36 protein-coding genes are annotated in these 43618 nt (G+C 56.7%); 23 read left to right on the forward strand and 13 right to left on the reverse strand.

The window, feature by feature from the left end:
* Positions 1-353 precede the first annotated feature (353 nt).
* Both IV91_RS0103410 and IV91_RS0103415 read left to right on the forward strand, forming a co-directional pair.
* Entirely contained in the window at positions 354-638 is a 285-nt protein-coding gene (locus IV91_RS0103410) for a type II toxin-antitoxin system TacA family antitoxin (RefSeq protein WP_031596032.1), read from the forward strand.
* The gene (locus IV91_RS0103415; RefSeq protein ID WP_031596033.1) at positions 635-1129 is read left to right on the forward strand and encodes a GNAT family N-acetyltransferase; all 495 of its coding nucleotides are present in this window, start codon (positions 635-637) and stop codon (positions 1127-1129) included. The genes IV91_RS0103410 and IV91_RS0103415 overlap by 4 nt, the downstream gene beginning before the upstream one ends.
* A gap of 303 nt (positions 1130-1432) precedes the next feature.
* Here the strand turns inward: IV91_RS0103415 and IV91_RS0103420 are convergent, their stop codons facing one another.
* Together IV91_RS0103420 and IV91_RS0103425 are read right to left on the reverse strand one after the other, a co-directional pair.
* Positions 1433-1819 (reverse strand): type II toxin-antitoxin system VapC family toxin, encoded by a 387-nt coding sequence (locus IV91_RS0103420; RefSeq protein WP_031596034.1) that lies wholly within the window; start codon positions 1817-1819, stop codon positions 1433-1435.
* Positions 1816-2067, reverse strand: a complete 252-nt coding sequence (locus IV91_RS0103425) for a type II toxin-antitoxin system Phd/YefM family antitoxin (protein WP_031596035.1) — start codon at positions 2065-2067, stop codon at positions 1816-1818. The genes IV91_RS0103420 and IV91_RS0103425 overlap by 4 nt, the downstream gene beginning before the upstream one ends.
* Positions 2068-2265: 198 nt before the next feature.
* On the opposite strand from IV91_RS0103425, the gene IV91_RS16645 reads away from it, so the two are divergent.
* Complete coding sequence (locus IV91_RS16645) at positions 2266-5352, forward strand: PAS domain S-box protein (protein WP_051861959.1); 3087 nt, start codon at positions 2266-2268, stop codon at positions 5350-5352.
* A complete protein-coding gene (locus tag IV91_RS0103435) occupies positions 5349-6542 on the forward strand; it encodes an EAL domain-containing response regulator (RefSeq protein ID WP_031596037.1) in 1194 nt (397 codons plus the stop codon). Before IV91_RS16645 ends, IV91_RS0103435 begins: the two co-directional genes overlap by 4 nt.
* A 51-nt stretch (positions 6543-6593) precedes the next feature.
* Here the strand turns inward: IV91_RS0103435 and IV91_RS0103440 are convergent, their stop codons facing one another.
* Entirely contained in the window at positions 6594-7073 is a 480-nt protein-coding gene (locus IV91_RS0103440; RefSeq protein WP_031596038.1) for a ferritin-like domain-containing protein, read from the reverse strand.
* Between the two features lie 298 nt (positions 7074-7371).
* On the opposite strand from IV91_RS0103440, the gene IV91_RS0103450 reads away from it, so the two are divergent.
* The 3 genes from IV91_RS0103450 to IV91_RS0103460 are packed head-to-tail and all read left to right on the forward strand — an operon-like array spanning position 7372 to position 10850.
* Positions 7372-8715 (forward strand): chloride channel protein, encoded by a 1344-nt coding sequence (locus tag IV91_RS0103450; protein ID WP_051861961.1) that lies wholly within the window; start codon positions 7372-7374, stop codon positions 8713-8715.
* Positions 8716-10230, forward strand: a complete 1515-nt coding sequence (locus IV91_RS0103455) for a sensor histidine kinase (protein ID WP_051861963.1) — start codon at positions 8716-8718, stop codon at positions 10228-10230.
* Positions 10227-10850 (forward strand): hypothetical protein, encoded by a 624-nt coding sequence (locus tag IV91_RS0103460; RefSeq protein ID WP_031596041.1) that lies wholly within the window; start codon positions 10227-10229, stop codon positions 10848-10850. The genes IV91_RS0103455 and IV91_RS0103460 overlap by 4 nt, the downstream gene beginning before the upstream one ends.
* Here the strand turns inward: IV91_RS0103460 and mdoH are convergent.
* From mdoH to IV91_RS0103475, 3 genes are all read right to left on the reverse strand, one after another.
* Complete coding sequence (gene mdoH, locus IV91_RS0103465; protein ID WP_084189896.1) at positions 10764-12668, reverse strand: glucans biosynthesis glucosyltransferase MdoH; 1905 nt, start codon at positions 12666-12668, stop codon at positions 10764-10766. The two genes, IV91_RS0103460 and mdoH, sit on opposite strands and share 87 nt — an antisense overlap.
* Positions 12669-12956: 288 nt before the next feature.
* Entirely contained in the window at positions 12957-14306 is a 1350-nt protein-coding gene (locus tag IV91_RS0103470; RefSeq protein WP_031596043.1) for a sigma-54-dependent transcriptional regulator, read from the reverse strand.
* The gene (locus IV91_RS0103475) at positions 14303-15256 is read right to left on the reverse strand and encodes a S1/P1 nuclease (RefSeq protein WP_160171517.1); all 954 of its coding nucleotides are present in this window, start codon (positions 15254-15256) and stop codon (positions 14303-14305) included. Before IV91_RS0103475 ends, IV91_RS0103470 begins: the two co-directional genes overlap by 4 nt.
* Here IV91_RS0103475 and grxD point away from each other — a divergent pair.
* Positions 15255-15563 (forward strand): Grx4 family monothiol glutaredoxin, encoded by a 309-nt coding sequence (grxD, locus tag IV91_RS0103480; protein ID WP_031596045.1) that lies wholly within the window; start codon positions 15255-15257, stop codon positions 15561-15563. The two genes, IV91_RS0103475 and grxD, sit on opposite strands and share 2 nt — an antisense overlap.
* A gap of 14 nt (positions 15564-15577) precedes the next feature.
* Here grxD and IV91_RS0103485 read toward each other — a convergent pair whose 3' ends face one another.
* The 5 genes from IV91_RS0103485 to mltA form a co-directional block, all read right to left on the reverse strand.
* Complete coding sequence (locus IV91_RS0103485; protein WP_051861965.1) at positions 15578-16546, reverse strand: hypothetical protein; 969 nt, start codon at positions 16544-16546, stop codon at positions 15578-15580.
* 81 nt (positions 16547-16627) lie between these two features.
* Positions 16628-17455, reverse strand: coding sequence for a peptide chain release factor N(5)-glutamine methyltransferase (gene prmC / locus IV91_RS0103490; RefSeq protein WP_031596047.1), 828 nt, complete (start codon positions 17453-17455; stop codon positions 16628-16630).
* Between the two features lie 3 nt (positions 17456-17458).
* Positions 17459-18547 (reverse strand): peptide chain release factor 1, encoded by a 1089-nt coding sequence (prfA, locus tag IV91_RS0103495; RefSeq protein ID WP_031596048.1) that lies wholly within the window; start codon positions 18545-18547, stop codon positions 17459-17461.
* Entirely contained in the window at positions 18544-19812 is a 1269-nt protein-coding gene (hemA, locus tag IV91_RS0103500) for a glutamyl-tRNA reductase (protein WP_031596049.1), read from the reverse strand. The genes prfA and hemA overlap by 4 nt, the downstream gene beginning before the upstream one ends.
* Positions 19813-19869: 57 nt before the next feature.
* On the reverse strand, positions 19870-21114 hold the full coding sequence (gene mltA / locus IV91_RS0103505; protein ID WP_084189898.1) for a murein transglycosylase A: 1245 nt from the start codon (positions 21112-21114) through the stop codon (positions 19870-19872).
* 89 nt (positions 21115-21203) lie between these two features.
* Between mltA and rpe the strand changes: the two genes are divergently transcribed.
* The 13 genes from rpe to IV91_RS0103565 all read left to right on the forward strand — a co-directional run bounded on the left by rpe (position 21204) and on the right by IV91_RS0103565 (position 39239).
* Entirely contained in the window at positions 21204-21863 is a 660-nt protein-coding gene (gene rpe / locus IV91_RS0103510) for a ribulose-phosphate 3-epimerase (protein ID WP_031596051.1), read from the forward strand.
* Complete coding sequence (trpE, locus tag IV91_RS0103515) at positions 21860-23335, forward strand: anthranilate synthase component I (protein ID WP_031596052.1); 1476 nt, start codon at positions 21860-21862, stop codon at positions 23333-23335. Before rpe ends, trpE begins: the two co-directional genes overlap by 4 nt.
* Positions 23336-23359: 24 nt before the next feature.
* Entirely contained in the window at positions 23360-24304 is a 945-nt protein-coding gene (locus IV91_RS0103520) for an LOG family protein (RefSeq protein ID WP_031596053.1), read from the forward strand.
* A 196-nt stretch (positions 24305-24500) separates the two neighbouring features.
* Positions 24501-25520, forward strand: a complete 1020-nt coding sequence (galE, locus tag IV91_RS0103525) for a UDP-glucose 4-epimerase GalE (protein ID WP_031596054.1) — start codon at positions 24501-24503, stop codon at positions 25518-25520.
* Positions 25472-27874, forward strand: a complete 2403-nt coding sequence (locus IV91_RS15615; RefSeq protein ID WP_150112363.1) for a hypothetical protein — start codon at positions 25472-25474, stop codon at positions 27872-27874. Before galE ends, IV91_RS15615 begins: the two co-directional genes overlap by 49 nt.
* Positions 27852-28247: a hypothetical protein gene (locus tag IV91_RS16650; protein ID WP_150112364.1), complete on the forward strand. Its 396-nt coding sequence runs from the start codon at positions 27852-27854 to the stop codon at positions 28245-28247. Before IV91_RS15615 ends, IV91_RS16650 begins: the two co-directional genes overlap by 23 nt.
* Positions 28219-32436, forward strand: coding sequence for a tetratricopeptide repeat protein (locus tag IV91_RS0103535; protein WP_084189892.1), 4218 nt, complete (start codon positions 28219-28221; stop codon positions 32434-32436). The genes IV91_RS16650 and IV91_RS0103535 overlap by 29 nt, the downstream gene beginning before the upstream one ends.
* 63 nt (positions 32437-32499) lie before the next feature.
* Entirely contained in the window at positions 32500-33033 is a 534-nt protein-coding gene (locus IV91_RS0103540) for a hypothetical protein (protein ID WP_051861974.1), read from the forward strand.
* A gap of 12 nt (positions 33034-33045) precedes the next feature.
* Entirely contained in the window at positions 33046-34440 is a 1395-nt protein-coding gene (locus IV91_RS0103545; RefSeq protein ID WP_051861977.1) for a PelD GGDEF domain-containing protein, read from the forward strand.
* Positions 34437-35435 carry a hypothetical protein gene (locus IV91_RS0103550; protein WP_051861982.1) on the forward strand — a complete coding sequence of 333 codons (999 nt, stop codon included), beginning with the start codon at positions 34437-34439 and terminating at the stop codon, positions 35433-35435. The genes IV91_RS0103545 and IV91_RS0103550 overlap by 4 nt, the downstream gene beginning before the upstream one ends.
* Positions 35432-36988: a GT4 family glycosyltransferase PelF gene (pelF, locus tag IV91_RS0103555; protein WP_035417061.1), complete on the forward strand. Its 1557-nt coding sequence runs from the start codon at positions 35432-35434 to the stop codon at positions 36986-36988. Before IV91_RS0103550 ends, pelF begins: the two co-directional genes overlap by 4 nt.
* Positions 36989-36994: 6 nt before the next feature.
* Positions 36995-38395, forward strand: a complete 1401-nt coding sequence (gene pelG / locus IV91_RS0103560) for an exopolysaccharide Pel transporter PelG (RefSeq protein WP_031596060.1) — start codon at positions 36995-36997, stop codon at positions 38393-38395.
* Positions 38370-39239 carry an endo alpha-1,4 polygalactosaminidase gene (locus IV91_RS0103565; protein WP_084189894.1) on the forward strand — a complete coding sequence of 290 codons (870 nt, stop codon included), beginning with the start codon at positions 38370-38372 and terminating at the stop codon, positions 39237-39239. The genes pelG and IV91_RS0103565 overlap by 26 nt, the downstream gene beginning before the upstream one ends.
* 4 nt (positions 39240-39243) lie before the next feature.
* On the opposite strand, the gene IV91_RS0103570 is transcribed toward IV91_RS0103565, so the two are convergent.
* Together IV91_RS0103570 and IV91_RS16655 are read right to left on the reverse strand one after the other, a co-directional pair.
* A complete protein-coding gene (locus IV91_RS0103570; RefSeq protein WP_035417062.1) occupies positions 39244-40182 on the reverse strand; it encodes an HPP family protein in 939 nt (312 codons plus the stop codon).
* Between the two features lie 14 nt (positions 40183-40196).
* On the reverse strand, positions 40197-40730 hold the full coding sequence (locus tag IV91_RS16655; RefSeq protein ID WP_051861988.1) for an ion channel: 534 nt from the start codon (positions 40728-40730) through the stop codon (positions 40197-40199).
* A gap of 202 nt (positions 40731-40932) precedes the next feature.
* On the opposite strand from IV91_RS16655, the gene IV91_RS0103580 reads away from it, so the two are divergent.
* Complete coding sequence (locus tag IV91_RS0103580; protein WP_031596064.1) at positions 40933-43167, forward strand: TonB-dependent receptor; 2235 nt, start codon at positions 40933-40935, stop codon at positions 43165-43167.
* A 79-nt stretch (positions 43168-43246) separates the two neighbouring features.
* Positions 43247-43618: MotA/TolQ/ExbB proton channel family protein (locus tag IV91_RS0103585; protein WP_035417069.1), on the forward strand; the 372-nt coding region annotated here is incomplete at its 3' end.

The raw sequence follows: 43618 nt of genomic DNA on the forward strand, positions 1-43618 counted from the left end.
GAGGAACGAAAAAACTGATCAGTTAAACCAAAATTACGAGCATGTAGTGCCACTCCGATTTTTTTGTGGTCGTAACAAACTGATAGTTAAAGAAATTAAATTCTCTGCGTTAAACATGGGTTAACACCGAGTCCGTCCGCAAGCTTGTAGTCCCAGCTTTAGAACAAACGGCCGGTTTTGCGAACATTTTTCGGACTGAAATGGCAGCCATTTTCGCCCGGTTTGATGCTGCCGACTGGTAGCCAGTCGCCCTCCGAGGTTCGGGCGTTGCGCAGGCTAGAAAAGCGCCTTCTAGACAAAATGCGTCATTTGTACTAACATTGAGCCTACTGTACATCTGAAGGGGATTTGCCATGACTGCCACTACTACCGCTCGTTCGGCCCGGCTCGGGCTGCGCGCGACACCTGAACAGGAAACCGTTCTGCGTCGCGCCGCCGAGGTCGCACACAAATCGTTGACTGATTTCATTCTCGATGCCGCTTACCAAGCGGCCGAGCACACCTTGCTCGATCAGAGATTGTTTATGGTTTCCGGCAGTCAGTACCAAGCGCTCCTGGAAATGCTGGATCGACCGGAGTCTGATAATCCTGGTCTGGCCAATTTGTTTTCCCGGCGTCCGGTGTGGGCAGAAAAATGAGTCTATCGGCACCACAGTCACTGGATGCGAATCATCGGCTGGAAGAATTTGACTGCGGAAAGCCGGCCCTCACCGACTGGCTGCTGCGTCACGCACGCCAAGCTCAAGGTAGCGGTTCAGCGAAAACATTCGTCGCCTGTGATGGAAGTCGCGTTGCCGGGTACTTCAGTTTGACCGTTGGGCAAATCGACACGCTCGAGGCTCCCGAGCGGATTCGTCGCGGGATGGGCCAGTACCCGATTCCGCTGGTCATTCTGGCGCGGCTTGCTGTCGATCTCGATTACCAAAAACAAGGTCTTGGTTTCAGCCTGCTGCAAGACGCTATTCGCCGAACGGTTGCAATTGCAGAGCATGCAGGTATTCGGGCTCTGCTGACGCACCCTATTGATGCCGAGGCAGAGACGTTTTATCGGCGATTCGGTTTCGCGTCGACGCCGGTGCGCGAGCAGCAACTGATCCTGCTGCTCAAGGATGCGCGGCGTTTTGTTTGAGTCGGCTGCGTATTCTGGTGAATATCCACGCCATACCCGATGAAATCGCAATGCCCCATGAAGCCAAGTTGTGGGGCAGTTGTCCCATGGGACACTAGCGGGACATTCACAGAAAAATAACCACGATAAACGACAAAAGGGTATGATAATTGCTTGCCTTGGAACTGATTGAATACTTTGCTTTAGTTTGTTGCTTATTGTTGTAAGTCATTGATTATAAAGGAATCATAATCCGCAGGTCCGGGGTTCGAATCCCTGATTCGCCACCATATGCCACTTCTTGTTGCCCATCTCCAGTCCTGATCAAATTTTTATAATGGTGTCGCTATAGACTGCCACCAGAGGGTCGTGAGTCATCAGGCGCATGGGTTCGACAAGCGCTTGGGCCACAAGGATGCGGTCAAACGGGTCTTGATGGTGAGCGGGTAACTCTTCAACGGCTAACGCGTGTTCTGCTTCGACCGGCAGGAATCGATAACCCGAATCTTGAAAATAACCCAGGGCAGTGCGACCAGAAACCGGCATATCTCCACGAGCCAAAGAATGCTTGATCGCAATCTCCCAGACACTCGCAACACTGACCCAAACGATTGTTTTGGGCGATTTGATCAAGTCCCGCGCTTTCTGTGACAGTTTTGGGCTGTCCGTGATTGCCCACAGGGCAACATGGGTATCCAGGAGCAGGTTCAAGACTTACCCACATCACCCGTGAATAATCGGGCCACTTCATCGTTGTGCGCGTCGATACTGTCAGGTACCTCAAACAAACCCCTAGCCACACCAAGGCGCTGACCCATCGGTGCCATACCCATCGGTACTAACCTGGCAGCAGGACGACCATTGCGGGCAATGATGATTTCACGTTCCCGGCCTTGCTCGATGTCTTCTACCAGACGAGACAGGGAAGATTTGGCTTGCAGCATGTTAATGGTTTGCATGATTTCTTCCTGTTAAATACGCTGTTAGTCTAGTCTGGCTAATTACGGGAGTCAAATTTTTCCCGCGATTTTTGCCTCTATGATAAAACTCCAGGTAAATTTTTTTGACAGAAATATTTCGCCGTCCAGTTAACGATTACAATGCTGCAACGTGGTGGCTAAATTTTTTTTGCAAGAGATTCAAAGGAGAAGAATTCTTTGAAAACTACTTCTAAAATAGCGGTCTGGTTTGGCAGTGCAGGTCTGTTGATTGTGCTGGTGGCGCTGCTGTCGTTTTGGTTGTTCAGACAGAGCGAAGATGCGGATCAATGGCAGAGACACACTTTTCTGGTATTGGACAAGGCGAACGTGTTGCTTTCCAGCCTGAAAGATACGGAGGCGGGTCAGCGCGGCTACCTGCTGACGGGGGATAAAGCCTTTCTGGCACCTTATCTGGCAGTGCGTGACCGTATCCCCTCCCAGTTGGCGGAATTGCGCCGACTCGCTCAGGATAATCCGGCCCAGGAACGCCGGTTGGATGTGCTGGCCCCCCTGGTCGAGGCAAAGTTGCGGGAGTTGAGGCAAGTTTTGGCGTTATATGCCGACCAACACGTCGAAGACGCACTAAAAATATTGCGTAGCGGTTCGGGCAAGCAGTTGATGGACGAAATTCGCGCCGGGTTGAGCGACTTCAACCAGCAGGAAAATGAATTGCTGGAACAGCGCACGATTCGATTTCACAGGTATCTGAGTCTGTTGTTGGTGTCGATTTCTCTTGCCAGTCTGTTGGCGATGGGGTTGGCCTTGCTCTCCGCCTACATCGTGTCTCGCGAAACGCGCTTGCGACTTCAGGTCAAGGAAGAGGCAAACCAGGCATTGAGCGAGGCTCATGAGGTTTTACGCGTCAGCGAAGAAAATCTGTCCGTCACGCTCAACTCCATCGGCGACGGGGTGCTGGCCACGGACGCCGAAGGTCGGGTGACGCGCCTGAATACCGTTGCAGAGCGGCTGATCGGCTGGTCTCAAGCGGAAGCCGCCGGTCGACCGGCGGAAGACGTTTTTCACATCCTCAACCAGAAGACCCGTCAGCCTGCCTTTCTTCCGGTGGCGGAAACCTTGGCGCAAGGCGTCATTTATGGTTTGGCCAACGATACCCTGTTGATTGCCCGCGATGGCAGCGAGTGCGCCATTGCCGATAGTTGTGCCCCCATTCGCAATCGTGCGGGTGAGGTGATTGGAACGGTGCTGGTGTTTCGCGATGTGAGCAGGGAATACGCAACCCAGACCGCACTGAGCGACAGCGCCACGCGCATTCGGACAATTCTGAATACGGTGGTGGATGCCATCATTACCATCGATGAGCGGGGTATCATCGAGACGGTGAACCTGGCGGCAAAATTCCTGTTCGGCTATGAGGTCGACGAAATTGTCGGACAGAACATCAGCATGTTGATGCCGGAACCCTATCGCAGTCACCATGATGGCTACATCGAACACTATCTGGCCACAGGGGAGACGCACATCATTGGCACCGGGCGCGAAGTCGAGGGGCAGCGCAAGGATGGCAGTGTTTTTCCGATGTATCTGGCCGTGAGCGAGATGCAACTGGAAGGTGAGCGCCACTTCATCGGCGTCGTTCATGACATCACCGAGCGCAAACAGGCCGAACAAAAACTTTTCGTTGCGAAAGAGGTCGCAGAACTGGCCAATCGCGCGAAGGATTCGTTCCTTGCCACCATGAGCCATGAAATCCGCACGCCGCTCACGGGAATGTTGGGCATGCTGGAGGTGCTTTCACTGACCCCCCTCGATCACGATCAGGACCAGACTTTGAGGGCGGTGTGGGATTCTGGGCGGAGTTTGCTGCGCATCGTCAATGATATCCTGGACTGGTCGAAGATCGAGGCGGGAAAATTGACGCTCTCACCTCAATCCATCTCGATCCCCCGGTTGCTGCAAGAGGTTGTCAACACTTACCCCCGGTTGCTGCAAGAGGTTGTCAACACTTATTCACGGGTGGCCAGTTCCAAGTCCCTGCTGCTGTGGCAACATGCCGATGCCCGGCTTGCTGCGGCGCATATCGTCGACTCGTTGCGCCTCTCCCAGGTGCTCAACAACTTCGTCAGCAATGCGCTCAGATTCACCCAGTCTGGAGAGATCGAACTGCGTGCCGAACTTCTCGAGCAACTTGACAGCGGTGAGCGCATACGCTTTTCGGTCAAGGACACCGGCATCGGTATCGCCCAGGAAGTCCAGCAGCACCTGTTTCAACGCTATCGTCAGGAGAGTGCCGATACTGCCCGTATGTACGGCGGGACGGGATTGGGGTTGTCGATTTGCCGCCGTCTGACGGATTTGATGGACGGTCAACTGGAACTGGTGAGCGAACCGGGTCGGGGTTCCACCTTCAGCGTGACCTTCAGCCTGCCGGTTTCTGCGACGCCGGGGGATATGGGGGTGATTGCCTTGTCCGAGGTGACACGAAAGCAGGTTCAACCGCTTCTGCAGGGCGGCGCGGATGCGCCGCTGGTGTTGGCGGTGGATGATCATCCGATCAACCGCGATCTGTTGGCGCGTCAGATCAAGTTGCTCGGTTTGCGCGCTGAAACCGCAGAGAATGGGCAAGTCGCACTGTCTCTGTGGCAAGAGGGGCGCTTTGCGTTGGTGATCACCGACTGTCACATGCCGGAGATGGACGGGTATGCGCTTACGCAGGAAATACGTCGGATCGAGACCAGGAAAAGACTGCCGCATACGCCCATTATCGCCTGGACGGCCAATGCCCTTGCCGAAGAAAAGGAACACTGCCAGAACGCTGGCATGGATGCGTTGCTGGTTAAACCTGCAGATCTGTCGCAATTGAAAGAGATGCTGAAAAAATGGTTACACATCGCTGAGACGGACAATCCTCAAACTACAACTTCGCCGCAAACCGGGAACGGCAAAGAGACGACTTCCTGCCCCATCGATTATGCAGCGTTCAGTAAAGTGGTGCCGGAGCATGCCGATCAAATCCGGGTGCTGCGCGATTTTCAGGCACATCTTTGCGTCGACCGTGTCCATTTGGGCGAAATTCTGGAACGGGGGGATCACGTCAACGGTGAGCGCACGGCCCATCGCATGAAAGGGTCGAGCCGGATGGTGGGGGCAACGGATATCGCCACCGCTTGCGCTGTTATCGAGCAAGCGATGCGGGATGGAAAACTGGCCGATGCGCGCTCGGCCATGACCGGACTGGATGCGGCCATCAAAGGACTGAAAGAACATTGCATGGAATTGAAGGATTCGAACGGGGAAAGCGAATGACTGCGAGTGAATTGAATTTTCTGGTGGTGGAAGACGATGATTTTCAGCGCCGAATGGTCGTTACCATGCTGCACTCTCTGGGGGCCGCCGAGGTGCGTGAAGCCGGTAATGGCAGGCAGGCGCTCGAGATGCTGCATGCGGTGCACACCCGGCCAGTGGACATCGTGCTTTGCGACATGGACATGCCGGAAATGGATGGTATGGCATTCCTGCGCCATTTGGGGCAGGAAAATAATGCGGCTGCGGTCATCATCCTCAGCATGTTGGACCGGGTATTGCTGGTTTCGGTGGAAAAGATGTCCGAAGCCTACGGGGTCAAATTGCTGGGGGCGGTGGAAAAACCCCTCACGCGGGTTCAACTCGAGGCGTTGATCCTCCGTTACGAGCGGGGCAGCAGGGCGCAACGACCCCATGGCACCGTACAGGTGTTTACTCTGGAGGAAATCCGGCAGGGAATGAAGGCGAAACAGTTCGAACCCTATTTCCAGCCCAAAGTGGACATGAAAACAGGACGGTTGATGGGAGCAGAGGCGCTGGCGCGCTGGATTCATCCCGAGTATGGCGTGATCACTCCCTATGCCTTTATCCCGCTTCTGGAGAAGGCAAAGGAGATGGACGAACTGACTTTCATGATGTTGGAAAAGTCGGTGGCTGCCTGCCGTTCCCTACAGGATAAAGGCCATTCATTGGTCATTTCGATCAATTTATCCCTGACCTCCCTCACCGACATTACCCTGGCCGACCGGATTACGCAAGGGGTGCTCGATGCGGGGGTGGATCCTCGCGCCATTGTTCTTGAAATTACCGAGTCGGCTGCCATGACCGATGTGGCCCACGCCCTGGAAAATCTGGCGCGTTTGCGCATGCACGGCTTTGGTCTTTCCATCGATGATTTTGGTACGGGTTATTCCAGCATGCAGCAACTGATGCGGATTGCCTTCAGCGAATTGAAAATCGACCAGTCTTTTGTGAAGGACATTGCCAGCAACGAATCATTGCGCATTGTGGTGGAATCCAGCATTGGCATGGCGCGCAAACTGCGGGTCAAGAGCGTTGCCGAGGGCGTGGAGACCCAACAGGATTGGGAAATATTGAAAACTCTGAATTGCGATATCGCACAGGGCTATTTCATCGCCAACCCAATGAATCTCGACGCGTTTATGGACCATTGCGCAGTGGGTGACCAGTAATCATCCTGTCCTTGAAGTGTCTTAAAAGGGCGACAAACAGGGATAAATGCCTCAGTGATCGATCGGTAATGGCTTGCCGGCGGCATGAAGCGCAACCCATTTCTCCAGTTCAGCTACATGTTGAGATTCCTCCTTGGCAAACTCTCGCGCAAGCATCAGAATTTCAGGGTCCGTGGTCGTCTCCACGATGCTGGTGTAGTACTCCAGTCCTGCCCGTTCGGCGTCTAGCGCAATTTCCAGGGCTTGTCCCCGACCTATTTGCGGATCCGTGGCCCAAATTGCTGCGGTCTCCGGGCTTTCGATGTCGGGCCAGTGAAAACTTCCCGGAACAATGGTGGGGATATCGCGAAATCCTGCCCGTGCCCGTGCGTCGCTCAAGTGCAAACGGGAGTACCCGGCCAGTCGTCGAAACAGCATCCCGACTTCCTTGTTGCCGACGGATGCCATGGCGTCCGCCAGTTGGTCAAAACGAAGAACGGCTTCTTCTTCGAGCTTGATGGAGTAAGCTAAAAATTCTTCAACGGAATTCACGGGTGATGTTCTCTCTTTGATAGGGGTCCATGGACAAATAAGGCATTGCTTGGATTTGGGAGATTGAAGGGGGTATCACAACCTTGTAGGGTTATCGACAAAATTGATTCATTGGAAGTGACCCCCCTGATTTTTTTCATCCTGCAGGGAATAAAGCAATTATCATGCCATGAACAGGCGGTCATCAAGGGGCATTATCGTGTTGCAGAAGGATTTTCCCATACTTCTCCCGGATATTGACGAGGAAAAACCAGAAGGTATTTCTCTGGGGGAAGTAAACCTGGGTTAGACTCCAGCCATGCCGTTATTCCTTCATCTGAAGCGCTCCCTCAACCCATGGCGTCGGGCGCGCTGGCGTTTGCGTCTCGTTCTGTGGGGCTTTGCGGCCCTGTCGGGTTTGGCGGTGGCGGGGTTTGCCAAGGGAGCTGACCTGGCCCTGGCGTTCTTTTTTGCTCTGGATCGACACTGGTTCTGGTTACCCTTGATCTGGACCCCTTTCATCGGCATGGTGTCCGTGGCTCTGACTCAAAAAGTATTTCCGGGCATACAGGGAAGTGGCATTCCGCAAGTGATCGCTGCCACCCGTTTGGTTGCCCAGGGGAAACCCGTTCAGCATCTGGTGTCTCTGCGAATTGCCGTAGGCAAGGTATTGGTGGGATTACTGGCCTTGACCGGCGGTTTTTCCGCAGGGCGCGAGGGGCCTTCCGTGCAGGTATCGGCGTCGCTGGTCTTTCTGGCGCGTCGCTATCTGCCCCGTTCCCGAGTTCTGCGCCCCAGCGATCTGATTCTGGCAGGCGGTGCTGCCGGGGTGGCGGCGGCTTTCAACACGCCTCTGGCCGGGGTGGTTTTTGCCATCGAAGAGTTGGGGCGTCGACTGGAAACCCGCACCAGTGGTGTATTGCTCGGAGTGATTATCGTTTCCGGATTGACTTCCATTGCCCTCTTGGGAAACTACAATTATTTCGGGCGCATTACTCTTCACGGTCTGGATTACCATATCATGGGTCCCGTGCTGGTGAGTGGAGTGGTTTGCGGCTTGCTGGGCGGGCTTTTCAGCCGCCTGTTGTTGTGGCCGCAACAGGGGCAGGCCTGGGGGCTATGGCGCTGGCGTCAGGAAAATCCCATTGTGTTTGCCGGGATCTGTGGGGTGTTGATCGCCGTGCTGGGTCTGCTGACTCATGGGCTTTCCTTCGGGAGTGGTTATACCCTTGCCCTGCCTCTGGTGAATGGAGGGGTTCAGAGCGTGCCCTGGTACGCTTCGCCCGCCCGTTTTCTGGCCACCGTGATCAGTTACTATTCGGGGATTCCCGGCGGGATCTTTGCGCCTGCCCTGGCGGTGGGCAGCACCCTGGGGGCAACCCTGGCCCCCGCCCTGGGCAGCCACGACCTGGTTCCCTGGGTGACCCTGTGCATGGCCGGTTTTCTGGCGGCCGTCACCCAAGCACCGATCACGGCAGCCCTGATCGTGATCGAGATGGTGGACGGGCATCGCATGGCCCTGCCTCTCCTGGCGGTGACCTTTCTGGCGCGCGCTATCAGTGCTTATTTCGGACCGGAACTCTACCAACAACTGGCCCTGCGCTTTGCCGAGGATCGGCGCGACAGCGGGATTCGTCCTGCGGATTCCCGGAAGGAGGCCTAGGTGCGCTGGTTACGTTTCAGACGGTTGGTGTCCCATGCCCCGTTTCCTTTCTCGTTCAAACAGTTGTTGGGGGCTTCCTTTGCCGGGATCCTGATCCTGCTGGGGGGGGCGCTGGTGCGTGCCCTGGTGGCGGTGGATACGTTGAGTCGAGACAGTCGGGACTTTCCAGCCAAGGCCTTGCAACGTTCCGGGCAGGTGCGCGAGTTACAGGAAACCACCGTTGCCCTGGAACGTCAGGTACGCCAATACCTGGTGTTGCATGATCCTTCCCTGCGTCTGGATATCCGTCATAGCTGGATGCAAAGTCTGGCTGTACTGAAGGAACTGGATCATGCAGGTCCGGCGGATCTCGTTCCCCTGACTCAGCAATGGCGCGTACTGGCGGATGCCAATATTCCTCCCTTGCTTGAAGAACACAGTGAACGAATGAGTATCCCCACCGCACACCTGGATGCGGTATTTCATCAGTTGGGACAACTGGACCAACAACTGGATAGTGTGCTGCAAACCCGTCTGGCCGAACAGGATCAAACCTTGTTGCAGGAGTTTGAACGCCAAAGGCAAGTCTTGATCAACATGGGGGTCACGGCATCTTCACTGGCCCTGGTACTGGCTCTGGGTTTGGGGGCATGGTTGTCACGGTCCTTTGCCCAGTTGGACCGTGCCATTCGCCAGTTGGGACGGTCTCAGAAGGTTCCCCTGAAACCGCTGGGAGGGCCGACGGATATTCGTCAATTGGGGGAACGGGTGCGTTGGGTGCAACAACGACTGGCGGATCTGGAATCGGATAAACTTCAGTTCATGCGGCATATTTCTCATGAGTTGAAGACGCCCCTGGCCAATCTTCGGGAAGGCGTGGCCCTGCTCGAAGAGCAGGTGCCCGGTCCGGTCAATGAAGCACAACGGGAAATCCTGGTGATCTTGCGGGAAAACTCTCTGGCGCTGCAACACCAGATCGAAGGTCTCCTGCAGTACAATGCGGCAGCATCGGGCGCTCAGTATCTGCAAAAGCGCTGGGTGGATGTGCGCGCTCTCCTGGACCATCTGGTAACACGCCAGCGTTTGCAGATTCAGGCCAAGTCACTGCAGGTTCGAATCGAGGGAACCTTGGCGCGGGTCTGGCTGGATCCGGATAAATGGGAAACCGTGGCGGGGAACCTGCTGATCAATGCGATTCGTTTCTCTCCGGTGTCCGGGTTGATCCGCTTGACCCTTTCGGAAGGGAGCGAGGGGTGGAAGATGATGATCCAGGATCAGGGCCCCGGCGTCGATCCTCAGGATGCACTGCACATCTTTGATCCATTTTATCAAGGTAAACGTCAACCTGCAGGCGCGCGCAAGGGCAGTGGGGTGGGACTTTCCATTGTCCGTGCATTGGTTCAGGCCCATGGCGGAGGAGTCTCGCTCATTCCTCAGGATAACGGAGTCGGCGGGGCTGTTTTTTGTGTGGAAATGCCTCGTGATACCGGCGAAACCGGTGGTCAACGAAGCAAAGGAAGCAAGGATCGGGCATGAAAATGGAATTTTTGGTCAAAAGACAGGAGAAAAAGATTCCTGTGGTGTTGGGAATGATGGGGGTAACGTTTCTGGTGGGTTGTGCGACGCCTGCGCCCCATCCCGTGATTTCACCCCCCCCTGCGCCCTCCCTGTCTTCCGGGGTGGATGAGGTGAAGCACCTCCCTGATGTGATCCCTGCCGACGGCGAGGATATGGTCATGGCTCTGGATCAACTGGATCAGGATATGACCCTGTCTCCCGAGGTACGCAGTGAAATCCTGTCCAGTCTGGTGGCGCAACCCGCCCCGGAAACGTCCCAGGACCGGTTACGGCGGGCTCAATTGCTGCTGTTGCAACATCAGGCAGGAACGACCCAGCAGGCCGTGATCCTGTTGCAGACCTTGGTGGGTGAAGAGGAAAAAGGGGATCATGCGGAACTGCTTCCTTTGACACATTGGTTGAAGCAATGGGCGGACACCCAGGCGCTTCTGGAACTCCAGACGGATCAACTGACCCGTCAGTCCCAGGAGTTGCAGGGAAGGGCCGATAATCTAGCGCGACAGATTCAGGAACTGCGCGCGATCGAGCGCAATTTGAGTTCCCGTCCCGGACCGGACAAAGCGGGCACTCACCCCTGAAGGAAGCGGTTGCAGGCCTGCATAGTGCCATGCGCGACGAAGAACCGAGGGAATGCGACGTTCTTCCGGGATATCCAGCAAGGAAAGCCCGCGCATCTTGAGAAAACGGGTGGAATGACTGGTGGCAATGGCCAGAGGGGCTGCCAGCAACCAGGGCAGGGCAATGGGGAGCAGGTCCACCATCAGGGTCGGTCCGCGCAGCGAGGCCAATGCCAGGCCGCCGGTCGCAATCAGGAACAGGCCACGGTAATGTTGCCAGGTGCTGCGCCAGGCCAGGGTAGAGGCTTCCCGTGCGGGGGATTTCCATTCCAGTCTGAATCCGGTCAGGGCGGTAAGCACGAAGAGTGTATGAGCAACCATGCGCAGGGGGGCTTGCAACAGGGAGAGGGTGGCTTCGGTGAAGGCGCTGGCCAGGAGGGTGGAAGTTCCCCCGAATTTGGCCTGTTCGCCCCGTTTGAAAAGGGCCAGCAGGGCCAGCAGGCGTGGAATGAAAAGCATGCTCAAGGTCACGGGCCAGAGTGCGGGCAGGAGAGGAGTATGGGGGTTGAGCGCGGTCAGACTCAGACTGACCAGAATGTACGCCATCCAGAGGGGAGCCGAGGCGTAGGCCAGCACGCCGGTGAGGAGCATGGCGCGATGCACCGCATGAAATCCGGGTTCCCAGAGCAGGCGGAAGTTTTTGAGATTGCCCTGGCACCAGCGTCGATCCCGTTGCAGCTCTTCCAGAAGGTGGGCGGGTTGCTGTTCGTAACTGCCTTCGAGGCCGGGGACGATCCAGGTGTGGTAGCCTGCACGGCGCAGAAGTGCCGCCTCCACAAAATCATGGGAGAGAATTTCTCCGCTCAAATTGCCCTTGCCGGGCAACAGGGCCAGTCCGCAGTGACGCATGAAAGGTGCGATCCGCAGGATGGCATTGTGTCCCCAGTAATGGGATTCCCCCAGTTGCCAGTATTGCATGCCTGCCGTAAATAATTGACCGGTGACTCGCCCCGCAAATTGTTGGCTACGCGCGTGAACCGTGTCCAGTCCCACGGAGCGAGGCAAGGTCTGAATGATGCCGGCGCTCGGGTTCCGTTCCATCAGGCCCACCAGGGTGGTGAGAGCGCTTCCGGTCATCACGCTGTCGGCGTCCAATACGACCATGTACCGATAATCCTTGCCCCAACGCCGGCAAAAGTCCGCCACATTGCCGGCTTTCTTCCGTCCCCGCCGTGCGCGGACCCGGTAAAACAGGTTGAGGCGATGACCCAGTTGGTCGTGCAATTCCCTCCAGGCGGCTTGTTCTTCGGCCAGAATAGCAGGATCGCTACTGTCGGACAGGACGAACACATCGAACAGCGTGGTGTCCCGGGTAGCTGCCAGAGATTCGCAGGTGGCACGCAACCCGGCAAAGACGCTACGTACCTGTTCGTGACAGATGGGCATGATGAGCGCGGTGCGGGCACCGGGGTCCAGGGGCAGGTCAGCATGGGAGGAGGGCACGGCCAGGGCGTGGGGATCGGGGTGCAACTGCACCCAGAATCCCAGCACAGCCGTCAGGAAACCGGCGCTAACCCAGGCAAATAACAGGACGAAGAGGGTCCATTGGGTCCAGCCGAGCAAGGCTCCCAGACCCTGGAGGTTCTGGGGCCATTGGCTCCATCCGGCCAGTACTGAAGAAAAAAGAATCCCTGCGCCCAGAGCGCGGCGCCGAAGAGTCGCTGCCGTTTCCCAGGCCTGCAGGGGGGCCTCTGCGCGGTTCCTGCGGGGGGGGTGCAGAAGTGCGCGGAGGGACTGCAGAAACCCGTTCCAGAACCCGGACCACGGTCGGGAGATCATGGATCCCCGGTTGAGTGGGGGGGCCTGAAGATCAGGACGTGTCAGCGGTATGAGGTCGTAAGGATTCATGCTGGTAACTGAAGCAATGATTGTGCCAATATCTTTAAGTATTTCTCAATCATATGAAATAAAACAATATTTATTATTTTTAAGGAAGAGTGGAGGGGGTTTTTCTGGGGTATTTGGCGCTGGCTTCGGGTTTCCTCCCGGAAGTTGTCGTCGTTAGCCGACAGGTTCCAGGGGGATTTATTTAACCTGTTGATAGTTAAGCATTTGATCCTGTCGCTATCAAGAGACAGGGCGAAAGCTGTCGGGCGTCAGTCCGTACTTTTGCAGCAGGCGATAGAACTCAGTTCGGTTGCGTTGCGCCAGTCGTGCAGCATCGGCCACCTGACCCTCGGTTAGTTTGAGCAGTCCGATCAGATATTCCCGTTCAAAGCGTTCACGGGCTTCGGTCAAGCTGAGGATTTCCACCGTGGGCAGGCGCAGGGCCCGATGAACCAGAGACAGGGGGATGATGGGAGTGGTGGAGAGCGCGCAGACCTGTTCGATGACATTATGCAGTTGACGGATATTGCCCGGCCAGGGCGCTGCGGACAAGGCGGTCAGCGCCTCGGAAGAAAATCCGTTGAGGTGCTTGCCGTATTTTTTCCCAAGCCGGGTCAGAAAATGCTTGGCCAGCAGGGGAATGTCTTCCCGTCTTTCGCGCAGGGCCGGGAGGATGAGTTCGACGACATTCAAACGGTAGTAGAGGTCTTCCCGGAACTGATCGGCGGCGATGGATGCCTCCAGGTTCTGGTGGGTGGCAGAGAGAACCCGCACATCCACGGCATGATGGACATTCGATCCCACGGGGCGGACCATGCGTTCTTCCAGAACCCGCAACAATTTGGCCTGCAGGTTGAGGGGCATGTCGCCGATTTCATCAAGGAAAAGGGTGCCGCCCTGGGCAGCGCGAAAGAGGCCTTGGTGGGCCTGGACGGCACCGGTAAAGGCCCCTTTTTCGTGCCCGAACAATTCGGATTCGAGCAAGGCTTCCGGAATTGCGCTGCAGTTCAATGCGATGAACGGGTGCGCCGCACGTACACTGGCACGGTGCAGGGCACGGGCCAGCAATTCTTTCCCCGTCCCGCTTTCGCCCCGAATCAATACGCTGGCATCGGAGCGGGCCACCAGTTGAGCCTCGTTCAGAAGTTCGGCCATGCGCTGCGAACGGCTGAGGATTTCCGCGCGCCAATCTTCGCCCGGGCGATGGGGTTCCGGGGGTGGAGTGGACAGGTCCAGGGCAGATTGCACTTTGGCCAGCAGAAGCGCTGCGTCGAAGGGCTTGGTGAGATAGCCGAAAACGCCCTTGGCGGTGGCCTCCACTGCATCCGGAATCGTGCCGTGCGCGGTGAGCAGGATCACCGGCAGGGTAGGATCCCGGCCATGGATTTCATCGAACAGGCGGAGTCCATCCATGCCAGGAAGCTGGACATCGCTCAGGACGACCCCGGGGCGTTCCGTGGCCAGTCGTGTCAGGGCTTCTTCGGCACTGGCCGCACTGACGACCCGGTAACCCGCCGCACGCAGGCGCAAAGAGAGCAAATGGAGGAGATCCGCGTCGTCGTCCACCAGCAGGATGGTCGGATTGCTCATAGACAGTCATCCAGGGTTTTGGCCAGGCGAACCCCCGCTTCTTCCAGTTGCAAGGCGATCATTGCCATGGCCTGATGGGCATAGGCATCGGTCAGTGCGTAATGGCCCTTTTCATCCGGGGCCGGCAAGGGGTCGTAGGCCTGGCTGCGGGCGGTGGCGAAGGATTCCATTGCCCAGGCGCGGGGCGTTCCCCGTTGCCATTCCTGCAGGTTATCCGGGGTGATCCGGGCGCTCAAGCGTTGGGCCAGACGGGCAGGATCAGGATTCATCTGTTCAATGAACACCGTATCCCAGTAATGATGCAGGCTCCCTGCGTGGAGGTGATCCCACTTGACCCTGATTTCATTGCCGCCACGGTCATGGTCATCGATGGCATGCAAGGGTTGATGCAGGTCTCCAATCAAATGAATCAGAAATTTGAGGGCCAACACGGCCTCGGGACGATCGGCAGGCTGAAATCCGCTCCGTTTGTAGCGGGCCAGTTCGGCGCTGAATTGTTCGATTTTAGCCACGACGCAGGCCCGTTCAGGGCCTGCAGAGGCCAGGGTATTCTGGCTCGGCAGCGGAAAATCCTGGCAGGCCTGCATCAGGTCAGGATGGTGGCGATCGATATCCACGAAGTGCCATGCGCGGGAATGCTGAAACGTGACGGTGCGCCCGGAGCCGGGGGCTTCTCGCAAACGATCGGCCCAACTGGCCACGGAAACGGGATCATGGGCGGTGAGTGGATCCTCGTCGCTGGCCAGCAGTGCCTGTAGTCGGGCCTTTTGGGCGGGTGCCATGAAGTTCAGGGCAATGGAAGCCACCACTTCATGACCCTCCTCGCCCCAGGCCCAGGCGGAGGAAGAAACCCCCAGACAAAGCAGGATTGGAATCATTCCAATATAATAGGAGAAGCCAGGCCCGGAACGGTTCGTCCACCGGGTATTCATTCCTACAGGAGTCATCATGTCCATTCAAGAAATCATCGATCAACAGGTCAAAGGTCACACCGTCGTATTGTATATGAAGGGCAGTCCCGATTTTCCACAATGTGGGTTTTCCGCCAAGGCCGTCAGTCTGCTCCGCCAATCTGGGGTGCAGGACTTTTTCTCGGTGGACGTACTGCAAAACCCCGAGATTCGTCAGGGCATCAAATCCTATGCCAACTGGCCGACCATTCCCCAATTATATGTAAAGGGTGAGTTCGTCGGGGGATCGGACATCATGGACGAGTTGTTCCAGAGCGGAGAACTGAAGTCCCTTATGGCAGGTTGATCGTTGGGGGAAACTCAGTCGGGAACGGTCAGCGGGACCAGCAGACCCGGGCAGGTGCCGCTTTGGCGGAAGGCCTCCAGGCGCCGGATGAAGGATTGGGTAGTTTTTGGCATGGGCGTGCGGGCACGTGAAATGTCGTTCAAAATTGCCCAACCTTGCGCCACCAGTTGCAATCCGTGCTCCTGGTGGCGCACCCGTTCGATATCCTCTGCAGAGGCCGAGGGCGGACGATAATGAATGAGGTTTTCTCCTGCAACCACGAATTCCGGCCAGACCGTGAAGATCAGATCGTCGGTTTGAAGGGTTTCCACCTTGCGGTGGGCAGTTTCGATGGCGCACCGGATGAGGGGTACAATCGCCGCAAAATCCCCATCCTCTTCAAAGCAACAGGTCAAGGCAGCGCCGATATGATCCACATCGCGCAGGGTGGACGCAATTTTGAGATAACGGCTTTCAAAAAAGTCTTCCACCGGAATGGAGAATGCATGCAGGGGTTCGCCCCAGAGTTCGTCGATGCCTTCCTCGCCACTCCGATGCAGTACCAGACGGCCCAGGGTCAAGGCTTCCTGCAAACAGTTCCCGCATTCCCGCAGCAGGGCATTGTCTGAACGAATTTCCACGCCCAGCTCCTGGATTTCCACCAATTTGGCGATGATGTCCGAGGCTCGATTGAACAGGGCGCCCGCCAGCATGGCGCCATTGACTCGTTTGAGGGCGGGATCCAGGGCCGTTTCATAGGCATGGCGGGCCTGCTGCAGACGTACGCCGGAGATATTGATGCCATGCTCGACGTGGTTGAAAAGGCGCCGGGTCAACGCGGTGATCAGGTGGCGCTTGGCACTCAGCGTATTGGCCGGGGGTTGGTAGTAACGGATCCAGTAACCTTCGTAATATACCCGTTCCACGCCCTCGATGATTTTGCGCGTGCCCGGGAGCAGGGAAACCCGGCGGGTATCCGGAGAGGAGTTCGCTGGCCTGTCCATGAAAGTACCTTTCCTGAGGGTGATGAGGGAAGTCGGCATTCTAACGCTGGCCGTATCAAAAAGGGAATGACCTTCCCGTTCTCATGACCTTTGGCCTCCGGTCAGGCGCTCCAACCCGGCCAGATCGGTTCGGGTTGTGACCTGTGTAAACCCGGCCCGAAGGAAACAGGACCGGCAAAACTCGCCTTGATCGAAGCCATGCTCCACCCGCAATTTTCCTCCTGGTTTTAGCCAGAGAGGGGCCTGGGCAATGATGTGCGCCAGATCTTCCGTGCCGCTGGGGCCGGCGGTCAGGGCCTGACGGGGTTCAAAGCGCAGGTCTCCCCGGTCCAGGTGGGGGTCGGCGGCGGCAATGTAAGGCGGATTGGACAGGATCAGGTCAAAGGTTTCTCCCTTGGGCAAGGCCTCAAACCAATTTCCAAGATACCAGTTCAGAACCGGACCCGAAGAAGGAAGCAGACGGGCGGCATTTTCTTTGGCCAGGGCCAGGGCAGCAGCGGAATGGTCTGTGGCGCTGACTTGCCAGTGTGGGCGGTGGTATTGCAAGGACAGGGCGAGTGCGCCACTCCCGGTGCCCAGGTCGAGGCAGTGCAGGGATGCCGGGGGGGCGGAGGTTTCCAGTGCCCAGTCCACCAATTCTTCGGTTTCGGGCCGGGGAATCAGGACGGCGGGGGTGGTCAGGAAAGAGAGGCCATAAAACTCCCGTTCTCCCAGCAGGTAGGCCATGGGTTCCCCCCGTTGGCGGCGTGCCTGCAGGGCCTGGAAATGGGCGATTTCTTCTTCGCCGAGACAGCGTTCGGGCGCACTGATCAGAGTGGTGAGGGAGCATTGCAACACCGCCTGGAGGAGCAGACGCACCTCGAGACGGGGCAGGGATCCTTCGAGTAGCAGGCTGGCCACGCTGACCATGGATTATTCGGAGGGTTCTGCCAAACCGGCCAGTAAATCTGCCTGATGTTCGGTCATCAGGGTTTCGGTCAACTCAAACAGGTCGCCGTCCATCAGGGCTTCGATTTTGTAGAGGGTCAGATTGATGCGGTGATCGGTAATGCGCCCCTGGGGAAAGTTGTAGGTACGGATGCGTTCGGACCGGTCGCCACTGCCGATCAGGGAGCGGCGAGTGGCAGCGACCTGGGCATGCTGTTCCCGTTCCTGTTTGTCCCGCAACCGTGCGGCCAGCACGGCCAGAGCCTGAGCCTTGTTCTTGTGCTGGCTGCGGCCGTCCTGGCATTCCACCACCAACCCGGTGGGCAGATGGGTGATGCGCACCGCCGAATCGGTCTTGTTGATGTGTTGCCCCCCTGCTCCGCTGGCCCGGAACGTGTCGATGCGCAAGTCTGCGGGATTGAGGGCGATTTCCCCCACTTCATCGGCTTCCGGCAGAACGGCAACGGTACAGGCCGAGGTATGGATGCGTCCCTGGGTTTCGGTGGCAGGGACCCGTTGAACGCGGTGCCCTCCCGACTCGAATTTGAAGCGCGAATAGGCGCCCGCTCCCTCGATGCGAAAGATGATTTCCTTGAACCCTCCCATTTCTCCGGGATTGTGGGAAATGATCTCGGTGCGCCAGCCCAGTCGTTCGGAAAATCGGGAATACATGCGAAACAGATCACCGGCAAACAGTGCAGATTCATCGCCGCCGGTGCCGGCCCGGATTTCCAGAAAAATATTTCGCCCATCGTTGGGGTCGCGGGGCAACAGGGCTGTTTGAATGGCTGCTTCCAACTGTTCGAGACGGCGTTTGCCCTGTTCGGTTTCTTCGTCGGCAAAATGACGCCATTCGGGATCTTCCTGTCCCAGCGTGGCGGCAGCTTCCATATCCGCGAGGGTATGCCGGTAGGCATCGTACAGTTCCACCACCGGTACCAGTTCGGCGCGTTCGCGCGTCAATTTTCGGTACTGGTCCAGTTGTTGTGTGACATCCGGGGCCTGGAGGCAGTGATCCAGTTCGATCAGGCGCGTGCGCAGGGTTTCCAGGCGGTGCAGCAATGAATCTTTCACGCGGGGTTCTCGGGAAATAAATGGCGAATGGCATCCACCAGTGACTGGCGGGTAGAGCCGCGCGTCTGGTTGAGGGCTTGAACCGGATGATGGAGCCACTTGTTCATCAAACTTTGGGATAACTGTTCCATGACCTTGGTGGGTTCGTCTCCCCGGTTCAGGGCGCGCAGTGCCTTTTCCAGTTCCAGTTGGCGGTAGTGCTCCGCCTGTTCGCGCAGGGAACGGATGGTGGGTACCACGCTGCGGGCCGCAATCCAGCCCAGAAAGTCTTCCACATGCCGGGTAATGATGGATTCGGCCTCCTCCACGGCCAACTGGCGCGAATCCTTGTTTTCCTGGGTGACCTTGCCCAGATCATCCACCGTATACAGGAAGACATCCTCCAGGCGCGCGACTTCAGGTTCGATGTCGCGGGGGACGGCCAGATCGATCATGACCATGGGGCGATGTTTGCGTTCCCGCAGCGCCCGTTCCACCATGCCCTTGCCGATCAGGGGCAGGTGACTGGCAGTGGAAGACACGATCACATCGTGCTGGGCGAGGGCCAGGGGAAGTTCGCTCAGGGGGAGGTAACGCCCTCCGAGTTGTTGGGCCAGGGCCTGACCCCGTTCGGGGGAACGGTTGGCGATGGTGACGGCACGGGGATGGCGTGCCAGAAAATAGGTCGCCACCAGTTCGATCATCTCCCCCGCACCGATGAACAGAACCTGTTGCTCGTTCATGGGACCCAGTACGTCGGCGCTCAATTTGAGCGCCGCTGCAGCCAGGGAGACGGTCCGTTCCCCAATGCCGGTTTGACTGCGCACCGCCTTGGCCACGGAGAAGGTGCTTTGAAACATTTTATTGAGCAGAGGGCCCAGGGTTCCGGCCTCATCGGCCAGGCGGACCGCCTGTTTAACCTGTCCCAAAATCTGGGTTTCACCCAATACCATGGAATCCAGGCCGGAAGCCACACGAAAAGCATGATGGGCAGCGGCACTGCCGTCGAGGTGGTACAAATATTGGGACAGGTCGAAACCCGTCAACTCATGATGATCCGCCAGCCAGTCGGCCACCGTTTCCGGATGGGGGGTTTTGCAATAAATTTCCGTGCGGTTGCAGGTGGACAGGATTACCGCTTCCTCGGCGGGGGTGGCATAGAGCAAGGCACTCAGGGCCGGTTGCAGGCGTTCCCGCGGGAAGGCTACTCGTTCGCGTACTGCCACCGGTGCGGTCTGGTGGTTCAGGCCGAAGGCATGGAGTTGATGAGCAGAGGAATCAGACAAGGGCGTTCCCGGAATCCTGATAGTAACCGTGCATTATAACTGTTCCCGACTTTCTGGTCAGTGCGCCGCAGGCGGTTGCACGCCGTGCGGATAAAGTAACCAAAGTTGCCCTGCCTGTTTCATGTGTCCGGCCGCTTCTTCGGCCTCGACTCCAAAGCCCCAGAAAAAATCTGCGCGGACCGCACCACGAATGGCGCCTCCTGTGTCCTGGGCCATCATCAGTCGATCCAGGGGCTGGTTTCGGCCTGGCCAGGTGGTGCTCAGAAAGACGGGCGCGCCTAGGGGAATAACCTGGGTATCCACCGCCAGGCTGGCCTGACCGGTCAGAGGAACGCCCAGGGTTCCCAGGGGGCCGGGCAGGTCCGGCGGAAGCAGACGAAAAAAAACGAAACTGGGGTTTTGGTTCAGCACGGCCTGGAGATCCTGGGGGTGTGACCGCGCCCAGGCTTCGATGCCCTGCATCGAAGCCTGGGCCAGGGATAATTGTCCCTGTTCCATCAGATAGCGGGCAATGGAACGAAACGGATGGCCATTTTGATCCGCATACCCCACATGCAGCCGTCGTCCGTCTCGCAACTGGACCACCCCGGACCCCTGAATCTGGAGGAAGAACAATTTGACCGGGTTGTCGACCCAGAGAAGTTCGTGACCGGTCAGGGGCCCATCCTCGAGGTCGATCTCGGCGCGGGAGAAATACGGGACCACCCGGTTGCCCACCAGTCGTCCGCGCAGGTGCCGTCCCTTGAGGTCGGGGGCCAGGTCGCCCAGATCGATGGTCAGCAGATCTGGCGGTGGGCCATAGAGAGGAAAACGGTAGACTGCGGTACGCGTCAGACTGCCCTGCAGAAGGGGTTCGTAATAACCGGTGATCAGACCCTGAGGGGATTCGTCCGGGTTGAGGATCTGCCAGGGGTCAAAGGAATGTTCGAAGAACCGACGCATGGTGAGGGCATCAAAGGGGCCCAGGGCAGTGGCCTGTTGGCAGAGGGAGGTCCAGGGTGCATCCTGGGACAGGCGGGTGCAACTTTCCAGAAAGGCATTCCAGGTGGCCGGACTGAGCCCACTGTCCCAGTGGGGTAACTGGCTGAAATCCGTACGGACCAGGTGTCCTGGCGGGGGCAGCGCAAGGTTTTCCGCCGGGGTTGAGACGGTTTTTACCGGTTGGGGGCAGGCTGGAGAGACGGGCGCGCAGACACCGGGCCGGGGCGCGGAGGCGGCAGATTGTGGGGCAGGAGGCGGGGTGGCACAGCCTGCCAGCAGGAACGGAACCAGAATACAGGCAGAAATCAGAAGGCGCGTCATGCGCATAGCGTACCATTACCGGGCTTCGGCCTGTTAGAATGTCATCACTTTAATCCGTTTCCGTGAATCAAATTCCAAGGAGTTCCGTCATGACCTTTCGCATTGCCCCCAGTATTCTCTCCGCCGACTTTGCCCGTTTGGGGGAGGAGATATCCCAGGTGATGGCCGCCGGTGCAGACATCGTTCATTTTGATGTCATGGATAACCACTATGTACCCAACCTGACCATCGGCCCCCTGGTGTGTTCGGCCATCCGACCCTATACCCAGGCGCCCATCGATGTCCATCTGATGGTCAAGCCGGTGGACCGCATCATTCCGGACTTTGCCAAAGCGGGGGCCAATATCATCAGTTTTCATCCGGAGGCTTCGGAGCATGTGGACCGCACCCTGCAATTGATTCGTGATCAGGGGTGCAAGGCGGGTCTGGTGTTCAATCCGGCGACTCCGCTCAATTATCTGGATCATGTCATGGACAAGGTGGATCTGATTCTGATCATGTCGGTCAACCCAGGTTTTGGCGGGCAATCCTTCATTCCTTCGGCGCTCGATAAATTGCGCGAAGCGCGTCAGCGCATTACCGCCAGCGGACGGGATATCTGGCTCGAAGTCGACGGCGGGGTCAAGGTGGACAACATTCGCGCCGTGGCCGAGGCAGGCGCGGACACCTTTGTGGCGGGTTCGGCCATTTTCAACACCAAAGATTACAAGGCCACCATCGATGCGATGCGTGCCGAACTGGCCCGATGACTGAAACGGCATTTGCGGAAGGAGGGGAAGCCGGATTTAACCTGATTCCCCTGGTACGGACGGTTCCTGCCGATCTCGAAACCCCGCTGGCGGTTTACGCCAAATTGGCAAACCGTCCTTTTTCGTTCCTGCTGGAGTCGGTACAGGGGGGGGAACGTTTCGGTCGTTTCTCCTTCGTGGGATTGCCCGCCCGAACCCGTTTGCAGGTAACCGGTTACCGGGTGGAAGTGATCACGGAGGGGGTCGTGGTGGAAACCGTGGAATGTCCGGATCCGCTGGTTTTCATTCAGGACTTCATCGATCGGTACAAGGCCGCGCCTGCGCCGGATCTGCCCCGCTTCCACGGGGGCGTGGCCGGATATTTTGGTTACGATATCGTGCGTTATATCGAACCTCGCCTGTCCGGCGGCTGGAAACCCGATGACGTTGGCGTGCCCGACATTCTGCTGTTATTGACCACGGAACTGGCAGTCATCGATAACCTGTCCGGACTCCTGCATCTCATCGTGTATGTGGATCCCGGTCTCCCGGAGGCACGGGCGCGGGGAGAAGCACGTTTGGCGGAATTGCAGGAAGCCTTGCGGGCGGGGGTCCGTTTGCCGGAACCTGCGCCGGATAACCTGATGACTCCCTTGTCGGATATGTCTCCGGACCAGCATCGGCACATGGTGGAGCGGGCCAAGGCTTATATCGAGGCGGGGGATGTCATGCAGGTGGTACTCAGCCGGCGGATGTGCCAATCCTTCGAGACTTCGGCGCTGTCCCTGTATCGCTCATTGCGTCGATTGAATCCCTCACCTTACCTGTTCTACTACGATTTTGGAGAGTTTCAGGTGGTGGGTGCCTCGCCTGAAATTCTGGTCCGCCTGTGTGCCGGCGAGGTGACGGTTCGTCCCATTGCAGGGACGCGTCCGCGCGGTAAAGATTCCGTGGAAGATGAAGTTCTGGCCCGGGAACTCCTGCAGGACCCCAAGGAAATTGCTGAACATCTCATGCTCATGGATCTGGGGCGCAACGATGTGGGTCGGATTGCCCAGACGGGTTCGGTGAAGGTGACCGAAAACATGACCATTGAACGTTACTCCCATGTCATGCACATCGTTTCCAACGTGGTGGGACGTCTGCGTCCGGGAATGCGGGCGCTGGATGTGTTACGCGCCACCTTCCCGGCGGGCACCCTGTCCGGTGCCCCCAAGGTTCGGGCCATGGAAATCATCGACGAACTGGAATCCACGCGCCGGGGGATTTATGGCGGTGCAGTGGGGTATCTGGGGTTTGATGGCAACATGGACATGGCTATTGCCATTCGCACGGCAGTCATTGCCCGGGGGCAACTCTGGGTTCAATCTGGCGGCGGCATCGTGGCGGATTCGGACCCCGCGGCGGAGTGGCAGGAAACGGTCAACAAGGCCCGTGCCGTGGTGCGGGCGGCTGAACTGGTACAGTCGGGAGAATTTGACTCTCACCGTTGATCTATAACCCTCAGGAGACCCTGGATGAAACGCCCTTATCCGCATATTCCCACCCCTCCCGATCCCCTGCGCCGCAAGCAACCCCTGCCCTGGTCCCACCCCAAAAGAGATCCTGGGGATCTTCAACTGGAACAACGTCTGAAAGCGATCCTCGAACATTCTTCCTATCGGGAACCGGACGAGGACACGGACTTCATCCAGTCCGAATCTGCGCGCGGTGTGCGGCTTCAACTGGATTACGCCAAGGCAGAACAGGGCATGCACGACCAGGGCATCGAGCGGTGTATCGTGGTGTTTGGCAGCACCCGTCTGCGTGAACCCGCCGTGGCGGGAGACGAGTTGAAACGGATCATGGCGCAATGCCTGCAGGCGCCGGACGATCCCCAATTGGAACGGGAACGGCGTTTGGCCGAAAATCGTCTGTCCCTGGCGCGCTATTACGAGGTAGGGCGGGAATTGGGGCGGCTGGTGGGGAAGGTTGGAAACGATGCGGGGGGGGGCCGTCTGGTGGTGATGACCGGGGGAGGGCCCGGCGCCATGGAAGCGGCCAATCGCGGTGCCTTTGAGGAGGGGGCGCCTTCCATCGGGTTGAACATAACGCTGCCGCGTGAACAATTTCCCAATCCGTATATCACGCCGGGATTGTGTTTTCAGTTCCATTATTTTTCCATGCGGAAACTTCATTTCATGAAACGTGCGGTGGCTATTGTGGCGCTGCCCGGCGGTTACGGTACGTTGGACGAGTTATTTGGCGCTCTGACCCTGATTCAGACCCGCAAGGTGGCGCCGATTCCGGTCGTCCTCGTGGGCGAAGCCTACTGGCGTCGGGTGTTCGACGCAGAATACATGCTGGATCAGGGGCATATCGATGCGGAAGATCTGGACCTGTATTGGTACGCAGAAACTGCTGCCGAGGCATGGGAAGGCATTCAACTTTGGCATCGGGAAAATGGCAGTGCATTGATTTGAAAAAATATGCTAAATTTAAAGGAAATTTTTCCGATAAGGAATTAGAGATGGGAGTTTTACAAATTTTTTTTGCTTTATGACAATATAAAACAGCAGTTTTTGATTACCATGCGTCTTGGTATTTCGGAACGGACGGCTGTTTCTTAGAAAAATATCATGAGCAATTCATGATGGGGGAGAAGTAGGGGGAGTAGGGTTGAATAACAAGAAAAATGTGCTTGTAGCAGGTGGTGCGGGTTATATCGGTAGTCATGTAGTGACGGTGCTCCTTCAGGCGGGTTTTTCCGTGGTGGTGCTGGATAACTTTTCAAACAGCGATCCTTCGGTATTGCAACGCCTGGAAAAAATCACTGGTCAGACCGTTCCCTTCGTTCATGCGGATCTGCGTACCTGCGATACGGTGGTCTCCACGTTGCGCAACTACCGCATCAACTCGGTGATTCATCTGGCGGGGCTCAAGGCCGTGGGCGAATCGGTGGCCAAACCCATTGAGTACTATGGTTGCAACATTCAAGGTACCCTCAGTTTGCTGGAGGCGATGCAGACCTGCGGGGTGCATGAGTTGGTTTTTAGTTCCAGTGCCACTGTTTATGGGGATCCTCAAACTCTGCCCCTCGATGAAACTCATCCAACGAGCGCCACCAACCCCTATGGACGCAGCAAATCACACATCGAGGAAATGTTGCACGATGTGGCCCGGGCGTCAGAGAAATGGAAAATCGTCTGTTTGCGCTATTTCAATCCGGTGGGAGCTCATCCCTCGGCATTGATCGGAGAAGACCCGGCGGGAATTCCCAATAACCTGATGCCTTTTGTGGCGCAGGTGGCCTCCGGCAAACGTCCTCTTCTGAGAATCTTTGGCAATGACTATCCAACGCCGGACGGTACGGGGGTGAGGGACTATATCCATGTCATGGATCTGGCGGAGGGGCACCGGTCTGCACTGGATTTCGTGGCGACCCAGCCCGGTTGGCAGGCCATCAATCTGGGGAGCGGACAGGGGCATAGCGTGCTGGAAATGGTTGCCGCCTTTGAAAAGGCCAGCGGCCGGTCGATTCCCTACCAGATCGTGGACCGTCGCCCTGGGGATATTGCCTCCTGCATCGCTGATCCCGCACGGGCCCTGCGCGTATTGCACTGGAAGACGACGCGGAGTCTGGAGGACATGTGCACCAGTACCTGGGCCTGGCAACGATATCGGGAAGTCGGGGTGTGACTTTGGTAAGGGTTTGGGGACTATGGGCCTGCCTGTGGGCAGGCTCGATGCTTGGGGGGGGGGTTCTCGCCGCCGAGGGGGAGGCATCGCCCAATGTGGCGTTTTATCTGGGGACCGATGCGCCTCTGGATCTGCTCCAGGCCTTCGATGAGGTAATCGTCGATCCGGCGGTATTTGCCTTGCCCTCGTCAGAACGGTATCCTCATACCCGCTGGGCGGCCCGTGTGGAAATCACGCAGAAAGACTATCAGGGCACCCCTGCCGCCTGGTTGGAAAAAACGCTTGCGCCGTTATGGGGGAAAGGGTTTCGTGACTTCTATCTGACCGATAAGGAAAGGGGCGGAGACTCGTTTTTTTCTGCTCCGCCCAGTACCGAAGACCGCTGGCTTTCCCTGGCCCTGACCGAAGTTCATGGCGAATTCAAGGGTGCGCGGATATTCTTGCGGAATCATTTGCCGGTGGCCGACGCCCGTGGGGATCTTTTGGCCGGATGGGTGGTGGAATCGATCTTTCAGCCCTATGATGCCCTGCAGGGTTGGTTTCTAACCGTGGATCCCCACCGTCTGGATGAGCAGTTGAGCCAGTTGCATCATTGGCAGGAAAAATACCCTGGGGTCCCGTTGATCGACCTTGAACTGGCTCAGACGTATGACAGGGAAGGTCAGCAGGCCCTGGCCCGGAAGTCTGCCCAGGCCGGTTTGATTCCTTATGTGACCAGCCCGGACGAAAACATCGTGGGCATCGGGAAACTGAGGGTGATGCCCAGAAAGATTCTGGTGGTTCAATCGCTGGATCCGGGGACGGCCATCGAGGAAGGAACGGGGTCCAAGATCCTGTCTCTGCCCTTGGACTATCTGGGCTATGACGTTCGGTATGTAAACGTCAACGAGGGGCTGCCGGAAGACATTACGCCCGATCGTTACGCCGGCATCGCAGTTTTTCTGGATAAGGATGTGGCGGATCAGGACAAATGGCGCCTATGGTTTCTGAAGGAGGTACACCGTCACGTTCCGGTGGCGGTATTTGATCGCTTCGGTTTCGACATCGATATTGAGACCGCACAGGTTCTGGATCTCAAGGTACTGCCCAGCGGGTATCTGCCCGGGGCCACCGCCAGGATTCTTCATACTGCCCCCATGATCGGTTTCGAACACGCGCCGCAGGTCGAGATACAGGATGCCGTGGGGCTGGCCATCGGCCCCACAGGGCAATCCCTGGCACAGATCCAGGTGGGCGACACGATCATGGATATGGCGGCCACCCTGCCTTGGGGAGGCTATGCCCTGGCTCCGTTTTCCCTGGAGTATGTGGGAGAGTTGAATCGGAACTATTGGGTCATTGATCCCCTTAAATTCCTGCGCCAATCCTTGTCGTTGCCGGCGATGCCGGTACCCGATACCACTTCGGAGAATGGGCGACGCCTGTTTTTCGTCCAGGTGGACGGGGATGGATTTCCTTCCCGGGCAGAATTTCCTGGTTATGATTATGGGGCGGAAGCCCTGTATGACCAGATTTTCAAAAAATATCCCATTCCCATGACGGTTTCCGTTGTGGAGGGGGAAATTGGTCCCACGGGGAAATATCCTGCCCTGTCCCCCAGACTGGAATCCATTGCGCGCAAGATTTTTGCCCTGCCCAATATTGAAATCGGTTCTCACACCTATAGCCATCCTCTCGACTGGATTTTGGCCGATCCCAAGTATGGGCAGCAGAAGGAACAGTTATCCATGCAGATTCCGGGCTATACCTTCGATCTCAAACGAGAGATCGAGGGTTCCATCGAGTATATCAATGGCCGGTTGGCTCCACCGGGGAAAAAAGTCCGGGTTCTACAATGGTCGGGGGCGGCAAACCCCACAGCGGCCGCTTTGGAAGAGGCATGGAAGGCGGGCGTGTATAACATCAACGGGGGGGGACACCCTGCCTGTCAAGCCCGATGGTTCCTGGACAGACATCAGTGGGGCCGGAATCGCGAAGGGGAAGGGCGATCAGAATTACCAGATCTATGCGGCGGAAATGAACGAGAACATCTACACGAACGATTGGACGCGACCCTTCTATGGCATGGTGCGGGTTCTGGAAACCTACGAAATCACCGAGTTTCCGCTGAGAATCAAACCGGTGGATATCTATTTCCACTTTTATTCCGGCACCAAGTTGGCTTCCTTGAAAGCACTTCAGAATGTGTACGATGTGACGTTGAAACAACCGGTGTTCCCGGTGTATACCTCGGATTTCATTCAAAAAGTTCTGGATGCGCGGCATGCGTCGGTGGCCATGCAGGAGGGGCAGTGGCAGATTCGAACGGGCAGGAGTCTCCGGGAATTTCGCTTGCCGGTGGGAGAAATTCCTGATTTGACCCATTCCTCCGGAGTCGTTGGGTACTTGTCCGTTCCCGGTGGAACCTATGTGCATCTGGGGGATGACCAGGCCAGCGTATCGTTGCTGCCGGTGAATCATCCGGCGGATCCGCTGCCCTATGTGTCGGCCGCTACGGCGTATATCACCCATTTCAAGCGGCAAGGTCGAGGGATTCGTTTCGATGCCCGGGGCTATTACCAACCCTATGTGCTGTTGAGCCATGCGGATCATGCCTGCGGGTTCAAGGTAGATGGTCGGGAGGTTCAGTCCACGGAGGATGGGAAGGGACGGTTGAAGGTCTCCTTCCCGCCTTCCGTGGGAGAGCAAGGTCCCGTGCATGACATTGAGGTTCATTGTCATGATTGAACGGGAACAAATCATTCGTCCCTGGTTGACGTTGATTCTCGGGGCCGGGATTCTGTTGTCCATGGCTGCCGCCTATCAAGGCAATGAAGCTTTTCTGAAAACCGTGGATCCCTTCAAGCCCACCGGCATTTCCATCGCCTATCTCGAAAGCCGGTTGGCCGGGCATCCGGATCAACCCGCCATGCTGGAAACCCTGGCCTGGCAATACATGACCCTCGGACACTGGGATGCGGCGCTCAAGACGGCACAACGCCTGGAGGACCTGGGGGGGAAACAGGATCGGGCACGGGCCCTGTTCATTCGTGTCCGGGTCGCGGAACAGCGGGCTTTTGAATATCCTCTGCAGAGTATTCAACGGGCGCATTATCTGGGGGAGACGCGCCAGTTGTTGAATCGTACGCTCGACTATCACTGGGATGTGCCGACCCTGGAATATCTGGTCAGGATGGCTCGAGATTCCTCCAACTTCGACGTGATGTCCCAGGACTATCAGGCCCTCGCCGTTCAGGATCCCGAACGCGCACGCCTGTGGTACGCACGTTATGGCAAAGCTGCGCTGGACAGTCAGCATTACACCCTTGCCGCAGAAGCTTTTTTCCAGGTCGAGGGGTTATCCCGGAGTGTTTCGGACAAAAGACGTGCCTGGGCTGCCGGGATCGGCGCTCTGGAGGCAGGAAACCAGGTGGCCGCAGCCTGTGTTGCGGCCGATGCGCATATGGCGGGGATGGAAATGGATCCGGAAGCCGTGGCGACCATGCTCAAGTTGGCAAGAAGCGCACAACGGCATGATCTTGAAGTGAAATACGCAAAACTCCTGCTACAACTCAGCCGGCGTGAAGAAAGTATCGGCCCTGCGGTGCGCTGGGTTCATTGGGATGGGCCAACGTCAGGTTCGGCCCGGCGATATTTTCACAGGCATGGGTCCAGGTTTTCCGATGGGGTTCCCGGTGCTGTACTCTGGGCGAAGTCGCCTGCCCGTTTTCATCGTAGCGCGGATCAGGAACCGGCCATCAATGGGTTGGGGGTGGGTGCAGAATCCGGAGTTAATGATGAGGATGCCACCTTTGCCAGGGATGTCACGCCGGAAATCGAGCAATCTTCCACGCAGGGCGCGCGCGCGCCGAAAAATGGTGGATGGGCAGCACCGGCGGGGGCACACCCAAAAAACCTCGAAGATTTCGAGTTGATGTACAGTGCCTTTGTGGGGAATGGCCAGTTGAAGGAAGCGGAAGCAGTTTGTCTCAAGGCGCTGGAGCGCCATCTTGACCCTGCGGTCTGGACCAAACGCCTGGCCCAGGTGGCGCTGTGGAATGGGCAGCCCAAGGTAGCTCTGGAAAACTGGATGATTTATGCCCAGGCTACCCACAATGAGGAGGCCTGGCAAAATGTCCTGAGGATTGCCCGCCAAACCAATGATGATCGAAGTTATCTGACGGCCTTGCTGCATGAATCCGAGCGCAATCCCGAGGACCTCGAATTGATCGGAAAGATCATCGCCGCCCATGAGCGGCTGGCTGAACCGGAGGCCAGTCTGGATTTTCTGAAGGCCCGTGCGGTTGGGTCAATGCGGGTTCCCATGCTGGAACGGTATGCTCAACTGGCCGAAGATCTGGGGGATGAAGACAAGGCGCTGTGGGCGCTTCATCGCTTGCAGGCAGACTATGGACCTTCGCCCCGCTATGCCATCGACATTGCGGATATCGATCTGCAAAAAAAGAACCCCCAGGCGGCTTTTGACGAGTTGACCCAGGTTAAATCCAGAGTGGGTGTGGACAAGGTGAATGCCCCCTTCTGGCGAGCCTACGCCGAAGTCGCGGATTTGTCCCACCATGATCAGGCGGCCAGTGAAGGACACAAGAAATTGCTGGAGACCGGGGGGTACGATGATGATGACCTCCTGGACATGGAGAACTACTACGCGGGGTATCCCCTGGATGCCGGCAGGCTTTTTGAATTGCAATTTCGTTTGACGGGCAAACTGCAATCCTTGTTGAATGCCATGGGCAGTTATTCCACCGCCAGGGCCTGGGGTCGAGTGTATGCCTTGTTGCAAGGACTTACTGCCAAACAGCGCGCCGAGTTTGAAACCAATGCCGATTTTTTGATGGCACGGGGAGATTATTTTTTGCGCAGTGGGCATTGGAAACTGGCCTTGGCCGATATGCACCAGGCAATGATGTTGCCTCAGATCGGTGATACCCAGCGCGTGGCTTATCTATGGGCATTGGTGGACTTTGGTGCGGATGACGAATTGAAAACCGTGCTCTACGGTTGGCGTCATCGGATCGAAGCCGACTCGATTTACTGGGGGGTCGCAGGAGCGGCTTACGTCCGCTTGAACCAGCCTGAAAGAGCCTTGGGATACCTGTCCCGGGAGGCCAAGGAGATGAAAGACGATCCCCAGTGGTTGCTGATTCTTTCCTATGCCCAGGAGGATTCCGGGGATGAGGCGTCGGCGTGGCGTTCGCGCCGGGCCGCATGGAGTCGTCTCAATGCCTTGATTTCTGCGCCACTTCAGCCTTCCTCCTCGATCCGGAATCTGGTATCCAGAGGCAATGCACTGCAACCCGTAACGCCGGTGCTGGACATGGGCGGTGTGGAATCACCCCTGGCGCTCAGAGTATCCTTGAGTCAACTTTTCGTGAATGGGGATGCTTCCCTGGATTACCTCACCCAACTTCTGCAACGACGGCGTTGGCGGAAGCGGTCGGGAGATTCTCCTGAGGCAGCGGAATCGCTGCTGGGAAACCTCCGGGCTTTTCAGGATGTTCCCTTGACAACCGGGGATGATTGCCTGGAGGAACTGGATGCGGAAGGTCTATCCCCCGAAGCCAAGAAAAAAGTGGTTCTGAGCGAGCGTTGCCGGGTTTCCAACGCGGCCAAGGATGTGGCGACTTCCTGGGCCCTGGGCGGGGAACATAACGATCTGGCGCGGGCCTGGCTGGCACAGGAGTATGGCAATCGTTTGCTGCATTCCACCGATGCCCGGATCACGCTGGCCCTGGCAGAGAATGACCAGGAAACTCTGGCCCGCCTGGTGGATGATCAGGAGAGCAAGATCCAGGTGGATCAAAGGGTTGAAAGTCTTGAACGCCTGGGTCGGAGAGCAGATGCACAAACCACCGCCTTTGAAGGGGGCGAAAATGCCCCTAACAATACCACCCGTCATGAAATCGAACGGGAGGTGCTGCTGACACCCAGCGACAATATCAGCCAGAACCAGGATCCCTCTCCCGGGCCCTATTGGAGCCCCCAAGGCTATATCACCCCCTCCGTGGTGGCGGGCATGAACGTCAGTACCTGGAGTCCCCTGTCCTATGTGGAAAAATCTGCGGGAGTGGGGTTTGCGCTGAACAATGAGTATACGTTGGATGCGGAAGCCATTCAGCGCACCCAAACCGATCTGAATACCCGTCAGGTTGCTTATGTTCCGGCTCAGGACAACAGCATGGTCGTTACTCTCGGCGATCATACCGATGCCCGGGATTATGCCGTGACGGTGGGCCATCGTTCGGCTTGGTATGCCTTCGACACCTACAGTGGCAGTGCCCAATACAATTGGTCGCCCACGCTCAAGGCGCGGGTGATGGCGGGCTGGAACCAGTTTACGGATCTTTCTCCGGTCATTCAGGTGATGGGAATGAAGAACATGGTGGACATGTCCCTGGAATGGCTGTTTGCTCCCCGGTGGTTTCTCAAAACCTCCGTGGAAGGGGACCGGTTCAATGCGCAGAATGGAGAATATCTCGGCAACGGGCTACTGTATTCCATGGAAATGGGCTATCAGTTGATGAGCAGCATGCCCAACTGGAACCTGCGCTTCGTGACCTATGAAGGCCGGTTCAATTCGGCAGGGAACGTGGTACTCCCCCAACTGGCCACGCTGGTACCCAGGGGACAGGCAGTCAATACGGCTTTTTTCATGCCCGGCAACATTTCCCAGTATGGGCTGATGACGGGGTATGGAACCGACTATGAGAATAATTATCTGCGTCCCGGTTGGCAACCCTATGTGGACGCAGGGGTCGTGAATGACACGATTCTGGGATTGCTGCCCCAGATCAGCGCGGGACTGGCAGGACCGATCTTTGGCGGGGATTATGCCCGGATCTATTATTTCCACGAAACGGCACCCGGCAGTACGGAATCCATGACCCAGACAGGGGTCAGTTATCGGTACTTTTATTGAGTGGGTAGAGAAGTCTGCGGCAGAATTTTTTAACTTTAAAGATACGTCAGGAGACAGGACATCATGAAACCGAATAGAACCATTGCTTGGGCGCTGACCGCAGCAACCGTTGGGTTGGCGGCTTGTTCAACGCTCGATGTGGGGCAACCGCCTGCCCTGGACAAGAACGCCTCCTGGGCACTTCTGCCCATGGCCAATTATACGGAAACCCCCGATGCCGGGGACCGAGTGGCCAGCATCACGGAAAGTATCCTGCATCAGAAGGGGGGAATGGACCTCAAGCGTTACCCCATCAAGGATGAAAAGGATACATTCATTCTGGGGAACAATGCCAAGTTGCAACAGGCCGCCATGGACTGGGCCAGTCAAAACAGGATTCAATACGCTCTGACCGGATCTGTCCAGGAATGGCGTTACAAGACCGGGGTGGATGGCGAGCCTGCCGTCAGTGTGACCTTCAATCTGGTGGACATGACCACCGGAAAGACGGTCTGGAGCGCGACGGGTAGCCGGACGGGTTGGAGTCGTTCAAGCGTGGGATCCGTGGGACAGACCTTGATCGATCAGTTACTGATCCCCATCGAATACCCCCGTTGAGTTTGGACGACCGTGGAAAACGCTATCCAGGCAGCCAAAAAAGCCCGTTTCAGCGATGCCCTGGACGGGGTGACGCTGTACAGTCGTTTCTTTGTGAAAACGGCCATTCGTCCGGTGGCGGTGCTCGAGGTCGTGGGGTACATGGGTGCGACCATCGGGGTGTTTTATTGGATCAACCCGCAAGATCCGCTATTACTCATGCTGACCTTCCCCTGGATCTGGTTGGTGGCCACGGCCCTGGCATTGCGTTATGGTGCCCTGATGGGCGTCCTGGCCGGGTTGATGATCGTTCTGGCCTGGGAGATCCTGTACCGGGGTTATCAGGGCAATGGGGCGTTGGGTTTCCCGGTGATGTTCATGTCCGGAGGGTTGGTTCAGGTGATTCTGGCAGGCCATGTTCGCGATGTCTGGTCGAATCTGTCGGTTCGGGCCAACGGGATCAACGGTTACCTCAACGATCACCTGGCGTCTCTGACTACGGCTCACTACCTCCTGCGGGTTTCACACGATCGACTGGAACGGGATTTGTTTACGAGACCGGCAACCTTGCGCAGCGCTCTGGAACATATGCGCGAAATCACCGCCCTGTCCACCGCTTCCGAAGAACCTCATTCTCCCTTCAAAGGGGCGCAGGCGGCACTGGACCTCATCTCGATGATTTGCCAACTGGGTTCCGCAACCCTTTATTCGGTGGCTTCCAATGGTCAGGTCGTGGACGTATCCTACGCCGGGGTGGGCACGCCGATTCCCCTGAATCAAGAGGATCCGGTTCTGAAGGACTGTTTGGCGCGTCAGTCCCTGTCCCACCTCAAGGCGGTGGATGCGGAGAAATTGGGCTCCTACTATGTGGCGGCTCCCATCGTCCAGGTCACGGGCGAATTGATTGGGGTCCTGTTGGTCCATCAGATTCATTTCATGGCGCTCAACCACGACAATATGCAATTGATGCGGGTATTGCTGGATTACTACGGCGACGGCCTGGCCGAATACCAGTTGGTGGGGCAGGTCCATCGTCTCATGCCCCAGTGCCCCTATGGATTTGCTGCGGAGGTGGAGCGGATCTCTCATCTCAAGAAACTTTATGACATCGAATCTTCCTTGGTGGCGCTGAGTTTTCCCCGCTCGGGTCCAGGGGATTTGCAGTTTCAGCAAGTGATTCGCCAGTTGCGTTCGCTGGACATGCTCTGGACAGATCAGAACGATGAACGGCAATTTGCCCTGTTCCTGATGCCGTTGACCGAAGGAGACGGGGTCCTGGGGTATATGAACCGGGTCGAGGCGGGTTTGAAACAGACCTTCCAGACGACCCTGGCTGAGGCGAAAATCCGTTTTTATTCGATTTCCGTCAAAGCACGGGATGCCGAAATGGATTTGAAAACGATTTACGATCAGGTGCGTGCCCCATGATTCCTGTGACGATCATTCTGGGGTTCCTGGCTTTCCTTTTTCAGGGGATGGCCATCCATGCCTTGATGGGTCCCCAGGCCGGAGTGGAGGTGTTGCTGGGTTTTTTCTTCTGGCAAGCCTGTGCATCCCTGCTGACGACATTATTTTATGCAGTGCTCTGGCCTGCATTTTTTGCCCTCCCCAGTCGCGCTTCCCTGTTGCATGTCTTTTTGACCTGCCAGTTTTTGCCGGTGGCCGGCGCCCTGCTTTTTTTGACTGAAATGGCCGTTCACCGGTTTTTGAAACCACTCCCGGATCACGGTTACCTGGGGGCCGCCGACACCCCTGAATTCAATCATCACCTGTTGAACCGCATTACCCATGGCGTGGGTTCTCGCCTGCTGGCCAAACTCACCACCACCGAGGCACCCCTGGCCAGCAAACTGTCTGCGGTGGTGACGTTGCGTTCCATGCCCTTGCGCTATTCCGGCCAGATGCTCTCCGATCTCCTGGCAGACTCCAGCGATGAGGTACGCCTGTTGGCTTATGGAACCATGGATAAGGCTGAAAAGGAGGTGATGAAACAGGTCTATGAGATTCATCATCAACTGGCGGCTTTGCCGGCGGGACAACATCCCCTTCAACTGTGGATGCGCATGGCTCAGTTGTATTGGGAATTGATCTATCAGAATCTGGTGACGGGGGAGGTGCGCCAACATACGCTGACCCAGATTGCACATTTTGCGCATCAAGTCCTGGATTTGTCCCCCGAAGAGGCGGAAATGTGGTTTCTGCTGGGACGGTGTGCGCTGTTGCATCAAGACTATGGGTTGGCGGAAAACCATTTTCTGCGCGCGCAGCAATTGAACTATCCGCAGGATCGTCTTTTGCCCTGGCTCGCCGAAGTGGCTTTTCTAAAGGGGGAACTGCATCGGGTTCCCTTGTTGCTCAAGGGGTTGCGTAATAGTGCGCGCATGCCCCAACTCCAGCCCTTGTTGAGGTATTGGTTGCCATGAAGAACAAAAGGAGTTTTAAAAGAGCAGAAAAAGCGGACGTTTGTCTCTTGCTGGAAGGAACCTACCCCTATGTATCGGGCGGTGTTTCAGCCTGGGTCAGTCATCTTCTGACCGAGTTTCCCGATGTGTCTTTTGCGCTGGTATTTATGGGAAGCAGTCCCCAGGATTATGGAGATCCCGTTTATACCTTGCCGGACCATGTGGTCTATTACGAAGAGTTTTTCATTCATGATGTCGTACCCAAGAAAGCGGTAAGGGAAGTACGCAAGGGGGATCCCCAGGCTTTTGAAAAAATGGAACACTTCCATCAGGCATTGCGAGATCCCCTGCATCCGGACCTGAGCGGGCATCTCCTGCGTCAGATCCTTCCTCAGATGGAAAATGGAAAAGCTCTGGATGACGCACAGTTCCTGTACGGCAAGATGTCCTGGGACATGATCACCGAGTACTATGAACGATACTCCACGGATCCCTCCTTTACCGATTATTTCTGGACGGTGCGCATGATGCATAAACCGATCTGGGAGATCGTCAATGTCAGTCACCAGATCATTCCCGCCCAGGTATATCACACGGTCTCCACGGGCTATGCCGGATTTCTGGGCGCTTTGCTTCATTACCGGACGGGACGTCCCTTGTTGCTCTCCGAGCATGGAATCTACACGAAGGAACGCAAGATCGATTTGCTGCAAAGTTCCTGGTTGCGGGATAACCGGCGCTTTCTCGAGGAAGATTCCACCCAGGTCGGATATCTTCAGGACCTGTGGGTACGTTTCTTTGAGTCCATCGGTCAGATGTGTTATTCCGCATCGACGTCCATCATCTCTCTTTTTGAGCAGAATCGGCAGCGTCAGATTGATGACGGGGCTCCGGCGGAACGTACGCAGGTCATCCCCAATGGCATAGATTTACAACGTTTCTCGGCTTTGCGGGGGCAACGTCCGGAATCTGTCCCGCTGGTGGTTGCCCTGATCGGACGGGTGGTGCCCATCAAGGATATTCGGACGTTCATTCGAGCCATTTTTATTGCGACGCGCCGAGTACCCGAGTTACAGGGCTGGATCATTGGGGGCGAGGGGGAAGACCCGGAATACGCTCAGGAATGTCGCAGTTTTGCGTCCAGTTTGGGAATTTTGGACATTCAGTGCCACTTCCTGGGACATCAGCAGGTGGATCGCTATTACCCCAAGATTGGTTTGATGGCCTTGAGTTCCATCAGCGAAGGTCAGCCCTTGGTGGTTCTGGAAGCCTATGCGGCGGGAGTGCCTGTCGTGGTCACGGATGTGGGGGCCTGTCGCGAACTGGTGGAGGGGGCGGCGGGGGAGGATCGCGGGTTGGGGAAGGCGGGAGCCGTGGTTCCCATTGCCGACCCCGAGGCTATGGCTCAGGCCATGATCGACTTGCTGACCCTTCCGGGATGTTGGCAGAATGCGCAGGCCGCTGCAGTGGCACGGGTATCTCGCTACTATGATGCGCGAATCATGGAGGACCACTACCGTCAACTCTATACGACCCTGTGGCAGAAGCCCACCGAAGTATTTTCAGAAGGATGATCGACGATGGCCGGCATTGGCTTTGAAATACGCAAAATTCTCCACAAGGATAATCTGACCAGTACGCTGGCTGCCTACAGTTATGCGGGGTTGATTGGTTCCGGACCCCTGATTCTGTCCATCGTCTCGATCCAGTTGATCAGCCTGTTCAGTTTGTCGGTGGCGCGCACCAATTTTCCCATCGTTCAGTTTCAGGTTTCCCTGACCTATTTGATTGCGGCGAGCCAGATTCTAACGGGCGCGGTGCAATTGATGTTTACCCGCTATATTTCAGACCGTCTCTTCGGGAACGAAAACGAGACGGTGTTGCCCAGTTACCATGCGGTGCTGCTGGTGGTGACTTTGGGGGCCGGGATCCTGGGGTTGATCCTGTGTTTTACGGCGTTTGCCGGCATGGATATTGACTATCGCCTGTTGATGCTGACGGCCTTCGTGTTGTTGTGCAATATCTGGTGCGGCATCATTTTTCTGTCGGGAATCAAGCAATACCGGGCGATTTTGTTGCTGTTCGTGGTGGGCTACGGATCGGCGGTGATTTTTGCCTTGTTCCTGTTTCCCCGGTTCGGATTGAACGGATTGATCGGCAGTTTCGTTCTGGGTCATATCCTTTTGATTCTGGGGATGCACGCCCTGATCTACCGCAATTTTCGTTCGGAAAAATATATTTCCTGGCAGGTCTTCGACCGCAGGTTCAATTATCCCCGTCTGGGCGTGGTGGGCCTTTGCTACTATCTGGGCGAGTGGTTGCACAAGATCCAGTTTTGGTACTATCCCTTCACAGGGCAACCGGTCATCGGGCCATTGCATGCCTCGTTCATTTACGACTATCCGATCTTTTTGTCCTATCTGGCGGTGTTGCCCGGAATGGCATTTTTCCTGTTGCGCATCGAAACGGATTTTGTGGAATATTACAATGCCTTTTACGATGCCGTGCGTTCGGGGGGGACTTATGAACATCTTCAGAACATGCGCAACATGATGGTGCGCGGGGTCCGCACGGGACTCTACGAGGTGCTCAAAATCCAGGGCATCGTGGTGCTGCTGGTCTTCGCTTTCGGAGGGGATTTGCTTCATCTCGTGGGCATATCGGTCTATTACCTGCCCCTTCTGCGGATCGATACCATTTCCGCCAGTTTGCAGGTGCTTTTCCTGGTGGCGATCAACGTATTTCTGTACATCGATCGCCAGCGGGTGGTCATGATCCTGTCCGTTTTGTTTGTGGTATTGACGGGGTTATTTACCTGGGTTACCTTGAAAATAGGACCGGAAACCTACGGCTATGGGTTTGCCCTGTCCAGTTTTGTGGTGGTCTTGATGGCAATCTTTTATCTGGAACAGTATTTTTCTGAACTGGAATACGAAACCTACATGCTCCATCAGGATGAACTGGTCTATAGCCATAACTGAAGGAGTGTCTGTGGGACGGCGGGGTAAAGCGAGCATCTGGTTTTTGCTGGTATTGTGGGGGGTCAGTCCGCATCTATTGGCGAGACCTTTGACGGTGGCTTTCTATTACGGCAAACATCCCGCCGTACGGGAACTGGCGGATTTCGATCTGGTGGTGGTGGATCCCGACAGTGATTTTACCCCGGTGCATTATCCCCGCAGTCGGGCCCGTTGGATTGCCTATGTGAGTGTGGGCGAAGTGACTCCCAATCGGGGGTATTACGATCTCTTTCCAAAATCCTGGATTCTGGGCGATGATCCCGACTGGAATTCTGAAATCATTGATCAGACTTCGCCGGCATGGCCCGCCTACTTTGCCGAGCAGGTGGTGCGTCCCTTGTGGAATCGGGGCTACCGGGGGTTTTTTCTGGACACCCTGGATTCCTGGCGCAAGGTGGTGACGGACCCCCAGGAACAGGAAAGACAACAACTCGGGTTGGTCCGCTTGATTGTGACCTTGCATCGAAAATTTCCTCAAGCACAGATCGTTCTGAATCGAGGATTTGAATTATTGCCCAAGGTCCATTCCCTGGTCAATGCAGTGGTGGTGGAGTCCGTATTTCAGGGATGGAACCAGAAAGATAAAATCTATTACGCAGTTTCTGCTCAGGATACCCAGTGGCTATTGGGTCAGATCGATGCCATTCGCCGTCAGTATCGCTTGCCCGTCATCGTTCTTGACTACTGTGATCCTCAAAATCCCGACTGTGCCCTCCAGGATGTTTCTGCTCTGCGCCGGGCCGGGGTGATTCCCTATGTGTCCGACGGGCTTCTTCAGGTGATCAATCCACTGACCTTGCGTTGACCGGTTATCCCTGGGCGGGGGGGTGGGCAAGGGATCGGTGTCGAAGTTTGTACTGACGAAAAATCAGGGACAGCAACCCCGTTCCCAGAGCCACCGCCAGGGGAAAGCGCCAGTCGGGGTGGTCGATGACGAAGGGCAATAGTCCCACGGCGGTGGCGGGGGGGGCATGCAAATCAAAAAAACGGATCAGGGCAATGGAAACGCCCATGGACAGGATCACGGCCAGGGGCCCGTGCCCGAGCAACAGAAAAATCCCCAACCCCGAGGAAGCGGTCAATAGACAGGCCAGAACCAGCAGCACGGGTTTTCTCGCCCAGGGGCAGACATCGGCATGGGCAAACATTTCATAGGCAATAACCACCAGGGGGGGGTACAGAATGAAGCGCCAGCCGGAAAAGAGCACCAGTCCCATGGCAATGGCCAAAAAAACGATGAAGTAGGGTAACCAATGGTATTGGGTGGCGGGGCATTCCACTTCATCATCGATTCGATCAGCTTGTGAAGGAGGGGGGAGCGGAGGGTGGGCGTTTTTTTGGAACTTTTGGCGCAGGACCGATCCCAGCGCCAATAGGGAGGTGCTGAAAAGCACGGCGCCTGCATACCACCAACTGCCATCATCCAGGGCGATGGGGAGTACCCCGGCAGAAATCGCGGGGGCGATGGGGGAGCGAAGGACCTTGATGAAGAACAGGGCCGCTGAAATTCCCAGTCCCAGCGACAGGGGGCCATAGCCCCACTGGTGTTGCAGCCATAAACCCACCACCGCCGCCAGAAAGGGAGTCAGCACCAGCAGGAGGGGAGCGCTGGCCCACTTTCCCTGGGGACGCTTGAAAATGTCGTAGGATAGAGCCGCCAACTCTGGAAAAAGCACATGGGAAATCCCGCTGATCAGAGCGACTTCTGCAATGCCTCCGATATAGCACAGGGCCAGGAGTTCTCCCATGTCAGTGCATCCTTTCAGTCTTCAACGGAGCCTTCACCGTTTTTGGAAGGCGGGGTTGTGGGGGGAGGTTTGTCTCGGACCGAGGCAAACTGGGCATCATAGGTCTTACCCACGATGTTGGCCAATACCCCGGTGGTCCAACCGAAGGTCAGCAGTCCGGACATGGTGATGAACATGGACAGTTGGCGCCACCCCATGGGCAACAATACATCTCCGTTTCCCAGCGACGTATAGGTTTCACCGGCCAGATAGAAGGCTGTACGCATGTCCGGAACGGCCTGCATGAAGTGCAGGATCAAGGCCAGGGAAAGGATTTCCGTCAGGTGGGTCAGCAGGATCAGGAAGACCAGGTAGAAAAAGTAGATCTGCCGGCGCAACTCATGATTTTCCCGGGCAAAACGCCACCAGTGGACTTCGAAGCGGTGCATGACCTGATACATGCCGAAACTGTGAATGAGCATGCAGAGCAGGATCATGACCAGCCCCAAACCGATCTCCAGAAAGGGGTGGACATCGGTGATCAGAGGGGCGGGGTTCAGGGCAACCATGGGGTGAACATCAGGAGTGGCATCCCTCTGGATTATAGCGAGATATGACCGTGCACTCCAGAGGATCTGGAAAATGCATAAAAGTTTCACAGAACTGCAATATTTGCGACACGACCCTGTCACAAAGAAATGGGAAAATACACCCTGAAAATAATAAACGGGCCAAGCCCCGACCCATTCACATTACTGACAGGAACACATCATGTACAAGAAGAAATTTCGTATGAGGCCGCTCATCTCCGGACTGTTTCACGCCTCCATGCTGACGGCCTTGCCGGGAACCCTATGGGCTTACGATCTGGGCTCGGTATCCAGCGGTGCAGGTAATAGCAACGAAGCCATTCCGCCTGCCGAGTCGGCATCGGCCAACGCCCCCACCCAGGGATCTCTGACCGCCACCGAACCTCAATCCGTCATCAACCGTAACTACATCGAGAATACCCAGACCGGGGCCTCCACCTATGTGGATAATGCGGCCATTGCGCCGGGGGTCTGGTCCGTCAGTCCCAATGGACCTGGGGGGAGCGATCAGGGCGGCGGATTGGTCATGCGTTCCTTCCAGGACGGGCAATACAACGTCACCTTCGACGGGATTCCCTTTGCGGACGGCGCGGATTTTACCCACCATGTGAATACCTACTTCCTGGGTCAGGATACGGGGGAAGTCACGGTGGATCGGGGGCCAGGGCGGGCCAGTACGGTGGGGGATTCCACCTACGGGGGAACCATCGCCCTGCGTTCCAACGATCCCCAGGGAGACCCTGCAGCAACGGTGCGTTCTCAGATCGGCAGTTTCAATTCCCGTCTGGTGGGATTTCAGTATGACACGGGGGTGATGCAGAACTACGGGGATGCCAGCGGGTTCATCGATTACAACCACTACCAGACCGACGGGGCGCTGACCAACGGCAATGAACGGCGGGGCAACGTCTTTGCCAAATTCATCAAACCGCTCAATGAAGACACCGCCATCACTGTGGTGGCCATGCAGAACAATACCTTTCAGAATGCATCGCCGGGGGCGACGGCGCAGCAGATTTCAAAATATGGTTCGAACTATGGGTTGAACCAGAATCCGCTGAGTACCGGCTATGTGGGGTATAACAACGATCAGTTCACTTCCAATTTCGATTACATCGGATTGCAAACCCGCTTTGGCGACTGGAAGATCGACAACAAAGTGTATACCACGTCCCTTGCCCACAATGCCATTAATGGCAATAATCCGAACGGAACATCGGGGCAAACTCTGGCAGGAGCCGGAAACGGGTTGTTATTGTCCGGCGGGAATATCGCACAGGGGTCCAACATTGCCGGCGTGACGGGGTTGACCGCCTACACCTCCTATGGCGATATTTTGCGGGCCACCCGGGCGCTGGGCAACGACGATCTGAATTTCGGGCTGTGGATCGAGCGTCAGTTGCACCAGTCCTGGACCAATAACGTGGATCTTTCCACCGGCGGACTCGGATCTATCATCAATCAGGCGGGTTTGGCCAATGGCGGGAATCAGGCGGAAACCAGTTCCATGAACACCATTCAGCCCTACGTGGAATATATCTGGCGCCCCACCAGCAAGTGGTCCATCACCCCAGGGCTGAAATTCAACGACTTCAACCGGACCTACAATTCAGCCTATGACACCACGGTGGGGGGCGCCTTTGCCTACTCCCATTCCTGGGCCTCGCTGCTGCCTTCTCTGGATGCGCACTACTATATCTCGGATAACTGGTCGGCTTATGGGCAAGCGGCCGCAGGGATGCAGGCGCCCATGCTGTTCGGCTCCTTCTATAACGCGAACCAGCCGATTCAGCCCAACACGGCGGTGGGCCTGTCTTATCTCGCCCCGGAAAAAACCATGAACTACCAGTTGGGGACGGTGTTCAAGAGCAGCAAATTGACGGCTTCCGCAGATGTCTATTACATCACCAACAACAACCTGTCCCAGCAAAGTGCGGTGGGGAACCTGATCACCGTCCAGAACATCGGGGCGGTGCATTTCCAGGGGGTGGAAGGAGAGGCGACCTATAACCTCGGTTCCGGATTCAATGCCTACGGCAACTATTCCCTGAACAGTTACACCAGTGCCATTCCCGTTCAGAATGCGCCGCAGAGTACGGCGGCCCTGGGGATGCTGTATGAGCACAACAAGACCAATGCCTCCTTGATCGCCAAGGAAATCGGGTCGCGCTGGGGGGGAACGGATGTCAACGGCAACTATGTGCACTTTGGCAGTTACACCACGGTCAACCTGGCCACCGGGTACAACTTTGGTTCCCTGGGTTGGGCCAAGGACGCCAAACTGGAGTTTCAACTGGATGATCTGTTCAACCGTACCGACATGATTGCCTATGCGGGCCAGACTCAAGGAAATAACGCCTTGTACTGGACCCTGCCGGGACGGATGTTTAGTCTCAACCTGAGCGCCGGATTCTAAATTTACTGTAGTACCTTCGGCCGTATCCCCCTTCACAGGGGGTACGGCATTTTTGCTATTGATTCGAGGAGAATGAACCATGACGATGCAAGGAATTCAAGCCGCAGCCCAAAGCTCAGGCGGCATACTCTATTTGATGGCCCTGTTGTTGCTGGTGGCCCTGACGGTCATCATCGAACGGGGTTGGTATCTGTGGCGGGTCCTGACTCAGGGGACCCAACTGATCAAGGAAGTGACCGGGGTGCACAAGGTATCGAAGGAAGCCTTCGAGGCCCTGGTGGTCCAGCATCCGGATTTGCCCCACGCCAAGGTCCTGGAAGCAGCACTTCATCATAACCTGGAGCATGATTTCGACCGAATTTCCGACAAACTGGAAGAATCCGTCATGCGCGAAGCGCCCCATGTGGACCGCTTCCTGTGGGTGCTGGACACCATCGTGACCCTGGCCCCC

Source organism: Ferrovum myxofaciens (genome assembly GCF_000735045.1).
In the GTDB taxonomy this organism is placed as follows: domain Bacteria; phylum Pseudomonadota; class Gammaproteobacteria; order Burkholderiales; family Ferrovaceae; genus Ferrovum; species Ferrovum myxofaciens.

Excerpts from the sequence above, each read along its gene's own strand:
- IV91_RS0103410 (WP_031596032.1), top strand. The coding sequence starts at position 354 with ATGACTGCCACTACTACCGCTCGTTCGGCCCGGCTCGGGCTGCGCGCG.
- IV91_RS0103415 (WP_031596033.1), top strand. The coding sequence starts at position 635 with ATGAGTCTATCGGCACCACAGTCACTGGATGCGAATCATCGGCTGGAA.
- IV91_RS0103425 (WP_031596035.1), bottom strand. The coding sequence starts at position 2,067 with ATGCAAACCATTAACATGCTGCAAGCCAAATCTTCCCTGTCTCGTCTG.
- IV91_RS0103435 (WP_031596037.1), top strand. The coding sequence starts at position 5,349 with ATGACTGCGAGTGAATTGAATTTTCTGGTGGTGGAAGACGATGATTTT.
- IV91_RS0103450 (WP_051861961.1), top strand. The coding sequence starts at position 7,372 with ATGCCGTTATTCCTTCATCTGAAGCGCTCCCTCAACCCATGGCGTCGG.
- IV91_RS0103460 (WP_031596041.1), top strand. The coding sequence starts at position 10,227 with ATGAAAATGGAATTTTTGGTCAAAAGACAGGAGAAAAAGATTCCTGTG.
- mdoH (WP_084189896.1), bottom strand. The coding sequence starts at position 12,668 with ATGATCTCCCGACCGTGGTCCGGGTTCTGGAACGGGTTTCTGCAGTCC.
- IV91_RS0103470 (WP_031596043.1), bottom strand. The coding sequence starts at position 14,306 with ATGAGCAATCCGACCATCCTGCTGGTGGACGACGACGCGGATCTCCTC.
- grxD (WP_031596045.1), top strand. The coding sequence starts at position 15,255 with ATGTCCATTCAAGAAATCATCGATCAACAGGTCAAAGGTCACACCGTC.
- IV91_RS0103475 (WP_160171517.1), bottom strand. The coding sequence starts at position 15,256 with ATGATGACTCCTGTAGGAATGAATACCCGGTGGACGAACCGTTCCGGG.
- IV91_RS0103485 (WP_051861965.1), bottom strand. The coding sequence starts at position 16,546 with ATGGACAGGCCAGCGAACTCCTCTCCGGATACCCGCCGGGTTTCCCTG.
- prmC (WP_031596047.1), bottom strand. The coding sequence starts at position 17,455 with ATGGTCAGCGTGGCCAGCCTGCTACTCGAAGGATCCCTGCCCCGTCTC.
- mltA (WP_084189898.1), bottom strand. The coding sequence starts at position 21,114 with ATGACGCGCCTTCTGATTTCTGCCTGTATTCTGGTTCCGTTCCTGCTG.
- rpe (WP_031596051.1), top strand. The coding sequence starts at position 21,204 with ATGACCTTTCGCATTGCCCCCAGTATTCTCTCCGCCGACTTTGCCCGT.
- trpE (WP_031596052.1), top strand. The coding sequence starts at position 21,860 with ATGACTGAAACGGCATTTGCGGAAGGAGGGGAAGCCGGATTTAACCTG.
- IV91_RS0103520 (WP_031596053.1), top strand. The coding sequence starts at position 23,360 with ATGAAACGCCCTTATCCGCATATTCCCACCCCTCCCGATCCCCTGCGC.
- IV91_RS0103535 (WP_084189892.1), top strand. The coding sequence starts at position 28,219 with ATGACATTGAGGTTCATTGTCATGATTGAACGGGAACAAATCATTCGT.
- IV91_RS0103540 (WP_051861974.1), top strand. The coding sequence starts at position 32,500 with ATGAAACCGAATAGAACCATTGCTTGGGCGCTGACCGCAGCAACCGTT.
- IV91_RS0103550 (WP_051861982.1), top strand. The coding sequence starts at position 34,437 with ATGATTCCTGTGACGATCATTCTGGGGTTCCTGGCTTTCCTTTTTCAG.
- pelF (WP_035417061.1), top strand. The coding sequence starts at position 35,432 with ATGAAGAACAAAAGGAGTTTTAAAAGAGCAGAAAAAGCGGACGTTTGT.
- pelG (WP_031596060.1), top strand. The coding sequence starts at position 36,995 with ATGGCCGGCATTGGCTTTGAAATACGCAAAATTCTCCACAAGGATAAT.
- IV91_RS0103565 (WP_084189894.1), top strand. The coding sequence starts at position 38,370 with ATGAACTGGTCTATAGCCATAACTGAAGGAGTGTCTGTGGGACGGCGG.
- IV91_RS0103570 (WP_035417062.1), bottom strand. The coding sequence starts at position 40,182 with ATGGGAGAACTCCTGGCCCTGTGCTATATCGGAGGCATTGCAGAAGTC.
- IV91_RS16655 (WP_051861988.1), bottom strand. The coding sequence starts at position 40,730 with ATGGTTGCCCTGAACCCCGCCCCTCTGATCACCGATGTCCACCCCTTT.
- IV91_RS0103580 (WP_031596064.1), top strand. The coding sequence starts at position 40,933 with ATGTACAAGAAGAAATTTCGTATGAGGCCGCTCATCTCCGGACTGTTT.